Here is a 56,783-nt window from a genome sequence, read left to right on the forward strand (position 1 = left end):
TGCGTTTCAGCGGCTATGACTTGACGTACGTGCGCAACATTACCGACATCGACGACAAGATCATCAACCGTGCCAACGAAAACGGCGAGTCGTTCGACGCGCTGACCGAGCGCATGATCGCCGCCATGCACGAGGACGAGGCACGCCTCAACATTCTCAAGCCGGACATGGAGCCGCGTGCCACGGACCACATCCCTGGCATGCACGCGATGATCCAGACCTTGATCGACAAGGGCTATGCCTACGCCCCAGGCAATGGCGACGTGTACTACCGCGTCGCCAAGTTCATGGGCTACGGCAAGCTGTCGCGCAAGAAGATCGAAGACCTGCGCATCGGCGCGCGTATCGAAGTCGACGAAGCCAAGCAAGACCCGCTCGACTTCGTACTGTGGAAAGGCACCAAGCCCGGCGAGCCAAGCTGGGAGTCGCCTTGGGGCCCTGGGCGTCCGGGCTGGCACATCGAATGCTCGGTGATGTCCACCTGCTGCCTGGGCGAGACCTTCGACATTCATGGCGGCGGCAGCGACCTTGAGTTCCCGCACCATGAAAACGAAATCGCCCAGAGCGAAGCCGCCACCGGCAAGACCTACGCCAACGCCTGGATGCACTGCGGCATGATCCGCATCAATGGCGAGAAGATGTCCAAGTCCTTGAACAACTTCTTCACCATCCGCGACGTGCTGGAAAAGTACCATCCGGAAGTGGTGCGTTACCTGCTGGTGTCCAGCCACTACCGCAGCGCCATCAACTACTCCGAAGACAACCTCAAGGACGCCAAGGGCGCCCTGGAGCGTTTCTACCACGCGTTGAAAGGCCTGCCTTGCGTGGCTCCGGCCGGCGGCGAGTCGTTCGTGGCGCGGTTTACCGAAGTCATGAACGACGACTTCGGCACGCCGGAAGCCTGCGCGGTGCTGTTCGAGATGGTGCGGGAGATCAACCGCTTGCGTGAGACTGATCTCGACGCGGCAGCGGGTCTGGCGGCGCGCCTGAAAGAACTGGCAAGCGTGCTGGGCGTGTTGCAGATGGAAGCCGATGACTTCCTGCAAGCGGGCGCTGAAGGGCGGGTGGATGCCGCTGAGGTAGATGCACTGATCCAGGCGCGTCTGGCTGCGCGTGCGGGCAAGGACTGGGCTGAATCCGACCGTATCCGCGACCAACTGACCGCGATGGGTGTGGTGTTGGAAGACGGCAAGGGTGGGACGACGTGGCGGTTGGCTGACTGACCGCTGAAAGCTGCACGCTGAATAAAAAACGCCCCGACTGGTTCGTAATGCCGTTCAGTTAAGGCTTTTTGTAGGAGCGAGCTTGCTCGCGAAAAACCTGAGAGCGCCGCGTTAAATCAGGAACGCTGCGTTATCGTTAACGTTTTTCGCGAGCAAGCTCGCTCCTACAGAGGGCGATATACGCTTAACTGAACGGCATTACGACTGGTTCGGGGCTTTTTTTACAAAAAATAACGCTGTCACTTAGCGTTTCCACCACCAGTTCAAGTCGCGTTTAACTGGGAGTGCGAGTGCATGCAGTATGAAGAACGCTAGTGCGATCCAGCCAATGATTGGATAGTTTTCAATGACTTCTGGATGAGTGCCGAAGCATAAGTATTTGTCAAATTGAGCGATTTCCATATGTGTCATCATAAAGAAAATATTGACTGCTAAGCTGATATAGATTTTGGTATATCCAAGTCCTTTGCCGGAGAAGATAACTCTAAGGCTGTATGCGAATAACAATCCCAGTGGCGAGAGTATTAGAAAAGCCATAATAATCATTTTTTAGACTCTTCATGTAGTTGCTTTAATGTGATTGCATCTATTGCGGCCTCCGCTGCCAGCGAAGTTGGTGTCATGGTTTTATAGGCTCGTATCCGGTCTGAATCCAAATACCTAAATAAACGCCAAGCGTCGGGTTTGTATATATGCCTTACAGTGCTGTAGATAGATAGGCTAATATCAACGGCGCCGTAGGCCATGTTTGCTTCCCGCTCTCCGTGACCGACGGCGGATGCAACTGATTGATATGCTGTACGAACCGGACCGACGGTATCAGATCTCCCTGTTACCAGGTTGTGTCCACCTTCATATAAATTATTAGCGCCATGTGCCATTAATGGCACTCCTGCGACGAGGCACAGGGTGCCCATCGATGCATAGCAAATTCCGGCACCCGTGGCTATTTGCAGCGCGCCCGCAACGGCTCCGATTCCATTTCTCCCAATCGCTAATGATTGATCCAGCAAACGACGCTGCTCTTTTTTAATCTCAATCAGCCCCTCTGCAATTGTCTTTTTTCCTTGCTCTACATCTCTGACAATACTACGAGCGTAGTGGCAACCTCTCGGTTGAATATCGAACGATTAACGCCATCCTGTAGATGCCGGGCACTTATTGCACATGCATGATTGGTCAGTTTTGCAGCGGCTTGGCTGACGACCCATAAGTCATAAAAATTCGGTGCTTGATTTTCTTTCTTTGATTTCATCGTCCGGTTTCCCATGAGCCATAGCCGCTGGTGCCCGCTAGATGATGTGTCCAGATGATTTCCCGATACCGAATCGACAGATGTTCCTGTGCATCTACATCGTTCAACAGGACGGAGTGGGGTACATCGACGGTCAGGCTGGCAATGATGCAGCCCCTGATATCGACGGTGTAGTATTTTTGGTGCTGGCCGAACTGCGAAATGCGATAAAAGTTGATCACGCAGTTCAGTTCTTCTCGGTTGGATAACGCTACCGCCAGCAAGGGCGAGGATTTATCAATGTTTTTTGTGATGACCACCGGGCCATGGGTGGAAGCTCTGACATTGCCCGTGTTGAGCATATTGTGGTTGAAGGACATCACCATGATTTCGTCTCGGTGCCCCTCCTGGCACTTGTTGCCGATGGAGTCTTGAGTTGAGCAACCAGCCGAGATCAGGCCTTGAGATTTTCCGTTAATGGACATGTAACCGTGGTTAGCCATGGACGTTGATATCCTGATGTATTCACCATAAACATACAAAAAAATGTAAATAGGAAATATCGGATGTTTCGCCTTTTATCGTGCGAGCGGGATGTAGGATTATTCATTTCTGTATGGGGTGAAAAACGCCCCGTTATGCCGGGGCGTTTTGCTGTGGTTGTGCGAGCGAAGGTAATGACGGCATTCGTCGCCTACTATTTTTCAATTCTCGCGCAATGCTCATTCAGTACTTCATTCGCCAGAAGCAGGATAGTTTCCACCATTCGGCAAATCCCTAGTGCCACGCTGCGTGGTGTGCCATCAATCTCAAAAACTAAATGACTGGCCAATGCCTGAACCGACGCAAGATCCTCCGAAGCGTTGACCAGCAGCGTCTCGACGTCTAATCCTTCACGTACGGTAGACAAACCATGATCCTCAGCAGATGGCTCTGGTTTTTCAGACCGGATTTGAATCTTTCAGAACCACCATTTGATTTCCCATCGAACTGGTAGTGCGGCCGCATGAATGGGGATGCAGAAAAAAGCGATCCAGCCAATAAAGGGATGGTTTAATATGATTTCTGGTTTATGTCCAATCAATAAAAAGTTATCCCTTTCGATCATGTTTAAATAGGTAGTTGCAAAGAAGCCATTGAATATTAAGCAGAGAAAAAATTTTACTAAGAAATGATTTCCTCCAGAGAACCGAATTTTTAGCGTGTAGGCACAGAGAATCCCCCATGTGGCGAATAAAGGAAAGGTCCATACAAACCACGTTGTCATTTTTTGGTCTCTTCATGCATTTGTTTAATTGTTTGAAAATCGGTGAGTGACTCCACGCCCAATGTGGTCGGCGTCATCGCTCGGTATGAGCGTGTGTAGTCAACTGGTATGTATCTAAATAACCGCCAGGCATCAGGTGTTAATACTTTTCTGGTGAGGCTGTAAACCGAAAGTGCGATGTCAACTGAGCCGTAGGCCATATTCGCTTCTCGCTCTCCATAGCCGACGGCAGATGACATCGCATGATAGCCTTCGCGAACTGGACCGATTGTGTCGGATTGCCCGGTCATCAAGTTGCGGCCACCTTCGTAAATATTATTTGCGCCATGCGCCATCAATGGCACACCCGTAATGAGGCAAAGGGTGCCCGCCGACGCATAGCAAATTCCGGCACCCGTGGCTATTTGCAGCGCGCCCGCAACGGCTCCGACTCCATTTCTCCCAATCGCTATTGATTGATCCAGCAAACTACGCTGTTCTTTTTTAATCTCAACCAGCCCCTCTGCAACTGTCTTTTTTCCTTGCTCTACATCTCTGACAATACTACGAGCGTAGTAGGCAACCTCTCGGTTGAATATCGAACGATTAACGCCATCCTGTAGATGCCGGGCACTTATTGCACATGCATGATTGGTCAGTTTTGCAGCGGCTTGGCTGACGACCCATAAGTCATAAAAATTCGGTGCTTGATTTTCTTTCTTTGATTTCATCGTCCGGTTTCCCATGAGCCATAGCCGCTGGTGCCCGCTAGATGATGTGTCCAGATGATTTCCCGATACCGAATCGACAGATGTTCCTGTGCGTCTACATCGTTCAGCAGGACGGAGTGGGGTACATCGACGGTCAGGCTGGCAATGATGCAGCCCCTGATATCGACGGTGTAGTATTTTTGGTGCTGGCCGAACTGTGAAATGCGATAAAAGTTGATCACGCAGTTCAGTTCTTCTCGGTTGAATAACGCTACCGCCAGCAAGGGCGAGGATTTATCAATGCTTTTTGTGATAACCACCGGGCCGTGCGTGGAGGCTCTGATGTTGCCGGTGTTGAGCATATTGTGGTTGAAGGACATCACCATGATTTCGTCTCGGTGCCCCTCCTGGCACTTGTTGCCGATGGAGTCTTGAGTTGAGCAACCAGCCGAGATCAGGCCTTGAGATTTTCCGTTAATGGACATGTAACCGTGGTTAGCCATGGACGTAGATCCTGATGTATTCGCCATAAACATATAAAAAAATGTAAATAGGAAATATCGGATGTTTCGCCTTTTATCGTGCGAGCGGGATGTAGGATTATTCGTTTCTGTATGGGATAAAAAACGCCCCGGTATGTCGGGGCGTTTTGCAGTGTTGGTACGTATGAATAGAGCGATGGTAATTGCCTGCTACCTTCCAGCTTTTCCGCAATGTGCATTAAGCGCTTCACTCACCAGAAGCTGAATAGCTTCCACCATTCGGCAGATCCCTAGAGCCACGCTGCGCGCGGTTCCATCAATCTCAAAAGCTAAATGACTTGCCAGTGCTTGAACGGATGCGAGGCCCTCCGAAGCATTGACCAGTAATGTCTCGGCATCCAATCCTTTACGTACAGCAAAAAGACCTTAGCCGTCATCCGATGACGCAGGCGTTGAAGATGGATTCAAATGATGGTTAATCGCTTGATCAGCACAAGCGTGAAGCGAAGATGAATCCAGCGGCGGATTCTGACTGTCTTTAATCATGGCGAAGCTCCCAGAGTATTGGAGTCACTACCCATCGCTGCGAAACGATATTGGGGTGGCGGCTGTACGCAGGTTCGCAGACCGGGACTCTAGGCACCCGGCATACCCGAAGGTATCCCGCGCACAGCCGCCATAACATCAGGCATAAAAAAGCGCCCGCTATCTTGAGGTGGACGCTGTGCGTCTAGAGTTTAACCGGGCTGCGAAACCCGGTCGCCGAGATGATGCTGAGTTTGCGCAATGGGCGGCGCGTATCCGATCTTTTGCTTAGCGCCAGACCAAATTTTTAATGCGTTCGTTTGATGAGTCAGCGGCGGCTGCTGACTTCGGCGGGTACATCGTCACCGGCCATGCGCTTGCGGAACAACGCCGTGCGCGCCAGCAGCAGGGTGGTCACCGGTACGGTGATCGACAGCAGAATCGGGATCAGCCACCCGTGCAATACCGGCCCGGACTTGAGCACCGAAAAATAGATAATCGACGCCAGTGCCACGCACCATGCGCCCAACGTCGAGGCGAGTGCCGGCGGGTGCATGCGTTGGAAAAACTCTTTCATCCGCAGCAAGCCTATCGCGCCAATCAAGGCAAACAGGCTGCTGAGTACCAACAACGCCGCCACTATTACTTCAACCCATAACGGCATCATTCAATCACCTCCCCGCGCAGCAGGAATTTGGCCAGGGCAAACGAGCCGACGAAGCCGAACAGTGCAATCAGCAGCGCCGCTTCAAAATAGGTATCACTGGCATAGCGAATGCCCAGTACCAGCATCATCAGCATCGCCAGGATGTACAGGTAGTCCAGCGCCAGAACTCGGTCCTGGGCGGAGGGGCCTTTGAACAGGCGGATCAGGGTCAGCACCATCGCCAGCGAAAACAGGAACAGGCTGAACAGGATCGCATTGGAGAGCAGGGCGCTCATTCGAAGATCTCCATCAGGGGCCGCTCGTAGGTGGCTTTGAAGTGCTGGATAAACAGCGCTTCATCGTCGAGGTCGAACACGTGCAGCAGCAAGATACTGCGGTCCAGCGCCAGTTCCGACCAGATGGTGCCGGGGATCACGGTGGTGATCATCGACAGCGCGGCGAGGCCGTTAGGGCTGTGCAGGTCCAGGGGGATCTTGATAAAGCGCGAGCGCGGCGGGCGTGAGCCGCAGGTCAGTACGCCCCAGGCCACTTGCAGGTTGGAAACGATCACATCGCGGCCCACCAACAGGAACAGGCGCAGGATCACGCCAGGGCGGCGCAGGCTGATCGGCTGCGGGCGCAAAGGCGCCATCAGCAAAGGCGCAAGAAAGCCCAGCAGCGCGCCCAGCAGCAGGTTGCCGGGGCTGATCGACAGGTTGAGCAGCAGCCACAACACCCACAGCGCCAGCGACAACCAGGGGGCAGGAAACAGACGCTTCATGGTTGCACCTCCAGCGCGGCGGCCTTGGCTTCAGGGCTCGGCACGGGCCGTGTGGCCATCACCGCCATCACATAGCTTTCCGGGTTGTTCAGGCTTTTGGCGGTGGCCAGGGTGTAGCGCATCAGGGGTTCGGCTTTGAACGTCAAGGCGATGCTCAAGCCCAGCAGCACGAAGATCGGCACGCATTCGTAGCGTCGCAGCAGCGGTGATGGACGTTCTTCCGGGGTCCAGAAGCGCTGGATGCCGAGCCGGGCAAAGGCGATCAACGAGGCCAGGCCCGACAGAATCAGCAGAGCCACCAGACCCCAGGCCGCCGGACGGATGGGGGTGTCCACCGCGTTGCCAAGGCCCAACGGGTTGATCAGTGCACTCAGCAAACTGAGCTTGCCGATAAACCCGGACAGCGGCGGCATCCCGATGATCAGCAACGCACAGGCCACAAAGCTCAGGCCGAGAAACGCCATGGTCCAGGGGATCACCTGGCCGACCACGGCTTTTTGTTCGTCGTCGAGGTTGACGCCGGGGCGCGGATGCAGAGATTCCATGGCCTTGGGCAGCGCATCGATCTCTTCATCCAGCGGCAGGTCATTGGCCGAGCGCGAGCGTTCGATCAATTCAGCCAGCAGGAACAGTGCACTCAGTGCCAGGGTGGAGCTGACCAGATAGAAGAGCGCCCCAGCGGTCAGGCTCGGCTGGGCAAAGCCCACCGCCGACAACAGAATCCCCGCCGAAACCAGAATACTCAGGCTCGCCATGCGTTCCAGGCGTTGCGCCGCTATCATTGCCAACGCCGCGCAGACGATGGTTGCCATGCCGCCATACACCAGCCAGTCGCCGCCAAACAGCGCCGAAGCGCCGGCCTGGCCGGAAAACAGCAGGGTCCACAGGCGCAGCACGGTGTACACGCCCACCTTGGTCATGATCGCAAACATCGCTGCCACCGGCGCGCTGGCCGAGGAGTAGGCAGGGGCCAGCCAAAAGTTCAGCGGCCACATGCCGGCCTTGGCCAGAAACGCCGTGGCCAGGATTGCTGCGCCAGCGTGCAGCAGGCCGCGATCGGCCTCCGGCACCAGCGGGATTTTCAGCGCCAGGTCAGCGAAATTCAGCGTGCCGGTGACGCCGTAGATCATCGCCGCACCAATCAGGAACAGCGACGACGCCAGCAGGTTGATCGCAATGTAATGCAGCCCCGACGACACTCGTGCACGGCCGGAACCGTGCAGCATCAAACCGTAAGAGGCGGCCAGCAGCACCTCGAAGAACACGAACAGGTTGAACAAGTCGGCGGTGAGGAATGCGCCATACAAACCCATCAGCTGGATCTGGAACAGTGCATGGAAGCTGGTGCCAGCACGGTCCCAGCGGGCCATGGCGAACAGCAATGCGCTCACGCCGATAATCCCGGTGAGCACCAGCATCAGCGCCGAGAGCTGGTCCACCACCAGCACGATGCCGAACGGCACTTGCCAGTTACCCGGCAGGTACACACCGATGGAGCCGGGCCCGCCTTGTTGTGTCCAGTACAGCAACAGGATGGCCACGCCCAGGCCGATCATGCTGGAGACCAGGTTGATTTTGGCCTTCAGCGGCCGGCGTTTCTCGCCGAGCATCAGCATCAGCGCCGCCGTAAACAACGGCAGCAGAATCGGCGCAACGATCAGTTGATTGACCCAGTTCATTCCTTCGGCTCCCGGCCATCCACATGGTCGGTGCCGGTCAGGCCCCGGGATGCCAGCAGCACTACCAGAAACAAGGCGGTCATGGCGAAGCTGATCACGATGGCCGTAAGCACCAGGGCCTGGGGCAGGGGGTCGGTGTAGTTCAGCAGGTCTTGCGGCACGCCGTCCTTGATGATCGGCTCCTTGCCGATAAACAGGCTGCCCATGCTGAAAATGAACAGATTGACCCCGTACGACAACAGGCACAGGCCCATCACCACCTGGAATGTCCGTGGCCGCAACACCAGCCAGACGCCGGAGGCCGCCAGGACCCCAATGGCGATTGCAATGACTTCTTCCATCAGGCGGCTCCTTCGGTTGCGGCAACGACTTTGGGCTGGTTGCTCGGTTTATGCGCTCGCACGGACTGGTGACCCAGCGCGGTCAGCATCAGCAGCGTGGAGCCCACGACCATGGCGTATACGCCAATGTCGAAGAACAGCGCACTGGCGATATGGATATCGCCCAGCAGCGGCACGTCGATATGCCAGGTATGGGTGGTCAGGAACGGGTACCCGGCAAACAGCGCGCCAAGGCCGGTCAGGGTCGCCGACAGCAGGCCGAAGCCCATCCAGCGCATCGGCCGCAGGCTCATCTGTGCCTCGACCCATTGGGTGCCGGCCACCATGTATTGCAGGATAAACGCCACCGACATCACCAGCCCGGCGACAAACCCGCCGCCCGGTTGGTTGTGCCCGCGCAGGAACAGGTAGAACGACACCACCAGCGCAATCGGCAGCAGCAGGCGCACCAGCACCGCGGGCACCATCATAAAGCCCAGAGCGGTGTCACTGGCCTGACGTGGGTTGACCAAGTCGGTGGCCACGTCCGGTGCCAATTGGCGCTGTTGCGCCGGCAACTGCATGCTTTCCTTCGACGGGCGGAAGCGTCGCAGCAAGGCATATACGGTCAGAGCCACGGCGCCCAGTACGGTGATTTCGCCCAGAGTGTCGAAGCCCCGGAAGTCCACGAGCATCACGTTCACCACATTACTGCCGCCGCCTTCGGGTAGCGCGCGGCTCAGGTAGAACGAGGAGATATCGTTGGGTGTCTGGCGGGTCAGCATCGCATAGGACAACAGCGCCATGCCGCCGCCCACTACGGTGGACAGCAGCAAGTCACGCACCCGGCGAATTCGCGCCTTGCGCAAGGTGTTGGGCAAGGGCCACACCTCCTCGATACGCCGTGGCAGCCAGCGCAGGCCGAGCAGGATCAGCACCGTGGTCACCACTTCCACCACCAATTGGGTCAGAGCCAGGTCCGGTGCCGAGAACCACACAAAGGTGACGCACGTCATCAGGCCGCACACGCTGACCATGGTCAGTGCCGCCAGCCGGTGATATTTGGCTTGCCAGGCGGCGCCCAGCGCGCAGGCGATCGCCAGCAACCACAGGGTGACGAACACGATGGAGCCCGGGATCTTCGGCCGGTCGCCCCATGTGAGGCCGCTGTTGAACATGGGGATCATGGCCCCGATCACCGCGACGATCACCAGCAGGAACAATTGGGTTTGCAGGCGCTTGGTGCTGATGCGTTTTTCGATTTCGCGCACACCGCGCATCATCACCACCAGGCAGCGTTCGAAGCCGCGCTTGCCGTTGAAATAGCCTATCAGCGGCGGGTATTCGAAGCGGCCACGCTTGAGTTGCTTGCCCAGCATCAAATACAGCACCACGCCACCGGTCATTGCCACCAGGCTCATGATCATCGGCGCGTTCCAACCGTGCCAGATCGCCAGGCTGTATTCGGGCAGTACGCCGCCGACCACGGGCAACGCGGCCGCGGCAAGGATCGATCCAACCACCTGGGCCGGGAAAATCCCCACCAGCAGGCAGGTGAACACCAGCAGCTCGACCGGCGCTCGCATCCAGCGCGGGGGCTCGTGAGGCGTGTGCGGCAAGTCGGTAGCCGGTGGGCCGAAGAACACATCCACCGTAAAGCGCAGGGCATAGGCCACGCTGAAGGTGCCGGCGATGGTCGCAATCACCGGCAGGGCGATTTCCACCCATTGGGTCGACGAAATAAATACGGTTTCGGCAAAGAACATCTCTTTGGACAGGAAGCCATTGAGCAGCGGCACGCCAGCCATGGAGGCACTGGCTACCATGGCCAGGGTCGCGGTAAACGGGATCAGGCGCACCAGGCCACTGAGCTTGCGGATATCCCGCGTGCCGCTTTCGTGGTCGATGATGCCCGCCGCCATGAACAGCGAGGCCTTGAAGGTGGCGTGGTTAAGGATATGGAACACTGCGGCGACCGCCGCCAGCGGGCTGTTGAGACCCAGCAGCAGGGTGATCAGCCCGAGGTGGCTGATCGTGGAGTAGGCCAGCAGGCCCTTGAGATCGTTTTGGAACATGGCGCAGTAAGCGCCGAGGAGGAGAGTGAGGGCGCCGGCACCGCCGACGATCCAGAACCATTCTTCGCTGCCGGACAGCGACGGCCACAGGCGGGCCAGCAGGAACACGCCGGCCTTCACCATCGTCGCCGAGTGCAGGTAGGCCGAAACCGGCGTCGGCGCCGCCATGGCGTGGGGCAGCCAGAAATGGAAGGGGAACTGCGCGCTTTTGCTCAAGGCGCCGATCAGCACCAGGGCCAGCATGACCGGGTACAGCGAATGCGCGCGAATCTGGTCGCCCGCCGCCAGCACCTGGTCCAGGTCATAGCTGCCGACGATATGCCCCAGCAGCATTACACCCGCCAACAGGCACAAGCCACCTGCGCCGGTGACCATCAGCGCCATGTACGCACCCCGCCGCGCATCGGCGCGGTGGTGCCAATAGCCGATCAGCAGGAATGAGAACAGGCTGGTCAGTTCCCAGAAAAACACGATCTGGATCAGGTTGCCGGAGATCACCAGGCCCAGCATGGCGCCCATGAATGCGAGGAAGAACGCAAAGAAGCGCGGCACCGGATCGTCCGGTGACATGTAGTAGCGCGCATACAGCGACACCAGCGTGCCGATGCCGAGCACCAACATTGAGAACAGCCAGGCAAACCCGTCCATGCGCAGCACGAAGTTCAGCCCAAGGCTGGGCAACCACATGAATTCTTCGCGTATCACGCCGCCATGGGCGATCTGGGGGTAGAGCAGTGCGACTTGAATGGTGCCGACCAATGCCACAAGGCCGGCCAGCAGGGATTCGGTATTACGTGCGTTGTGCGGCAGCAAGGCCGCCAGACAGCTGCCAATGAATGGCAGAAGCAGTAGAACTATCAGGGACATAGGCTTCTAATCTGCGGGAGTTTGGGATGCATCATACGTGCCGCTTTGACGATCACCAAACGCCAAGATGTGGCAGGATCCTACAAGGTAGGCCGAAACCTCTCGTTTGGCACTGGTTCAAAACCCTTGAATTGAAACGCCGACCCCTGTGGGAGCCGGGCTTGCCCGCGATGACGATAGAGCAGGCGCCACAGCATTTGCAGATTATCCCTGACGCTCCTGTTCCAAGGCATCTGCGAGTTCAACTGCCTTCTGCCCCTTCGTCTTCATCTCACTCACAATCACCGCCACCACAATCAACACCGCCCCAACCATCGCAACCGGCGGGAACCGCTCCCCGGCAATCCGCCCAACTACGCCTGCCCACACCGGCTCACCGGCATAGATCAAGGTAGCCCGGGTGGGCGACACACTCTGCTGCGCCCAGTTCATCGCGACCTGGATCACTGCGCTGGTCAAGCCCAGGCCCACCGCGCTGAACAGCAGCAACCACGAGAAGCCCGGCAACGCCTCACCCATCGGCACCACCATCAGGAACGACAACAAGGATGCCGTCGCCAGTTGCACCACGGTCACGCGGCGCACATCCACCTGCCCGGCGAAGGCGCTGATCAAAATGATCTCGGCGGCAATGGCCACGGCACCGATCAGCGTGGCGATTTCTCCAGGGCTGAAATTCAATGAAGCACCCGCCGGGCCGGTCAACAGCATCAACCCGGCAAATGCCAGCATGATGCCGATGCTGGGCATCAACCCCGGGCGTCGGCCCAGCACCATCCACTGCAATAAAGGTACGAACGGCACATAGAGCGCAGTAATGAACGCCGACTGGCTGCTCAGGATGGTCTGCAAGCCAATCGTCTGCAAACCGTAGCCAAACATGATCGCGACGCCGATAAACATACCGGCCTTCAACTCGAACAGTGTCAGGTCGCGCAAGGTGCGCAGGGAAAAGAAGCCCACCACGATCGCGGCGGCGGCAAACCGCAAGCCCACAAAGAACATCGGCCCGCTGACGGTCATGGCATGTTGCACCAGCAAGAAGGTGCCGCCCCAGATCATGGTGATCAACCCCAGGATGCACTCGGCTTTGCTGAAGCGGTTGAAACGCGAAGGGGAGGTCGGGGCGGTCATGGCGGCTCGGTCTTGCAAGGGAAAGGCACGGACCGCACAATGCGCCGCACGCTGGGCAGTATACTGCGCACACCCACCTATTGAGCAATATAGTGCACAAAGAAAATCCGCAACGGGCCTCGGTCCTGCAGCACGTCAGCCAGAACGTCCGTCGCCTGCGCCATGCCGCCGACCTGAGCCAGACCGCGCTCTCGGAAAAATCCGGTGTCAGCCGGCGCATGTTGGTGGCGATAGAAGCAGGGGAGAAGAACGTCAGCCTGTCGACCCTCGACCGTGTCGCCGAAGCGTTGGACGTGGCGTTCAGTGATCTGATTCAGGCGCCGGATGTGCGCGACCACAGCCGTATCAATGAGCTGGCCTGGGCGGGCGAGATTGTCGGCAGCAAGGCGGTGTTGCTGGCCAAGGCTACGGCACGGCGTGAGGTCGAATTATGGGAGTGGCGGCTTGAGCCCGGTGACCGTTATTGCCCGGACCCTGACTTGGAAGGGTGGAGCGAACAACTGTTTGTGTTCGAGGGCAGCCTGACGCTCGTGATAGGTGATCAGGAAAATGTCATCGAAGCTGGAGAGTTCTTTATGTTCGCCAGCCACCAGCCCCATGCTTATCGCAATGATGGGAACGCGGCGGTGCGGTTTGTTCGAAATGTGGTGATTTGAACAACAGTCAGGGTGAACCGGTATGGGTCAATCAATTCGCGTTGCAGATGTACTGATCATCGGTGGTGGCCTGAGCGGAACGATGTTGGCCGCGCAACTGCTGCGCCTGCCGGGCACGCGGCGCATCCTGATAGTCGAACCCCGTGCTGAGCTGGGACGAGGCGAAGCCTACAGCGCGGTCGAGCTGGGCCACACGTTGAACGGCAATGCCGCACGCATGAGCGTTGACCCGGACAATGCCGACGACCTGACCCAATGGCTCACCGACTACATCAGCACCGGTGGATGGCCCGAGTCGTACCAACAGCATGTACCTATCAGCGAACTGTTCCCGCCACGGGGGATTTTTGGTCTGTACGCGCAGCAGCGTCTGGCCCAAGCCAAGGCGCTGTCTACATCAAGTGTCGAGCACATCCGCGCCGAAGGGGTAGACCTGCAAGTCGATGCCACCTCGGCGTTGTTGACCCTCGATACTGGCGAGCAACTGCAGGGTACCTTCGCGGTACTGGCCACCGGCATGTTCCCGGCGGCGCGCACTCCGCAGACCGAGTCCACAGGATTGAATGCCGCCGCGTTGGACCCTTGGGATGTACCCGCGATGACCCGGCTCGATCCGCACTCGACGGTGCTGATCATTGGTTCCGGGCTGACCATGGTTGACGCCGTGGTTTCCCTGGAGCAGGCCGGGCATTGTGGGTCCATCGAAATTTTTTCGCGCCACGGCTTGTTGCCCCATGTGCGTCGACAGCCGCCGAGTTGGGACAACTTCCTCGCCGCCGACCACAGCCTGAGCAGCCCCCGACAATTGCTGCGTGAGGTGCGACGCCAGTGCCAGCTCGCGCTCGCGCAAGGCATTGACTGGCAGGCACCGCTGGACACGGTGCGCGTGCACATAGCGCGCTTGTGGAGCCAGGCCAGTGAGGCTCAGAAACGCCAGTTCGTGCGGCATGTGCGGCCATGGTGGGAAAGCCATCACCACCGCTCGCCACCGTTGAGTGCGCAATTGGTGGCGCGCTTGTTGGGAGAAGGGCGGTTGCGGATTCGCGCTGCCTCGTTCAAGGGCCTGGTGCCGTCGGATGAGGGGATTGCCATTGCGGTGCGCTATCGTGGCGAGCAAGTGGTCACCCAGGTTTCGGGAGCGGCGTTGATCAATTCCAGCGGTATCGAATACGACTGGCGCCGTGTGGCCCGGCCTTTGCCGCAGCAACTGCTCAAGCGCGGGCTGGTCCAGCCCGGGCCGTTGGCGTTGGGGATTGCGGCGGATGCGTCCGGCGCGGTGCGGGATGCCCAGGGCAAGGTCAGCCAGCGCTTGTTTGCCATGGGGCCGCCGTTGCGGGGCCTGTGGTGGGAGAGCACCGCGGTGACGGATGTGGCGTTTCAGGCCAAGGCACTGGCAACCAAGCTCACACAGCTCTAAATGTGGGAGGGGCTTGCCCCCGATGGTCATAGGTATCTACACAATTTTGGCACGACGCTGGACCTGTGGGAGGGGGCTTGCCCCCGATGGCGGCCTCAGGGCCGACCAGGATGCTGGACTTTGATCGAGTACATATCCGTTATTTAGGTCGCGGCTACTATTGGTTCCGCCCTTACGGCGGCTCACTTTTGAAAAGCGCAAAAGTAAGCAAAACGCTCTTGCCCTACCACTCGGCACCTCGCCCGGGCTCGGTGTGCCCTCACTCCGGCTTGAATCCGTGGGCCGCCGTCATGGGCCATCCTTGGCCCAGGACGGCTAACCCGGCGTCCTGCCGGGTTACCCACGGATTCAAGCCTGCGTTCGGCCAGCGTGGTTTAACGGGGCGCCCAAGATCAAAAGCAGGTCAAGATCAAGATCAAGAGCGGCTCGCTTCGCATCGTGGTTACCGGCGGCAGTGGCTACAAAAGTTGTGTAGATACCCATGGCCATCGGGGGCAAGCCCCCTCCCACATTGGTTCGGCGGTTAGCTTGAGGTTTTCACGAAGCCTGGTTTTAGCCCGAATACCTCAACGCCCTGAGGTGTCGATTGGCCGGTGGTGACCTTCACTCGCTCTACTGGTTTATCCATCGCCTCTCGATACTCCACCGTCATATCCGCGGCAATCGCCTGGCTGGGGATGACCATCGCCTGAGCATTGTTGTAGGTCACGATGGTCAACCGCGCGCTCATGCCCAGGCGCACCCGTTGCAACTGCTGCGGCGTCAGCTTGGGGATCGACAAGGTCACTGGAAACTGCGCGCTGCCCTGGCTGTCACTGGCGACGGCCAAACCACTGACCACGCTGACCGAACCCGTCAACCGTTCGCCATCAAACCCGTCGCCCATCACTTCCACCGCCTGGCCCTGGTGCAACTGGTTGATATCCAGTTCGGAGACTTTCGCGACGATTTTCAAGCGTTCGATATTGGCCAGGCCGAACAGCACCTGGCCCTGGCTGACCTTGCTGCCGGCCTGCACCGGCGCGTTACTGTTGCCGCCGCCCTGGGCGGTGTTGGTGCTGCCAGGCGCGGGCACCACGATGCCGGAGAAGGGCGCCTTGACCTCCTTGCCTTCAAGCAGCTTTTGCAAGGCCTGGTACTTCACCGTGGCATTGGTCAGCTCCATCTCGGCGATCTGTCGGTATTCGCCCTGGCCTTGGTCCAGTGCCTGTTGCAACTCACTGCGCGCCGCCGCCAGGTCCAGTTGCTGCTGTTGAGTCTGCTGCTTGAGGTCGTCCAGCTCGTTGCGGGGGATGATGCCGCGCTTGAACAGGTTTTCGCTCTCGGTGAGTTTGCGTTGGGTGTTGCCGGCGGTCATTTCGGCGGTGCGCAAACTGCGACGAGCGCGGCTGACGGTGGGGCTGCTGTTCCAGTCCTGCATGTCCTGCACGGAGCGCCTGGCCTTGAGTTGGGCGGAGAGGGCATCGCGCAGTTGCACTTCCAGCGTCGCCGGGTCCATGCGCAACAGCACCTGGCCGGCCTCGACGCGTTGGCCTTGCTCGACCAGATTGGCCTGCACGTTACCGTCGAACGGGGCGGTCAGGGTGACGGTGGTGTCGGGCTCGATCTTGCCCACCAGGCCGATCTGGTGCACCAGCGGGTCGGGTTTAACCGCCAGCCACTGCTCGGCCGTACCGGCCTGCTCGGCGCCGTTGTGCTGGCTGATCAGGCTGATTGCCGCCACCGCCAGCAGCAGGATCGAAACAACGATCAGCAGCGTTTTTTTCTTAGTAGTCATTGAGGGCGATTTCCCAACTTTCCAGCGTCATGCCCAGGGTCAGGTCGAGCTGGGTCTGGGCGTTCAAATAAGCGATCAGCGCATTAAGCTGGGCATTTTCGGCGTTGCGCAGGTCGGTTTCAAAGCTCAGCACCTGGAAGTTGGTGGAGCGCCCGGCACTGAGTTTCTCCCGCTCGATCTCGATCTTGCGTCGCGACAACTCCACGGCACGCCTGGAAATTTCATATTGGCGCCAGCGGGTGCCGAGGTCACGCACCACGTTGTTGACGTTGCGCTCCAGCTCCTGGCGGGCGTCGGTAATGCGGATCTCCTGGTCCTCGACGTTCACCCGCGCACGCACCTCGGCCTGGCGTGTGCTGATGTCGCCGATGGGTATCTGCACCTGCACCCCGGCGTAGCTGTCCCAGGTACGATTATTGTCATGGCCGTTGTCGGTGTCGGTGGCGGCGCGTACCTGGTTGGCGCCGGCGACCAGGTCCACTTGCCAGCGTCCGGAATCCTTGGCGATCACCAGGTTGAGGTCGGCCTGCTGGCTGCCGAGCAGGGCGGCGAGGTATTCCGGTTGCTGGTTTTGCGCCAGGTTGAAGGCTTGGCGTTGGTCGATCTGCATGGGGTTGGCCTCCAGGGCTTCGGTGGCGCGCACCGGTGTCGACAGGTCCAGCGCCAGCAGGCGCAGCAGGGCCAGGCGGCTAGTGTCCAGTTGGTTGCGGGCTTCTTCCACGCCCAGTTGCTGGGTGGCGATATCGGCTTCGGTTTGTACGATCTCGAACTCGGCCATGCGCCCGGCGCTGATCAACGCCTTGTTCACGTCCAGCAGGGTGTTGGAGCGTTTGAGCGCTTCCTGCACGATCACCAGTTGTTCCTGGGCCCGCAGCAGTTCGCGGTAGGTGGCGATGATCTGGCTGATGGTCTGCGCCACGGTGGCCTTGAGGTTCAAACGGTTGGCCTGCTCGGCCAGGCGCGACAGGCGCAGCGGCGCGGTGGTGGCGTCCCGGCCGGCGCCGCGCATCAGCGGTTGGATGATTGCCAGGTCGAGCCCGTCGCTGCGGTAGCGGCCGGCGCGGTTGGCGTTGTTCAACTGCTGGGTCCAGGCCATGCTCAAGCGCGTGCCGTATTCGCCGAGCAGGCTGCTGGTCGGCGCCAGGTTGGCGTTGCGCACGTTGTCCTGGGAGCCACGGGAGGTACGGTAGTGACTGTTGAGGGTGAGCTTGGGGTTGAACACGTCTTCGGCAACACGCAAGTCAAACTTCTGCGCCACCCGTTGCAGGTAGGCGCTGCGGATCGCCGGGTTGTTGCGCAAACCCAGGTACACTGCGTCACCCAGGGTCATGGTGGTGGCCTGGGCATTGAGCGAGACACCGCGCTCATAGCCGCTGCGGGTGCTGCTGGGCGCCGACGGATTGATCACCACGTCGGCAGCCGTGCCGGGCAGGCTGATCAGGGCCAGCAGCCCTAGCCACTTATTCATCCCGCAGGGCCTCCACCGGCTGTAACCGCGAGGCCGAGACCGCTGGGTAAATGCCGAAGAACAAGCCCACCAGCAAGGTACTGCCCACCCCCAGGGGCAGGGCGGCCGCCGCCAGGGCAAACGCCCAGCCTGACAGCCATGCATACAGCCACGCGGCGGTCATGCCCAGTACTGCGCCGCATAGCGCACCCACGGCGGTGAGGGTCACGGCTTCGAGCAGGAACAGGTTGCGGATATCCCGCTGACGTGCGCCCAGGGCCATGCGGATGCCGATCTCGCGGCGGCGTTCCGAGACGTTCATCAGCATCACGTTCATCACCCCGACACCGCCGCCCACCAGGGAAATCGCGCCGAGGGCCAGCAGCAGGTAGGCGAAGGTGCGACTTTGGCGCGTCATGCCATCGATCATCTGCTGCGGTACCGTGATATTGACGTCGTGGTCGCTGAGTTGGGCTTGCAGCGCAGCGGCAGCGCCCTTCGCGATACGTTCCATGTCCTGTCCTTGTGCCGCGCGGATGATCACATTGCTGATCTGCGGGCTGGCATAGATGCGGCGCATACCTTCGGCGGGGATAAACAACGACTCGTTGGCCTGCACCGGCATCAGCATGGCACGGGGTTGGTCGTGCAGAATGCCCACGATCAGAAACAGGTAGTCGTTGATACGCACGCGGTCGCCCAGTTGCAGTGGGTCGCCCGGTGCGCTGAGGGCCTGGGCGAGTTGGTCACCGATCACGCCGAAGGTTTCGTTGGCATCGAAGGACGACAGGAAGCGCCCTTCGCGTACGGCCAGGCGCATGGCGGCCTGTATCTCCGGCGTACTGCCAACCAGGTTGGCATTGGTGGTGCGCCCATGAAACACGATGGGCCCGCTGAACAGGCTGAGCGCGCCGATATGGGCAATACCCGGTACGGCCAGGCGCACGGCGTTGAGGTCGAGTTGGGCGCGCATCGGCACATTGCTGCTGCCCTTGGGCGGGAACTGGGCGATGAGGGTATCGGTGCCCATGTCCTTGAAGATCATCGCCGCATCCACCGCTGCGTTGTGGCCGATATTGATCAACGCCACCACCGACGAACTGCCGATCACAATGCCCAGCAGCGCCAGGATCGAACGCTTGCCCAGGGTCCGCAGGCTGATCAAGGCTTCATGCAGCAGTTGGCTGAGGCTCTGCTCGACCCGCAGGCTCATAGGCGCCCGGCCTCGTGCACCACGCCGTTGCGCACCAGGATCTTGCGTTCGAGGCGCTCGGCAATATGGGCGTCGTGGGTGACGATAATCAGCGTGACCTGTTGCTCGCGGTTGAGGGCCAGTAGCAGGTCCATGATTTCCTGCGCGGTAGTGCTGTCGAGGTTGCCGGTGGGTTCGTCGGCGAGGATCACCGAGGGTTTGCCCACCAGGGCGCGGGCAATGGCGACGCGCTGGCGCTGGCCGCCGGAAAGGTCGGCGGGGCGATGATGGGCGCGCTCGGCCAGGCCGACTTGATCGAGCATGTGTTGGGCCTGCTCCACCGATTCATGCCGCGATAGGCCGCGATAACTCAAGGGCAGAGCGACGTTGTCCAGGGCACTCAGGCGCGGCAGCAGGTTGAAGCTCTGGAACACGAAACCGATCTGCTGGTTGCGGATCGCGGCCAGCTCATCGGGGGTAGCATTGAAAATATCGTGACCGGCAAAGTGGTACTGGCCGCAGTTGGGCAGGTCCAGCAGGCCGAGGATATTGAGCAGGGTGCTTTTGCCGGAACCGGAGGCGCCGAGAATGCCGCAGCTGTCACCGCTGGCAATGGACAGGCACACGTCATTAAGAATGCTCAGCTCTTGCCCGGCGAGCTGATAGCGCTTGCCGATGCCTTGCAGGGAGATCAAACCGGGTTGCGTGGGGGTGTCTGTCATCATGACTACGCCTGCAGTCACAACGGTACCGCCATGCCCCGGAAAATTCTTGTAACAAGTTCGGGAGCTGCCTGTACGCGTCACGGACTGGTTTTATTTCTTGTTTTTAAAATATTGTTTGAATAGTAACCGCCTTCCGGACGCTTCGCCAGCCATGGAAGTAGAGCGGTTTTACCCTTGGAAACAATTTCTGCCTCACATGCCAAAGGCGGATAAATAACTCTCGCCTCGTCTCAAAAGCCCGGCTATACAGGGTTTGCACGAAATGGCGGAGTGTCACTACTTGCTTTCGCCGGGCCGCCCCGGTATAAAAAATCAAATTATTTTTTAAAACAATATTTCCGCCGTGGAACCCTTATGGTCGCGAAGAAACTCAGCGCTCCAAACGTTACCAAGACTCGATTGCTGGATGCGACAGAGGCCCTCTTCATCAAGTACGGCTACGACGCCGTGTTGCTACGCCAGATCACCGAACGTGCCCAGGTCAACCTGGCGGCCGTCAACTACCACTTCGGGGACAAGGACTCCCTGATGAAAACCCTGCTGATGCAACGCCTGGAGCCGCTCAACGAGCAGCGCCTGGAATTGCTCGCACGCTGTGAAGCCGAGTCCGACGGCCCGCTGGACTGCGACACGCTGCTGGGCGTGCTGTTTGCCCCAGCCATGGGCCTGGAGCGCAGCGACCCGGCCAGCGGGGAAGGGCGCTCGTTCATTCGATTCCTTGGCCGGGTCTACAGCGACACCTCGCCGTTCATCCAGGAATACCTCAAGGTGCATTACCAGCCGGTGTTCCAGCGCTTCTTCGAAGCCTTCGCCCTGGCCTTGCCGGATTTGCCGCGCAATGAACTGGGGGTGCGCCTGCAATTTGCCCTCAAGGCCATTTCCGGGGTCATGGCCGGCACCGAACTGCGCCTGCTGATGAACTCCATGAGCCTGGGCCGACCGGCCACGGATGCCGAGGTGATGGCCAAGTTGATCACGCTGGTGTCGGCAGCGATTCGGGTGCCGCAGCAAAGCCAGGAAGCCGAAACGGCGCTGGCCAAGGTGCTGGATACCCAGCGCGCCCTACGCGAACACCACTCCCTGTAGGAGCGAGCTTGCTCGCGAAAAACGTCAACGATAACGCGAGCATTCTGTTTTGCCGCGGCGTCATTGCGTTCTTCGCGAGCAAGCTCGCTCCTACAAGGGGTGGATTTTTCAGAGCCAAAAAACAGGCAAAAAAAAGCCCGCTGGGGCGGCGGGCTTGATATGCAACGTTTGTAACGGATGAGGCTTCACACTACGTCTCGGCTTGTGAATAAAACGTGAAAAATATGTAAGAAAAAGTGTGATTGTTGTTATGGCTTACCAGGATGGGGGACGAGGAGGAGGTTCACCATTCGTCAGAACTGTCAATTCTCACAGGTGACTGAGTATGGATAAGAGCGCTTTTATTTCCTGAGCGACCCACGACCCTGCTCAGGAGAAAGACGATGCCGACCAAGCCCGCAAGTAAAGAAAATAACGCTGCCGCCAGCCCTAAAAAGAAACCTGCTAGCACCAAGAAGATCAAGAAGGCGGAAGCAGAGGCAACTTCGGCCGCAGTCCCTTCTGAAGTGAGTGCAAAAAAGCCACTCTCGAAAAAGACAACCACGCAGCCTGAAAACTCGGCAAACCCAGCGGTCGCTCAGGATCTTGATTCCCCCTATCCTATTCCCAGTCAGGTCATTCCGGTTCTAGGGGCGGCTTATGGAGTGGGTTATCGCCATATCAAAGATGGGCTGACCTACATATTCGAACGTTGGACCGAATGTCGTGCAGGCGATACCTATCGTATCTGGATGAACGGGATAAAGATGGCAGAAGACGTAGTGACTACTGCCAATGAAGCTGACCAACGTTTCTTTTCGGTCATCCCGAGAACGACCCTCCTGCACTATTTTGTCGATGACGTTTATGGCGAAGTCATCCGTGTTGGCTCAGGTGTAGCAAGCACTTCCGAACCGCAGCTTATTCTGATTTTGCATACATTACCTGGTGGCGTGGGTAATCAAGATGGTTCATACCACCGTGGCTTGACGTTTACGCTCTCTGATACCACAGTCGATTCGGTGGTCGCCGGAAGGGGGGTGATATGCACTATTCACAAGTGGGCAAATATGCGGGTTAACGACCTGCCGATGTTTTACTGGGGAGAGCACCGCTTTGAACTACCGCCCTTGCGTCATGATCAGGTCGGTTCCGATCTGATATTCACTATCGACGAGCAATTTCTGAATGCAGCAGGCAACGGTCATTTTGTCGTGCAGTTTTACTTGTATGACGAGGTCCTGGATATTTCGGGCCCATATCATCGATGGAGCAAGCCTATCCCGGTCGACGTTAAACTGGACACCACTTTGTTGGATGAGCCGGAAATCGTCGAGGCTGATCCGGTTACATTGATTTTGGAAGCTGAAGAGTTACATGGCCTACCTGCTACCGGCTCGGTATTTATTCGCAGAAATCACCCGGATTTTGTCAGTGGCGATTTTCTCATATGGAAGGTGGAAGGCGTTACGGTGGATGGCGAGCGCGTGTCCTATGGGTTTCGCTTGGAAGTTGTATTGGCGAGCTACAACGACATTGCCATTCCCAATGCGTTTATCCGTTCGTTGATCCAGAGCACGTTGAAAATTTGCTATGTTCGTGAACGAGGCATGCTCGCATCCCGGTCAACCATATATGCAGTGGCTGGTGTCCTTTATACGTTGGCTCAGCCCGACGTGGTCCAGGCACACGGCCCCTTTGTCGAGCCGGACTTGCCCTATATCACTGTGGCAATGCCTGACTACAGCCCGCCTGGCAATGCAGGAGATAGTCTGCGGGTTAATATCATGGGAGATAACAAGGACGGCAGTGTAGAACACGATTTCAGCGATCGAGCAGCCGGAACTCATCCCCGCTTTCGTGATTTCCTCAACAGTGTCTATTCGCGATATGAAGGGCTGCTGCGCACCCGAGTCTTTTATGGAGTTACCGGGCCGGTCAACATACGAGAGTCCGAACGTCGGTATATCCAGATCGGACGCCCGCCGCGTAGCCTGGTCGCGCCGCTTATTCAGGAGGCAGATGCTACCAACAATATTAATCCGGACAGCATCGGCAGTGTCGCGACGTTTGAGGCGCGTGCGGAGTTCAGGGCCGGCGATGAGGTCATTATCAAGTTCGTGGGGTCGGTGACGGGAACGACTTTATCTCCTTATGTATTGGCGGTGAATTCCAATCCGTTTATTGCCGACATACCCAAGCAATTGATAGAGGGCAATAAGAATGGCACGCTCACTGTCAGTTACGTGCGCAGGCGGTTTAAAGTTGATGAGCTATCTGAAGAGGCGATGTACACCATCGGTCGGGCCTTGGGCGAGCTTTTCCTGCCCGAGGTTCTTGAGGCTACAACAGGGCCGGATGAGCTCGATCCATGGAAGGTAGCGCAAACCGGAGCCACAGTGAGGTGTCGCTACGATGAGCCCAAGGACGGTGACACCGTTGAAGTCTGCTGGTTGGGGCTGGCGGGTGGCGGCATACACTTTAAAATTGAGGATGCCCACACGGGAGATGCGTATGTCGACGTCACTGTGCCGGTTGAAGCGATTGGCTTCAGTCTTCATCCGTTGGGGCGTGATATCTGTGTATCGTTCAAAGTGGTTCGCAATGGTTTTCCCACAGACTCACCGATCCTTACATTAAACCTGCTGACCTTGAGTCATGTGCCTGGCGCGACGATCGACAGCATTGGCGAAAGTGCCGTTCTCGAAATACCCAAGCTGAATGACCTGGACCAGACCCGTGTACGTCCCTGGCCGTACATTGCAGGTGGACAGCGTATGTATAAGCGCTACAAAGGAACATTAAACAGCGGGCAACCGTATTATGAGGAGACGTTCGTAGGGCGTGAAGTTTCACTGGCTGATGTAAACGACGGACCCGCTTCTTACACACCGGTGGGCAGGTTGCGCAACCTGGCTGACTGGACGCCCATGGAAATTGAATTTGGTGTGACGTTCAATCACAGCAATAACGTCGGCGACATTATATGGTTTGAAACACGTCATCATATGGTTCAGATCGAGTCCAACGTCTTTCCTTATCCGCAGATCAAGTATTCGACCCCGCCGGAGGGGCCTGAAGTCATCATCAGCCCGGTTACCGTTGAAAACAAATGCCAGGTGTTGGTGACCTATCCCGACATGAATAAGGGCGGGACGGACATGATTACCCTGTTTTTGATCGATGCGCAGGGTACGTCGATTGAAATTGACACGCTGCCTGGCCTTGACGGCGGCACAGTGACCTTCAATATCAGCAATGACAGGGTTGGCGCGGCGATTAACACCACGATCCAGTTTCAGTATGAGGTGATATTGGGGCGCGGCGGTAGAGGTTCGTCAGAAGTTCAGATAGTGCATGTGCAGTCGATTCCACTGGCCAGTTTGCCATGGGCCTATATCAACAATATTGGCCACGGCGGCACCATAAATCCGGCCACTCTGAACGGTGATGCTGTGCTGAGAATGGCCAAGTGGCCGTATAGTCAGGAAAGGCATATCGCCTGGTTGAGCCTGTCTGCCCCTAGTACGACTACTTTGCAGTTGTTGACGGCACACAGCGTTACCGCTATTGAGGCTGCTAATGGCTTCACAAATCTCAGAGTACCGCGCAGTTGGCTGCTGTCTGTGCCGAATAACGGCACGGTGACGATTACCCCCCACGTGAACTTCAATAAGCAGGATGACAAGCCCCAAGCAGTGGCTTTCCCGCAGACGCAGTACCGGATCACGCATACCACGGCATTGGTGTTTAACCAGGCGACGGTTTATTTGAACGCTAGGACTTATCTGATACCGGGAAGCCCAAATGTGTTGCCGGCCTTCGGTCCCGGGAGCCAAGTTCAGTACATGGCATCCGGCGGAACTCCTCCTTACAGATATTCGAGTTCCAATGGCAGTGTCGCCAATGTTACGAATAATTCGGGATTGGTCACTGTGCGTGGCAATGGTTACGCGACCATTACTGTCAGCGACTCCTCAGTACCGATGCAGTCTCGCAGTTACGCTGTTCAGGTTAGTAATGTTGTCCAGTGTTACGGGCTGGGAGCAGATACATTTAGGAATATCACCAATAACGCGAATAACCAAGGGCTGCGGATGCCGAGCGTGGACGAACTACGTGCCCTCCTCAATGCTTATGGGGCCAGGTGGCCGATGGGGAATCACTATTATTGGTCGAGCACCTTTTCCCATTCATTTTTTTTCATTAATCACTACTATATCCTGCATCTTCCAAACGGTCACACGACGACGGCGGAAGATAAGTTACTAGGACCGCATTATCTGGGGGTCGGGTTGAGGTAACAGCGTTGTTGGCCCGGGCCGGTTTATCAAACTGATAAACCGGCCTTTTTATATTGCCTGACGGTGCCGGTCCGTTAGATCTTCCAGTGTTTCGCACTTTTAGCCAGCCGCCCGCGCATCGCATCCACATTCGTCGCCAACTGCACCGTCAACAACCGATACCCATCCAGCGCACTGTAAACCGGCGCATCCAGCGCAGGCTCACTGCCGGTTGCGTAGCCACTGCGCTCCAACCGCTCCGTCACCCCCGATTTCAACGCCCGCGCCATCCCCACCAACTGCACCCGAATTTGCCGATGCTCGGCCTTCAACATCACCCGCATCCGCGCCGTGGCCTGCTCGTCGCGCGGGTCCGGCCGGGTATTGCCGAGAATTTCCAGGGTGCTGATGCACAGGCGCAGGTGCCGCTGGATCGCATCCAGTTCAGTCATGGAAATCCGCACTTCCTTGGACACCGACGGCATCAACGAGCGCAGTTGCACCATCACCCCGTTCAAGCGGTTGAGCAGCTTGAGGTGTTCATCGTCAGTTACCGATTGGCCATTGATGATCCGGCTATAAATCTGCGCGCAGTCACGCAGGGCACCGGCCAGGTTGTAGCGCCACGAATACACGGCGTACAACGGCAAGGCAAAGGAAAACGCCAGGGCCAGCACGATGCCGATCAGGATATCGACGGTGCGCCACAACCCATCGGAGATAGGGTTATCGCCGTGGCCGGCGACGATAAACACCGTGATCGCCGACAGCAGTGCGATATAGCCGCCCTTGCCGATGGCGTGATAGGAAAAGAACCCGCACACCACCGACATTAACAGGTAGGTCAACAGCGGCAGGCCGAAGTAAGCCTGTTGCACCACCAGCAGCAAACCGACGCTGGCGCCGATCAAGGTGCCGTAGGCGCGCTCGACGGCTTTTTTGCCGATATTGCCGTGATGCTGCAGGCCGCCGATCACGATCAGCATGGTCACCGACGCCCATTCCCCATGGGGCAGGTTCAGGCCGCTGGTCAACAGGATCGTCGCCAGCAAACCCACAGACACGCGCGCGGCGTGGATCAGCTTGGCGTGACGAAAGCGGCGGTACGGGTCGAGCAGGGGGCGCAGCAGGCGCCGGGCAAAAATGGGCAGATTCATCGGTATTGAAGTGGCCTCAAATGTATGAATGTGCTCGACTCAATGTGGGAGCTGGCTTGCCTGCGATAGCATCACCGCGACCTGACTGAAAGACCGAGGCGCCGGCATCGCAGGCAAGCCAGCTCCCACACTGACCTGTCTGCACATTGGAACGGGGTTGGCTTCAGAAAATGTAGTCGGTCGTCAGGAAGCTCGAGTCACGGTTGCGCAGGATATCGCTGACCAACGCCTTGTTACTCTCCTGGAACTTGGTCGCCACCAGGGTACGGATCGAGAACACCCGCAACGCATCATGCACCGACAGCGTGCCTTCGGCCGAGTTCTTGCGCCCGTTGAACGGGAAGGTATCCGGCCCGCGCTGGCATTGGGCGTTGATATTGATGCGACCGACCTGGTTGGCAAAGGTGTCCACCAGGCGCCCGACGGCGACGGGGTCGGTGCCGAAGATACTCAACTGTTGGCCAAAATCAGAATCCAGCACGTAGTCGATCACGGTCTCCAGGTCACGGTAGGGCACGATCGGCACCACCGGGCCGAATTGTTCTTCATGGTAGACGCGCATCTGCGGGTTCACCGGGTACAGCACCGCCGGGTAGAAGAACGAACCACGGCTGCTGCCGCCCTCGCTATTGACCACTTGGGCGCCGTGCCGGGCGGCATCGGCCACCAGTTCGTTGAGGTAATCCACTTTGCCCACTTCCGGCAATGGCGTCAGCGCCACGCCGTCTTCCCAGGGCATACCGGGCTTGAGGGTCGAGAGTTTGGCGTTGAATTTCTCGATAAAGCTATCGACGACATCCTCATGCACAAACAGGATCTTCAATGCAGTGCAACGCTGGCCGTTGAACGACAGTGAGCCGGTGACCGCTTCACTCACCGCGTTATCCAGGTCCACCTCGGGCAGCACGATCCCGGGGTTCTTCGCATCCAGCCCCAGCGCAGCACGCAAACGGTGTGGCTTGGGGTGCAGTTTTTTCAAATCACTGGCGGCCTTGTTGGTGCCGATAAATGCAAAGATATCGATCTTGCCGCTGGCCATCAGCGCGCTCACGGTTTCGCGGCCGCTGCCGTAGATCACGTTGATCACCCCGGCCGGGAAGCTGTCGCGGAACGCCTCCAGCAACGGGCGGATCAACAGCACACCGAGCTTGGCCGGCTTGAACACCACGGTATTGCCCATGATCAACGCCGGGATCAGCGTGGTGAAGGTCTCGTTCAAGGGGTAGTTGTAAGGCCCCATGCACAGCGCCACGCCCAGGGGCACGCGACGGATTTGCCCGAGGGTGTCCTGCTCCAGTTCGAAGCGGCTGCTGCGGCGGTCAAGCTCTTTGAGGGCGTTGATGGTGTCGGTGATGTAGTCGCAGGTACGGTCGAATTCTTTCTGCGAGTCCTTAAGGTTCTTGCCGATTTCCCACATGAGCAGTTTCACCACCGCGTCGCGCTGTTCGCGCATACGCCGCAAAAACGCCTCGACGTGCTGGATGCGCTCAACAACGCGCATCGTCGGCCACTCACCCTGGCCACGGTCATAAGCACGCACCGCCGCATCCAGCGCGGTTAGGGCGGTCTCGGCGTCCAGCAGCGGCGTGCTGCCGATATGCACGCGTTCATCGCCCAACTGCACCGGGCTTTGCACGCGTGCAAGCGGGCCGTTCCACACCCGCAGCTGGCCATCGACCAGGTAGTCGCGCTGTTCAATGGGCGCCGCCAGGCGAAATTGCTCGGGAATCTGGGAGACGGAAGTGGGAAACAGCTGGGCGAGCAGGTTGCTGGTGGTCATGTCGCTACCCCTGGAATAGTTGCAAAACATGACTAGAGAGTCACCCAACTGACGGCTCTAAGGCAAGGCTTACGCGCATTGTTGTTCGCAGTGCGGAGCGCGCCGGGTAAACTGCGCGGCTTTTCAGAAGGAGTTCACATGAGTCAGTACCAGCCGGGCATTCTTGCCGCACCGGTGCCTTTGCAGGCCCGCCATCTGTTTTTCGCCCTCGATTCCCTGCAAGCCGTGCCCGCAGCATTGGACGCGCTGGTGCAACTGACGGATGCGCAGTCGGTGGTCGGTTTCGGTGAGCCGCTGGTAAAGGCACTGGGCGCCGAGATTGAAGGGCTGCGCGCATTTCCCTCGGTAAGCGCCCCTGGCGCGCACAACCCGTCCACCCAGCAGGCGTTGTGGGTATGGCTGCATGGGGTGGATCGCGGTGAGTTGCTGCTGCGCAGCCGGGCCGTCGAAAAAGCCCTGGCCCCGGCGTTTCGCCCGGTGCAATCGATTGAAGGCTTCCGCTACAAGACCGGTTTTGACCTGACCGACTACGAAGACGGCACAGAGAACCCTCACGACGATGCCGCCGTGGAAGCCGCTTTGACCGACAGCGGCGCCAGCTTTGCCGCGATCCAGCAATGGCAGCACGACCTCGACGGTTTCGCCGCATTGCCTGCCCAGGAGCGTGATCACATTATCGGCCGTCGCCATGGTGACAACGAAGAACTCGACGACGCCCCGGAATCTGCCCATACCAAACGCACGGCCCAGGAGAGCTTTACCCCGGAAGCCTTTGTGGTACGTCGTTCGATGCCCTGGGCCGAGAATGGCCAAGCGGGGTTGATGTTTCTCGCCTTCGGGCATTCCTTCGATGCGTTTGAGGCCCAGCTTCGGCGTATGAGCGGGTTGGAGGACGGGATCGTCGATGGCCTGTATCGCATCAGCAAGCCGCTGACCGGTGGCTATTACTGGTGCCCGCCGGTGAGGGAAGGGCGCCTGGACCTGAGTCTGGTTTTTTAAACGCCTTTTTGCCTGCTTCCTGAGGCACGCCTCAAGCGCTTTTGAGCGTTTCCAGCCACGCGGGATCGAGCCGGGTTTGTTCGGTATCGATCCCCATCGCGTGCATCTTCGCCTTGTGTGCGTTGATCTCGCCAACCAGTTGCGCCTGGGCGCTGGAGTTGGCGTCCAGCTCATGCATCTGCGTCAGCCCCAGGTGATAGAAACGCAACAGCTTGATGGCGGTGGGGTCGTTGGCTTGTACCCGCTCGGTGACCTTGTGCATTACGTTGGTCACGCTCATCAGGCTGCGCTTGAGCTGCCAGCCATACACCGCCGGCGCCAGCCAGGGCTGGGACCAGAACGGGCCACGCACCAGCGCCAACACGACCAACACGGCGGCAAATACACCACCGACATTGAAGCGAAAGTTGTCCCCGCCAGATTCGCCGAACAGCATCACCGCCAGGCTCGACAGCAGCATGGCCAGGGCCAGAAACAGCACGGCCACGATCAGCGTGCTGCGGCGCGTCTGTTGACGGTAGGTGACGGGGTCGCAGGGTTTGAGCTCGAACATCCGGGTCAGGTCTCCAGAAAGGGCACTCATCTTCTCATGCTTGCAACAATGAAGTTGAACGATGGCTGCGCACGGTTTCTCTAAACCTGTGAAGCCCCCATGAGGTATGCCGTCATGTCTGAACACAAGCAGCCACCGCCGGGTACACCGGATCCTAACCGCACGCCGGGTGAAGAGGAGCGCGACAACGATGCACTGCGTCCCAACGATCCCAAAGAGCGTGGCCCCGACAACGATGTCGAGCGCGTCGAAGAAGACCTGGAAAACCTCCACGACAAAGCGCGCCCGCTTTAGCAGGAGCATGTGATGAACAAACGTACCGATGGTCCCCACTCCAACGAGCACGCCAGTGGCAAGGATGAGCTGGGTTTTGATCCGGATTCGCCCGATGTGGCCGACCCGCAGGTTGACCCGGTAGGCCCGGCTATTGCGCCGCTGGATGAGAAAAAGTCATCTGAGAAAAAGCCGCCGTACGATCCGTTGGGCGACTTGAAGAAGTGAACTATAGCCAGGGGTTTTTTAGATTCTAACCGCACCAGTGCCCCCTCTTTGAGGGGGTATTTGTCGCGATGGTGAACGCATCGTGGGACCCTTAGATGGAGCGCTGATTCACTCGTTTCGACAGTTCTTCAGCCGACTCTTTGCGCTCCGAGTAACGGTCTACCAGGTAGTCCTGACGGTCACGCAATAGCAGCGTGAACTTCATCAGTTCTTCCATCACGTCGACCAGCCGATCATAGTAAGGCGAAGGCTTCATGCGTCCATCTTCGCCAAACTCGGTGAACGCCTTGGGAACTGAAGACTGATTGGGGATAGTCACCATGCGCATCCAGCGCCCCAGAACGCGCAATTGATTCACCACGTTGAAAGACTGAGAACCGCCGCAAACCTGCATGACCGCCAGGGTTTTACCCTGGGTTGGACGTACGGCGCCCATTGCCAAAGGCACCCAGTCGATCTGAGCTTTAAATACGGCGCTCATTGATCCATGCCTCTCCGGAGAACACCACACCTGGCCTTCCGACCACTGCATTAGCTCGCGAAGTTCAGCGACTTTCGGATGGGTATCTGGAGCATCATCCGGCAGCGGTAATCCTGATGGGTTGAAGATCTGCGTTTGTGCGCCGAAGTGCTCCAGTAACCGCGCGGCTTCCTGGGTAACCAACCGGCTGAACGAACGCTCGCGGGTCGACCCGTAGATCAGAAGGATGCGCGGTTTATGCGTGGACGGCTCACGAGGACTGAGCCGTTCCATGCTTGGGACGTCGATGAGATCTGCTTCGATGTTTGGAAAAAGGTCTTTCATAGTGACTCCGGGCCCTGTGACGCTTGGCTTACAACGTGCCGATGCGGGTTAGCTCAGCTTTGAGGTCTTCTTCGTTCAATGTAGCGACAGGCAACGAAATGAACGCGTTGACCCGCTCCTGAATTTTGCTCAGGGTTTGCTGGAATGCCGCGTCGATCTGCGCCTGCGATCCCGTGGCTTCGGATGGATCAGCCAGCCCCCAGTGAGCTTTGAGCGCCGCGCCCAAGAAAATCGGACAGGCTTCGCCGGCAGCACGATCACAGACGGTGATGACGATGTCTGGAGGCGACCCTTCAAAGGCATCGGACGCTTTACTGCTAAGACCTTCAGTAGTGATACCGGCCGCTTGGAGCGTTTGAATCGCCTGGGTGTTTACCCGGCCACTGGGGAAGCTTCCGGAACTGACTGCTTGCATTCCTTCAGGAGCAAGGTGATTGAACACCGCTTCGGACAAAATGCTCCGGCAGCTGTTGTGGGTGCACATGAAGAGGACTTTCATCGTGATCTCCTGGAATCAAAAGCTGAGGTGCAAATCCAAGGCGCTCAGCGTGGCTGGCATGTGAGCGACTCGTGTCCAATAGTTGGATCAGCCGCAGACGGTCTGATTGACTGGGCGATCATTCATCTCACGGAGCCGCTTGGTCTCTGTCAACAGCCACTGCTGGTTGGCATCTACGACACCTTTAAGCATTTCGGTGACCCAGGCAGGAAGGTCAGGGTGGAGTCGGTAGTAAACCCATTGCCCTTGGCGGCGATCCGCCAGTAACCCAGAGGACCTCAGCAACGCGAGGTGTCGAGATATCTTTGGTTGGTTCTGCTCAAGAACGGCGGTCAGTTCGCATACACAGAGTTCGCCCTCGCGGGCGATAAGAAGCGTTATTTTGGCTCTAGTATCATCTGCCAGGCTTTTGAACAAAACGGTGGGGGTGATTGGCTCGTTCATAAAGCTTCCCGATACTCACTTTTCTTGCATGTGAAAAATCGAATATATGATTATCCGTATATGCTGTAAAGCGAATGTAATGGATGTTGCGAGCCTGATTGCCTGGCACATAGCGATGGGTTAGGGCTGCATTGCCAATGCACTGGCGCAAAAAAAACGCTGACGTAGCCGCCAGCGCTTGGATGATGCGATTCATAACGATGCAGCCATACATCGCCGCTTTTCGATGCTTAAAGCCTTCAAGACGAAGCCTTGTGACGGCTATCAGAACAACTCTGTACCATTAAGGCCCAGCTCTCATTGAGCCGGGCTTTGTTTATTTGGGCGGGTTCCAGCTGACGTCGCTGATACCGTATTTTTCCGCCCAGGGCCGGGTAGTTTTTTTCACTTGCTCGTGACCGACGCGACCGACGCGGCTGACATGCGCAATGTCGGCATCAACAGCCGCCCAGTGCCAGGCTTCGGCGTTGTTCATCACCTCGGCGCGCACCACGAAAGACTTGGGTTTACCGTGTAGCTGATAGTGGATGGTGTAGATTTTTGCGGTACTCATGTTGCCTCCCTGTCTTGTTATAGATGGATAGGCCGGCGTTCTAAAAGGTTCATTCAAAATGACAACGTACGCAGAGGCGCGGCATAGTGACGCTCCTGCCCTGCGCCCGAGGATCGCGCCATGCTCACACCCACGGATAGCCGCCTGTACCTGCAACGCCTGGGCTATGCCTCGCCACCGGCGCCGACCTTGCAGACCCTGCGGGACTTGCAACTGCGCCATGTGTGCACCTTTGCCTTTGAAAGCCTGTCGACCCTGATGCAGATGCCGGTGCCGATTGACCTCCCAAGCGTCGCGCAGAAGGTGTTGCACCAGGGGCGCGGCGGCTATTGCTATGAGTTGAATCAGCTGTTCCTGGCGCTGTTGCAGGCGCTGGGTTTTGACGCCCGCGGCATCACCGGTCGTGTGGTGATTGGCGGGCCACCGGACGCCCACACCGGGCGTACTCACCGTCTGAGCCTGGTGACCCTTGATGGCGTGCGCTATATCACCGATGTGGGCTTCGGTGGCATGGTCCCCAGCAGCCCGTTGCAACTGGACAAAGAAGCGCCCCAGGCCACGGCCCATGAGCCTTTTCGCCTGACACACCATCAGGGCAGCTACACGTTGTGGGCCCAGGTCGGTGAGGAGTGGCGCGGCTTGTATGTGTTCGACCTGCAAGTGCAGGCCGATATCGACTACGAAATCGGCAACTGGTATGTCTCAACGTACCCGGGGTCACCCTTCGTGGGGCAGTTGAAAGCGGCGCTGCTGGCTCCCGGTCAACGTCATACTTTGGCCAACGCCCGCTATGCGCTTCATTACCTGGATCGACCCAGTGAAAAGCGCACGCTTGAGAGTGCCGATGAACTGCTCGGGCTATTGCGCGACACCTTCGGCATTCGGCTGCCGGATCAGCCTCAACTGCGCGAAGCCGTCGAACGCCTTATTCGCATGAATCCTGAAGAATATTGAGATAGAGCCTTCGCTGAACCGTTTTTTCTCCATTTTGGTGCAAATCAGTTCGAACTTTTCGCAAACGCCAGGGTTCGAACCGATTCCTGAATACTTTGCCCACCTTAAAATGGAGATGTAAAACGATGTCCAAACTATTCGGAAAATTCATCAAGAACACCTCGTTGCTGGCCCTGGTAGCTGCGCCTGGCGTGGTGTTTGCTGCACCCTCCACCGACCCGATTTCCACGTTCGGGATCATGGGCAGCTACAACGACTTCAAACTTGAAGGCGGCAGCGAAAGCGACAAGGACCACATGCCCGAAGCGGGCCTGTTCTATAACTTCGGCAACAAGCTCACCGCCGAATCCGGCTTCATCTACCAGGCCGGTATCGAAGCCAAGTACGGCGAGAAGAGCGATAACAAACTCAAGGAAGGCCAGGCTGACCTCGACCTCGGCTGGCGTGCCGCGCTGGATGCGCGCAACTTCGTCGACGTGATCGTGGGCGGTGGCTACACCTGGACTCGCTATGAGCCGGACACCAATGGCTACGACATGAAGCTCACCAACAAGTCGCCGTTTGCCAAGGCTGCACTGGGCTACAACCACCAGTTCGATGACATGACCCTGCGCGTTGAAGCTGGCGCCCGCCGCACCATTGATGGGCGCGCCAAACTCAAGGTTGACGGCGTTGGCAGCGACAGCGTGGACCTCAAGGACCGCACCAACCCTTATGCCGAAGTCAGCCTGCTGATGAACCAGAAGGGCGACCTGCCAGTGATGGCGGGCCTGTACTACACCCGCACCGAGTACAAGCTCGACGACGACTCCTATGTGGCCGATAACACCAAGCTCAAGCGTGATGAGTATGGCTTCAAGGTGGGTATCGCGTTCTAAGGTTATCGCCCGGGCAAACCGCAAGTTTGAACACAAACGCCTCGATGTGAATCGAGGCGTTTTTATATCTGTAGCCACAATATGGGCAAAGAGGGCCAGTATATTGAGGGCATGTAGGAGCGAGCTTGCTCGCGAAAAACTCACAGGCGCCGCGTTTATTCAGGAAGCACGCATTATCGTCGACGTTTTTCGCGAGCAAGCTCGCTCCTACAGGGAACGCATTCCAAATGTGGGAGTGGGCTTGCCCGCGAAGGCGATAGTGGTTGCACTGCATCTCTAATGCATTGCCCCTGAAACGCAAAACGGCGCCCAAAGGCGCCGTTCTGTTTACTGCATCAATCTAAGCGATCAAACGCCCAGCACCGCGTGCTGCACCAGGGTGAGCAACGGTTGCGGGTACACGCCCAGGAAGAACGCGAGCAGGGCGATGGCCAGCAGCATCACGCCACCGGCTTTCTGTTCCCAGTGCAGCTCGGCATCCACACGGCGCAGGTTTGGCTCGATCAGGTACAGGGTGACCATCACGCGCAGGTAGTAGAACACGCCGATGGCGCTGCCCAGTACCAACGAGGCAACCAGCCACCATTCGTGGGCTTCAACACCGGTCGCGACAATGTAGAACTTGCCGATAAAGCCCGCCGTCAGCGGAATACCGGCCAGGGACAGCATCATCACGGTGAGTACGGCGGTCAGGTACGGACGGCGCCAGAACAGGCCGCGGTATTCGTACAGGGCGTCGGCATCACGGCCTTTGTAAGGCGACGACATCAAGGTGATGACACCGAACGCACCCAGGCTGGTGATCACGTAGGTGACCAGGTACACGCCGATGGCTTCCACGGCCAGGCCTTTGCTCGCCACCAGGGCGATCAGCAGGTAGCCGAAGTGGGCGATGGACGAATAACCCAGCAGACGCTTGAGGTTGTTCTGGGTCAGCGCCAGCAGGTTACCGAACAGGATCGACGCAATGGCGATCACGGTCAGCACGTTGCTCAGCACGCCGGTGTTGGCGGCAGGGGAGATCTGGAACAGACGCACCATCACTGCAAACACGGCCACTTTCGACGCAGTCGCCAGGAACGCAGCCACCGGCGCCGGGGCGCCTTCGTACACGTCCGGGGTCCACAGGTGGAACGGCACCAGCGACAGCTTGAACGCCAGGCCGATCAGCATCATCGCCAGGCCCAGCTGGGCAATCGGCGCCGGGCTGTTGGTGGTGGCCAGGGCCTGACCGATACCGGTGAAGCTCAGGCTGCCGGCTTCGGCGTAGAGCAGGGCCATACCGAACAACAGGAACGCGGAACCGGCGGCCGACAGCACCATGTACTTGATGCCGGCTTCCAGGGAACGCTTGTTGAAGAAGGCATAGGCCACCAGGCCGTAGGTCGGGATCGACAGCAGTTCCAGGCCGATGAACAAGCCCGCCAGGTGCTGCGCGCTGACCAGCACGATACCGCCGGCCGCAGCCAGCAGGATCAGCAGGTACAGCTCTTCGCGGTTGCCGGGGTAGCCGGTGCCGCCTTCGCCGAGGTAAGCGTGGGCGAGGGTGACGCAGGCCAGGGTCGCCACCAGGATCAGGGCGATATACAGCAATGCGAAGTCATCGACCATCATCAATGGCGTGACCGCCAGTGGTGCGACCTTGAGGGCCGGGATGATCGACAGCAGGGCCAGGTTCAACCCGGCGCAGGACAGCAGGAACGTTTGCGAGTGATTGCGGCGCCAGGCGATTGCCAGCATCACCACCACGATGGTGAGGCTGGTAATCAGCAGCGGCGCAAGCGCGATAAAGTGTTGGATCGTGAATTCCATAGCGCTCTTACCGGGCCGAAGCGAGTTGAGAGAAGGCGGTGCCGAACCACTGCTGCACGCCATGCATCGTTGCGGCAGAAGTGTCCAGGAACGGTTGCGGGTACACGCCGATGAAGATCAGCAACACCGCAAGGCCGAGCACCATGATCAGTTCGCGCGCATCCATCCCTTGCAGGACGGTGTCGGACTTGGCCGGGCCGAAATAGGCGCGGTGGATCATGATCAGCGAGTAGACCGAACCGAACACCAGGCCGGAGGTAGCAATGGCACTGATCCACGGCGTCTGCACAAAGGCACCCATCAGGATCAGGAACTCGCCGATGAAGTTACCGGTACCCGGCAAGCCGAGGGATGCGGCGGCGAAGAACAGACTGATCGCCGGCAGGTATGCGATGCGCGACCACACGCCACCCATCTCACGCATGTCACGGGTGTGCAGGCGTTCGTACAGCTGGCCACTCAGGATAAACAGCGCAGCGGCAGAAACACCGTGGGCCAACATCTGGATCACTGCGCCTTGCAGCGCCAGTTGGCTGCCGGAGTAGATACCGATCAGTACGAAACCCATGTGGGAAACGGACGAGAAGGCAATCAGACGCTTGATGTCGGTTTGCGCGAAGGCCAGGAACGCACCGTAGAAGATCCCGATCAGACCCAGGGTCATGGCGATCGGCGCGAACTCGGCCGAAGCATTCGGGAACAGCGGCAGGGCGAAACGCAGCAGGCCGTAGGCCGCCGTCTTCAGCAGGATACCGGCCAGGTCCACGGAACCGGCAGTTGGCGCCTGGGCGTGAGCGTCAGGCAACCAGGAGTGGAACGGCACCACCGGCAGCTTCACCGCGAAGGCGATGAAGAAGCCCAGCATCAGCACGTACTCGGTGGTCAGCGACATCTTGGTCTTCAACAGGTCGGCGTAGTTGAAGGTAATCACGCCGGTGTTGTTGAAGTTGACCAGTACCAGACCCAGGATCGCCACCAACATGATCAGGCCGGAGGCCTGGGTGAAGATGAAGAACTTGGTCGCCGCGTAGATCCGGGTTTTCTTGCCGTCCGAAGAACTGTGACCCCAGAGCGCGATGAGGAAGTACATCGGCACCAGCATCATTTCCCAGAAGAAGAAGAACATGAACAGGTCCAGCGCCAGGAACACGCCGACAACACCGCCCAGGATCCACATCAGGTTCAGGTGGAAGAAGCCCACGTGACGCTGGATCTCTTTCCAGGAGCAGAGTACCGAGAGGATACCCAGCAGGCCGGTCAGCAGGATCATCAACAGCGACAGGCCGTCGAGGGCCAGGTGCACGTTGATGCCGAAGCGCTGGATCCACACGTGCTTGAACTCAAGCGCGAAGGTGGGATCGACGCCCGGTGCCGGCGCGAATGAATAATCACCATGGGCCCACAGCCAGAGGCCGAGCGCGAGTTCCAGGGACATGGTCAGCAACGCAATCCAGCGGGGGAGGGTGGCGCCGAAGCGTTCACCCATCCAGCAGAGCAGGCCGCCGATAAAGGGGATCAGGATTAGCCAGGGCAGAATCATGACGGGCTCGTTTCCTTTCGCAAGTTTGCAAAGTACGCAATGCACTTAAACATAGTCAGACCGCTACCACGACGATGGCGCCGATCACCAGCACGGCACCGGCTGCCATGGACGCTGCATACCAACGCAATTGGCCGGTCTCGCTGCGGCTCAGGGCGGTGTGACCGGCCTTGGCGGCACGCGGGATCAAACCGATGGTCTGGTCGAGCGGGTCTTTGCGCAGCACGTGGCTGATCGCAAGGTAAGGTTTGACGAACAGTTTGTCGTAGATCCAATCGAAGCCCCAGGCAGCGAACCACCAGGCCGACAGGAAGCGACCAATGCCACTGTTGGCCACGGCAGTCACGAAGCGACGCTTGCCGAGGAACAGCAGGGCCGCCAACAGGATACCGGCGATGGCAATGGCGCCCGAGGCGATTTCCAGGCTGTGCTGGGCTTCGCCGCCGGCATGGCCGACGCTTTGTGGCAATACACCGTGCAGTGGCGGGGTGATCATCGCACCGACAAAGGTCGACAGGATGATCAGCACCGACAGTGGCAACCAGTGGGAGATGCCGTGGCCTGCGTGCGCTTCGGTCTTGGCTTCACCGTGGAAAGTGATGAAGATCAGGCGGAAGGTGTACAGCGAGGTCATGAACGCACCCACCAGACCTGCGTACAGCAGGTTCTGGTTACCGCTGGCAAAGGCTTCCCAGAGGATTTCGTCTTTCGAGTAGAAACCGGCGGTCACCAGTGGCAGGGCGGCCAGGGCGGCACCACCGACGATGAAGCTGGCGTAGGCCAGTGGCAGTTTCTTCCACAGGCCGCCCATCTTGAAGATGTTCTGTTCGTGGTGGCAGGCAACGATCACCGCACCGGAAGCGAGGAACAGCAGGGCCTTGAAGAACGCGTGGGTCATCAGGTGGAAGATCGCCGCGTCCCAGGCGCCAACGCCCAGGGCCAGGAACATGTAGCCGATCTGGCTCATGGTCGAGTAGGCGAGGATACGTTTGATGTCGGTCTGCACCAGCGCGGCGAAGCCGGCCAGTACCAGGGTCACGCCGCCCACGATGCCCACCAGGTGCAGGATGTCCGGCGCCAGGGTGAACAGGCCGTGGGTACGGGCGATCAGGTAGACACCGGCGGTCACCATGGTGGCGGCGTGGATCAGTGCCGAAACCGGGGTAGGGCCGGCCATCGCATCCGCCAGCCAGGTTTGCAGCGGCAGTTGCGCGGATTTACCCACGGCGCCGCCCAGCAGCATCAGAGTCGCCAGGGTGATCCAGAAGTCGCCGACCTGGAATTTCTGCGGTGCCAGCACCAGCAGTTCCTGGATGTTCAGCGTGCCCACCTGTTGGAACAGGATGAACAGGCCGATGGCCATGAACACGTCGCCGATGCGGGTGACGATAAACGCCTTGAGTGCTGCGTTACCGTTGTTGCGGTTGCTGTAGTAGAAACCGATCAACAGGTACGAGCACAGGCCCACGCCTTCCCAGCCGAAGTACAGGAACAACAGGTTATCGCCCAGCACCAGGAACAACATGCTGGCGATAAACAGGTTGGTGTACGAGAAGAAACGCGAGTAGCCCGCTTCACCGCGCATGTACCAAGACGCGAACAGGTGGATCAGGAAACCCACACCCACCACCACGCCGAGCATGGTGATCGACAGGCCGTCGATGTAGAGGGCGAAGTTGGGCTTGAAGCCCTCGACCGCCATCCACTGCCACAGCACCAGGGTGTAGTGACCGCCTTCTGGCGGCGCCACGTTGAATTGCCAGATGACATAGGCGGCCACGATGGCCGACAGGCCGATGGAGCCCACGCCGATCAGGGCCGAGAGGTTTTCCGACCAGCGTCCGCGAGAGAACGACAGCAGCAGGAAACCAATCAGGGGGAATACGAAAGTCAGAAAGATCATGTTCATCCGCGCATCTCACTGGCAGCGTCGATATCAAGCGTGTGGAAGCGACGATACAGCTGCAGCAGGATCGCCAGGCCAATACTGGCTTCGGCGGCTGCCAGGCTGATCACCAGGATGAACATGACTTGTCCATCCGGCTGGCCCCAACGTGCGCCTGCCACGATGAACGCCAGTGCTGCGGCGTTCATCATGATTTCCAGGCTCATCAACACGAACAGAATGTTACGGCGAACCATCAGGCCGACCAGGCCGAGGCAGAACAGGATGCCGGCGACCGCCAGACCATGCTCCAAAGGGATAGCAGGCATCGTCATTGCTCCTTGGCTTCGTTGCGGCCCAAGTGGAAGGCAGTGATGGCTGCGGCGAGCAGCAGCATCGAAGCCAGTTCGACCACCAGCAGGTACGGGCCGAACAGGCTGATGCCCACGGCTTTCGCGTCTACGGTGGTGTGGCCGATGGCCTGGCCGCTCTGGTGAGCGAACAGCACATACAGCAGTTCACCCAGCAGCAGCGCTGCGAGGACAACCGGGCCGAGCCAGATGCCGGGCTTGAGCCAGACGCGCTCCTGGGCGACCGAAGCCGGCCCCAGGTTGAGCATCATCACCACAAACACGAACAGCACCATGATGGCGCCAGCGTAGGCGATCACTTCCAGCACACCGGCGAACGGTGCGCCGAGGCTGAAAAAGGTCATGGCCACGGCGATCAGCGAAATGATCAGGTAGAGCAGGGCGTGCACGGGGTTAGTGTTGGTGATCACGCGAAGCGTGGACACCACTGCAATACCCGATGCGAAATAGAAAGCGAATTCCATCTTTCTTCCTTAAGGCAGCAAGCTCTTCACGTTGATCGGCTCGGCTTCGTTTTGTGCGGCGCCTTTTGGCTTACCGGCAACGGCCATACCTGCAACACGATAGAAGTTGTAATCAGGGTTTTTACCGGGACCAGAGATCAAAAGATCTTCTTTCTCGTACACCAGGTCCTGACGTTTGAACTCGGCCATCTCGAAATCCGGTGTGAGCTGGATCGCGGTGGTCGGGCAAGCTTCCTCGCAGAGGCCGCAGAAAATGCAGCGCGAGAAGTTGATGCGGAAGAAGTCCGGGTACCAGCGACCGTCTTCGGTTTCAGCTTTCTGCAGGGAAATGCAACCCACCGGGCACGCCACGGCGCACAGGTTGCAGGCTACGCAACGCTCTTCGCCATCGGGGTCGCGGGTCAGTACGATGCGGCCGCGATAGCGCGGCGGCAGGTACACCGCTTCTTCGGGGTATTGCAGGGTGTCGCGTTTGCGAAAGCCGTGACCGAACACCATCACCAGGCTTCGCAACTGGGTACCGGTACCCTTAACGATGTCGCCAATATATTTGAACATGGGTCAAATCCTCACTGAACCGCGGCAGCTGGCGTGTTCAACAACACGACGGCAGCCGTCACCAGCAAATTGATCAGGGTCAGCGGCAGGCAGAATCTCCAGCTGAAATCCATCACCTGGTCATAGCGTGGGCGCGGAATCGAGGCGCGCAGCAGGATGAACAGCATGATGAAGAACGCGGTCTTCAGGAAAAACCAGAAGAAGGCCAACTGCGGCAGAATGCCAAACGGACCGTGCCAGCCGCCGAAGAACAGCGTGACCAGCAGGGCCGAGATCAAGATGATGCCGATGTACTCACCCACGAAGAACATGCCCCACTTCATACCGGCATATTCAATGTGGTAACCGTCGGCCAGTTCCTGTTCCGCTTCCGGCTGGTCGAACGGGTGACGGTGAGTCACGGCCACGCCAGCGATGAAGAAGGTGCAGAAGCCAAAGAACTGCGGAATGATGAACCACAGGTTCTGCGCCTGGTACTCGACGATGTCGCGCATGTTGAACGAGCCAACCTGCACCACGATGCCCATCAGTGCCAACCCCATGAACACTTCATAGGATACGGTTTGCGCCGAGGCACGCAAGCTGCCCAGCAGGGCGAACTTGTTGTTGCTCGACCAACCGGCGAACAGCACCGCGTATACCGACAAACCGGCCATGGCGAAGAAGAACAGTAAGCCGATGTTCAGGTCCGCCACGCCCCAGGTCGGGGTGATCGGGATGATCGCGAAGGCGATCAGCAAGGCGCTCATGGCTACCACCGGTGCCAGGGTGAAGATCACCTTATCGGCAAACGGCGGGGTCCAGTCTTCCTTGAAGAACATTTTCAGCATGTCGGCAGCGATCTGGAACATGCCGAACGGGCCAACGCGGTTCGGACCGTAACGGTCCTGCCACCAGCCCAGCAGGCGACGTTCGACGAAGCTGAGCAGGGCGCCCGCGACGACCACGGCCAACAGGATCACGATGGCCTTGACCACCGAGATGATCACGTCAATTACTTCCGGCGTGAACCAAGTCATTGCGCTGCCTCCTGCAGACCGTCAACGGTTTTGCCGAAAATGGCAGGCGGAATACCGGCGATGCCTTTAGGCAGTGCAACCAGGCCGGCACCCAGCTCGTCATTGATACGCAGCGGCAGACGCAAGGTCTGGCCGGCGACGTTGAGGCTGAGCAGGGCACCGTCGTTGACGCCCAGGCGGTCGGCTTCGGACTTGGCGACGGACACGTAAGCGGCAGGAATACGCTCTTGAACCGGCGCGGCCTTGGAAGAGGTTTCTTCGCTGCCGAACAGGTGGAAGAGCGGCACAACCTGCCAGGTGCCCGGCGCCGGGTTGAACGGACGCGGTACCGCAGCGAACCAGTTCAGCGAGTCACCGCTGGTTTCGATCAGGCGGGTGCCCGGATCGCCAGCGCGGATGTGACCACCGACTTCGTCCTGGAACTTGTTCCAGGCTTGCGGCGAGTTCCAGCCCGGCGACCAGGCAAATGGCACCTGCTGACGCGGTTCGGCCGAACCCGAATAACCTTCCATGGAGAAGGCAAACGCGGTGTCGTTGTCTTGCGGGGTACGCGGTTCATGCACGCTGATGTCGGCGCGCATGGCGGTACGACCGGAATAGCGCAGCGGTTCACGCGCCAGTTTCAGGCCCTTGATGCGGAACGCGGCAGACGGCGCGGCATCGACAATACGAGCAAGCTGCGGCGCGCTGGCGGCGGTGGCCGCGGTGACGTGGTCGAGCTGGGTCCAGTCGATCGGCTGGTTCAGCAGGGTCGCGCGCAGGGCATGCAGCCAGCGCCAGCCTTCGTGCACCAGGATGCTGGCGTCCATGTACTTCGGATCGAACACCTGGAAGAAGCGCTGGGCGCGGCCTTCCTGGCTGACCAGGGTACCGTCGCCTTCGGCGAAGGTGGCGGCTGGCAGCACCAGATCGGCGCGGTCGCTGGTGGCGGTCTTCTGGTGGTCGGCCACGATCAGCACTTTGGCCGCGTCCAGTGCAGCGTCAACCTTGGCTGCAGCGGTGCGGGTGTACAGGTCGTTTTCCAGTACCACGATGGCGTCGGCACGGCCGTCGGTCACGGCTTGCAGCGCCGCGTCCACGGACTCGCCACCGAGCATGGCCAGGCCCAGGCTGTTGGCTTCCGGCACCACCAGGCTGATGGAGCCGTTCTTGTCGCGCAGCTTAAGGGCCTTGGCGATGTTGGCGGCAGCTTCGATCAGCGCCTTGGAACCCAACGAGGTACCGGCAATGATCAACGGGCGCTTGGCCGCCAGCAGGGCGTCGGCAATGCGCTGGGCCAACTCGACAGCTTCAGCGTCCAGGCCTTCAACGGCGGGTGCGCTGGCGTCGAGGGCGTGGGCCACGGCGAAACCGAGGCGGGCCAGGTCGTCCGGCGCGGCGTGTACGCATTCTTCAGCGATGTCGTCGAGCTTGGTTTCAGCCAGGGAGGCGATAAACAGCGGGTTCAGCGCGTGCTGGCCGATGTTCTTCACGGCGGCGTCGAGCCAAGGTTGTACGCGCATGGCGTCGGCCATTTCTTCGGCCTTGCCTTTGACCGACTGACGCAGCGACAGCGCGATGCGTGCAGCGGTCTGGGTCAGGTCTTCACCGAGTACGAAGATCGCATCGTGGTCTTCGATGTCGCGCATGTTCGGAACCGGCAGCGGGCTGTCGTTCAGCACTTGCAGGACCAGGCGGATGCGCTCCAGCTCGCCGGCTTCGATACCGCAGTAGAAGTGCTCGGCACCTACCAGCTCGCGCAACGCGAAGTTGCTTTCCAGGCTGGCGCGTGGCGAACCAATACCGACGATAGTGCGGCCACGCAGCAGGTCGGCGGCTTTATCCAGCGCGGCGTCCAGGCTCAGCTTGGCGCCATCGGCCAGCAGCGGCTGGCGTGGGCGGTCTTCGCGGTTGACGTAGCCATAGCCGAAACGGCCACGGTCGCACAGGAAGTACTGGTTGACCGAACCGTTGAAGCGGTTTTCGATACGACGCAGTTCGCCGTAGCGCTCGCCCGGGGAGATGTTGCAACCGCTGGAGCAGCCATGGCAGATGCTCGGCGCGAATTGCATGTCCCACTTACGGTTGTAGCGCTCGGAGTGGGTCTTGTCGGTGAACACACCGGTCGGGCAGACCTCGGTGAGGTTGCCGGAGAACTCGCTTTCAAGCACGCCGTCTTCAACGCGACCGAAGTACACGTTGTCGTGGGCGCCAAAGACGCCCAGGTCGGTGCCGCCGGCGTAGTCTTTATAGAAGCGCACGCACCGGTAGCAGGCGATGCAGCGGTTCATTTCGTGGGAAATGAACGGGCCGAGGTCCTGGTTCTGGTGGGTACGCTTGGTGAAGCGATAACGGCGCTCGTTGTGGCCGGTCATCACCGTCATGTCTTGCAGGTGGCAGTGACCGCCTTCCTCACAGACCGGGCAGTCGTGGGGGTGGTTGGTCATCAGCCATTCGACAACGCTGGCGCGGAACGCCTTGGATTCTTCATCGTCGATGGAGATCCAGGTGTTGTCGGTGGCTGGGGTCATGCAAGACATGACGATACGACCACGGGTGTCGTTCTCGTCGGTGTATTGCTTGACCGCACACTGGCGACAGGCACCGACGCTACCAAGCGCGGGGTGCCAGCAGAAATACGGGATGTCGAGGCCGAGTGACAGACACGCCTGTAACAGGTTGTCCGCCCCATCGACTTCGAGCGCTTTGCCGTCTACGTGGATAGTGGCCATGGTTCAAAGTTCTTCGTTGGCCCGTTGTCAGCGGGCGTGGCTAATGGAATCTTGTTATTCATGGGCATCAACACAGCCTTTACGGCGTCAGTCCATGAGAAAGCGAAGGGCACGGACCCTTCGCCTTTTAAAGCGTTACGCGCCGACTACGATCGGCTTTGCCAGAGGCGGGACGGCGGCGCTGGTGGGCGCGATGCCGGCTTCGAACTCCGAGCGGAAGTATTTGATTGCGCTGCCCAATGGCTCCACGGCGCCCGGTGCGTGAGCACAGAAGGTCTTGCCTGGGCCGAGGAAACCGACCAGGCCCAGCAGGGTTTCGATGTCGCCCTCGCGGCCTTCGCCATTTTCCAGGGCCATCAGCAGCTTGACGCTCCACGGCAGGCCGTCGCGGCATGGGGTGCAGAAGCCGCAGGATTCACGGGCAAAGAACTGCTCCATGTTGCGCAGCAACGAGACCATGTTCACGGTGTTGTCGACCGCCATCGCCAGGCCGGTACCCATCCGGGTGCCCACCTTGCCGATACCGCCGGCATACATTTGTGCATCCAGGTGCTCGGGGAGCAGGAAGCCGGTGCCGGCACCGCCTGGCTGCCAGGCTTTCAAGGTGTAGCCGTCGCGCATACCGCCGGCGTAGTCCTCGAACAGCTCGCGTGCGGTCACGCCGAATGGCAGTTCCCACAGGCCAGGGTTCTTGACCTTGCCGGAGAAACCCATGAGCTTGGTGCCCATGTCTTCGCTGCCTTCGCGGGCCAGGGATTTGTACCAGTCCACGCCGTCGGCGATGATCGCCGGCACGTTGCACAGGGTCTCGACGTTGTTCACACACGTCGGCTTGCCCCACACGCCCACGGCGGCGGGGAAGGGCGGCTTGGAACGCGGGTTGGCGCGGCGGCCTTCGAGGGAGTTGATCAGTGCGGTTTCTTCACCGCAGATATAACGCCCGGCGCCGGTGTGCACGAACAGTTCGAAGTCGAAACCGGAGCCGAGGATGTTCTTGCCCAGCAGGCCTGCGGCCTTGGCTTCTTCCACGGCACGGTTCAGGTGCTTGGCGGCGGTGGTGTACTCGCCACGCAGGAAGATGTAGCCACGGTAGGTCTTGAGCGCACGGGCACTGATCAACATGCCTTCGATCAGCAGATGGGGCAGTTGCTCCATCAACATGCGGTCTTTCCAGGTGTTGGGCTCCATCTCATCCGCGTTGCACAGCAGGTAGCGGATGTTGATGGATTCGTCCTTGGGCATCAGGCCCCACTTCACGCCGGTGGGGAAGCCTGCGCCGCCGCGGCCCTTGAGACCGGCGTCTTTCACGGTCTGGACGATATCGTCCTGGGCCATGTCGGCGAAAGCTTTGCGCGCAGCGGCGTAGCCGTTCTTGGCCTGGTATTCGTCGAGCCATACCGGCTCGCCGTCGTCACGCAAGCGCCAGGTCAGCGGGTGGGTCTCGGCCGAACGCTTGATCAGGTTGGCCGGGCCGAAAGAGGTCAGGGTCATGGGTAGCCCTCGAGCAATTGGGTCACGCCAGCAGGCTGTACGTCACCGAATGTGTCGTCGTCGATCATCAACGCCGGCGCCTTGTCGCAGTTGCCCAGGCAGCACACCGGCAGCAGCGTGAAGCGGCCGTCGGCGGTGGTCTGGCCGAGGCCGATGCCCAGCTTGGCCTGGATTTCGCTGACCACGGACTCATGGCCACCGATGTAGCAGACCATGCTGTCGCACACGCGAATGATGTGACGGCCCACCGGCTGGCGGAAGATCTGGCTGTAGAACGTCGCTACGCCTTCAACGTCGCTGGCGGGGATGCCAAGGATCTCGCCAATGGCGTAGAGGGCGCCGTCGGGCACCCAGCCACGTTCCTTCTGGACGATCTTCAAGGCTTCGATCGACGCCGCGCGCGGGTCTTCGTAGTGATGCAGCTCGTGCTCGATGGCCGAGCGCTCGGTTTCACTCAAGGTGAAACGGTCTGTCTGGATAAGCGTGCTGTTCATGCTTAGCGGTCCACGTCGGCCATAACGAAATCGATACTACCCAGGTACGCAATCAAGTCCGCGACCATCTCGCCTTTGATCACCGAAGGGATCTGCTGCAAGTGGGCAAAGCTTGGGGTACGAATCCGGGTGCGGTAGCTCATGGTGCCGCCATCGCTCGTCAGGTAATAACTGTTGATACCCTTGGTCGCTTCGATCATCTGGAAGGATTCGTTGGCCGGCATCACCGGGCCCCACGAAACCTGCAGGAAGTGCGTGATCAGGGTTTCGATGTGTTGCAGCGTGCGCTCTTTGGGTGGCGGCGTGGTCAGCGGGTGATCCGCCTTGTACGGGCCGGCCGGCATGTTGCGCATGCACTGCTCGATGATCTTCAGGCTCTGGCGCATTTCTTCGACGCGCACGATGCAACGGTCGTAGGCATCGCCATTGGCCGCCAGCGGTACTTCGAATTCGAAGTTCTCGTAGCCGGAGTACGGGCGCGCTTTACGCAGGTCGAAGTCGCAACCGGTGGAACGCAGGCCTGCACCGGTGACGCCCCATTCCAGGGCCTCTTTGGTGTTGTACTGAGCGACGCCGATGGTGCGGCCTTTGAGGATGCTGTTGTCGAGGGCGGCTTTCTGGTACTCGTCCAGACGCTTGGGCATCCAGTCGATGAATTCCTTGACCAGGCGCTCCCAGCCGTTCGGCAGGTCGTGCGCCACGCCGCCGATGCGGTACCAGGCCGGGTGCAGGCGGAAACCGGTGATGGCTTCGATGACCTTGTACGCGCGCTGACGATCGGTGAAGGTGAAGAACACCGGGGTCATGGCGCCGACGTCCTGGATATAGGTACCCAGGAACAGCAGGTGGCTGGTGATGCGGAAGAACTCGGCCATCATGATGCGGATGGTGTCGACGCGGTCCGGTACCTTGATACCGGCCAGCTTCTCGACCGAGAGCACGTACGGCAGGTTGTTCATCACGCCGCCGAGGTAGTCGATACGGTCGGTGTACGGGATGAAGCTGTGCCAGGACTGACGCTCGGCCATCTTCTCGGCGCCACGGTGGTGGTAGCCGATGTCCGGGACGCAGTCGACGATTTCTTCGCCGTCCAGTTGCAGGATGATACGGAAGGCGCCGTGGGCCGAAGGGTGGTTCGGGCCCAGGTTGAGGAACATGTAGTCCTCGTTGGTGCCGGAGCGTTTCATGCCCCAGTCTTCCGGACGGAAGCGTGCAGCCTCTTCTTCAAGCTGTTGCTTGGCGAGGTTGAGGCTGTACGGGTCGAATTCGGTGGCGCGGGCAGGGAAGTCCTTGCGCAGCGGGTGACCTTCCCAGGTCGGCGGCATCATGATGCGCGTCAGGTGCGGGTGGCCAGGGAAGTCGATGCCGAACATGTCCCAGACTTCACGCTCGTACCAGCTGGCGTTCGGCCAGATACCGGTGACGGTCGGGATGCTCAGGTCGCTCTCGCTCAGGGCGACCTTGATCATCACGTCGCTGTTACGTTCCAGCGACATCAGGTGGTAGAACACGGTGAAATCGGCGCCGCTCGGCAGGCCCTGGCGCTTGGTGCGCAGACGCTCGTCCACGCCATGCAGGTCATAGAGCATGACGTACGGCTTGGGCAGGTTGCGCAGGAAGGTCAGGACCTCGACGAGCCTGGCACGCGCCACCCACAGCACCGGCATACCGGTGCGCGTGGCCTGGGCGGTGAAGGCGTCAGGGCCAAAACGGTTATTGAGTTCGACAACCACATCCTGGTCGTCTGCCTTATAAGGCGGGATGTACAGAGCACTGCCTGTAGTCATGGTTTTTTATCGCTTTCGGTCAACGTAAAGAATGAAGCCAGGTTTTCGTTCTATAAAAAGAAGCGGGCTGGATCAGACTTCGTCGGGGCTGCGCAGGTTGGTGACTGCGATTCGCTGTTCGCGGCGCTGTTCCTTTTGGGACGGCATCTCGGCGCGGTACACGCCTTGATCACCGACGACCCAGGACAGTGGGCGACGCTCCTTGCCGATCGATTCCTGCAACAGCATCAAGCCTTGCAGGAAAGCTTCCGGGCGGGGCGGGCAGCCAGGCACGTAGACGTCCACGGGCAGGAACTTGTCCACCCCTTGAACGACGGAGTAGATGTCGTACATGCCACCGGAGTTGGCGCACGAACCCATGGAGATAACCCACTTCGGTTCGAGCATTTGCTCATAGAGGCGCTGGATGATCGGCGCCATCTTGATGAAGCAGGTACCGGCGATAACCATGAAATCCGCCTGACGCGGCGATGCCCGGATAACTTCGGCGCCAAAGCGCGCGATGTCGTGGGGCGCCGTGAAGGCGGTGGTCATTTCCACGTAGCAGCACGAAAGGCCGAAGTTGTACGGCCACAGGGAGTTTTTACGCCCCCAGTTGACCGCGCCACTCAGCACGTCTTCCAGCTTGCCCATGTAGATGTTTTTGTGGACTTGGTCTTCTAACGGGTCGGAAACGGTTTCCCGTTCGCCGATGGGGTACTGCTCGTTAGGAGCATCCGGGTCGATCCTGGTGAGATTGTATTGCATTGCCAAAGCCTCATTGTTTCAGCTTCGCTTGCCGCTTGCGACGAGCTTCCGGAGCCCAGTCAAGGGCGCCCACTCGGAACAGGTAGACAAGACCTGCCAACAGAATTGCTATGAAAACGAGAGCTTCGACGAATCCGGTCCAGCCGCTTTCGCGGACGGACACAGACCATGCAAAGAGAAAGAGGGCTTCGATATCGAAGATCACGAAGAGCATCGCGACCAGATAGAATTTGGCTGAGAGCCGCAAGCGGGCGCCACCTGTAGGCAGCATGCCGGATTCGAACGGTTCGTTTTTGCTGCGGCCCCAGGCTTTTGACCCGAGGAGGCTGGAGACGCCAAGCATGAAGGCGCAAAGGCCTACAACACCGAGAAGGAAAATGGCAAAGCCCCAGTTGTGGGCCATGAGTCCTGTCGCGTCGGTCATGCTGGAAATCCTTAACAGAGAGCAAAGGTCTCTGAGCTCGAAAAAGTAACGATGCAGTGACGATATGTCGCACTGCAATCAATCGCGGTGATTTTATGGCTAAACACCGGGCAAGTAAAATTCCCAGGGCGAAATTATTCGGTGGAATAAGCACATAGTGCACCTTCTTGGGGCTGTAGCCCTTGTGGCGTGGGCATTAGCGGGCTTTTCATCAAATATGTTTTGTTTAAGCTGTAACGAAGTTTTCAGGCGCTAAATGATAATGAATATTGTTTGCGCGGGGTTTAAGCGAGTGTTTCTCATGTGGCGCGGGAAGTTGCCGTTACTTGCTTGAGTGTCGCTTAGTTGTCGCAACGGTTCTTTTAACCGATCGGATGTGCGCGGATACCGCTCTGGATCAATGTTTTTAGCAAAAAACTATGGATAGGGCGCGGTCAATCTGGGAGCTGGCTTGCCTGCGATGGCGGCGGATCAGCTGAAACACCTGTCTCTGACCCACCGCCATCGCAGGCAAGCCAGCTCCCACCATTGATTTTCGGTGATTCCCAGGCAAAAAAAACGCCCCGAACCAGTCGGGGCGTGATTGTTGCGCGGCACTGCGGTTAGGTCTTCCGTGGGGCCGCAGTGGCCGTGTACGCGATACTTAGTGGAACTGCTCTTCTTCGGTCGAACCGGTCAGCGCGGTCACGGACGAGGTGCCGCCCTGGATCACGGTGGTCATGTCGTCGAAGTAACCGGTGCCCACTTCCTGCTGGTGCGCCACGAAGGTGTAGCCTTTGGCAGCGTCAGCAAATTCCTGTTCCTGCAGCTTCACGTAGGCCGTCATGTCGTTGCGGGCGTAGTCGTGCGCCAGGTTGAACATGCTGTGCCACATGTTGTGGATGCCGGCCAGGGTGATGAACTGGTGCTTGTAGCCCATTGCCGACAGTTCGCGCTGGAACTTGGCGATGGTCGCGTCGTCCAGGTTCTTCTTCCAGTTGAAAGAAGGCGAGCAGTTGTAGGACAGCAGTTGGTCCGGGTATTCCTTTTTGATCGCTTCGGCGAAACGACGGGCTTCGTCCAGGTCCGGCTTGGCGGTTTCGCACCAGATCAGGTCGGCGTAAGGAGCGTACGCCAGGCCACGGGCGATCGCCTGGTCCAGACCGGCGCGCACTTTATAGAAGCCTTCCTGGGTGCGTTCGCCAGTCACGAACGGCTGGTCATACGGGTCGCAGTCCGAGGTCAGCAAGTCTGCCGCGTTGGCGTCGGTACGGGCCAGGATGATGGTCGGTGTACCGGCCACGTCAGCGGCCAGGCGAGCGGCGGTCAGCTTCTGTACAGCTTCCTGGGTCGGTACCAGTACCTTGCCGCCCATGTGGCCGCATTTCTTCACTGACGCAAGCTGGTCTTCGAAGTGCACGCCGGCAGCGCCTGCCTCGATCATGCTCTTCATCAGTTCGTAGGCGTTGAGTACGCCACCGAAACCGGCTTCGGCGTCAGCCACGATTGGCGCGAAGTAGTCGATGTAGCCTTCGTCGCCCGGGTTCTTGCCGGCTTTCCACTGGATCTGGTCGGCACGACGGAACGAGTTGTTGATGCGCTTGACCACGGTTGGAACCGAATCCACCGGGTACAGCGACTGGTCGGGGTACATGGATTCAGCGGAGTTGTTGTCCGCTGCCACTTGCCAGCCGGACAGGTAGATCGCCTGGATGCCGGCTTTTACCTGTTGGACTGCCTGGCCGCCGGTGAGGGCGCCCATGCAGTTGACGAAATCTTTGTCGGGACGGAAGGACGGCTTGGCACCTTGGGTGACCAGGTTCCACAGCTTCTCGGCGCCGAGTTTTGCAAAAGTGTGCTCAGGTTGGACCGAGCCACGCAGGCGGACGACGTCAGCAGCGGAATAAGCGCGGGTCACGCCTTTCCAGCGTGGGTTTTCAGCCCAGTCTTTTTCAAGGGCTGCAATTTGCTGTTCGCGTGTCAGTGCCATGGGGAAAAACCTCGTCGCATAGGTCTAGGTGGAAAATTCCATTTGCCAGCCACGTAGAAAGTGCGTGGTGATGGCTGCTCGCTGACCAGAAGCTTGGGTGTTCAAGTCAAGTTCGGCGGGGTAGGCGACGGGATGAACGAGTGGCTCAAGGCGGAGTTGAGCAGGTAAGGGCAAACTGCAAACGGTCTTCGGGCGTCGTGGGCCTTTGTACGATTCATCAGTGCGTAGCCGGGTTACCTGGGTAGCTTCCGTCCCTCGGGACAACTTCGTTCCAGTCGCAACCTCGTCCAACGTGCCTTGTGGGCGGTACAGACACGGATCGGCTCAGGTGGGTAGCTTAGAGCGGCGATCCGAAGGCCCTTGCCAGGGCCCCTGATTAGCGGGAGCGAGGCCATCATGCCCATGCTTTTTTGGCTCGTCAAATGTTTTGTAGTGCTTTTTTCATGGCACTACATCTTTAGTCTAATGCGACTTGCCAGTCAGTTTTCGGTGCTTCAGTTCAGGGTGTCGACCTTGACCCGTAAAGTCAGGTCATCGCGGCCCTGAGTAGAGTAGCTGCGGGTTGTAGAGGATTTGTCCGCCTGGGTTTCACGATTGATGCCGGCCAGGGGGATCCATTCGCCCAGGCGGCCGCTGACGGTTGTGTCGGTGCTTTGCACGTTCACTACATCGGGACGTTCCTGGCTCATGCGGTCACGGTTGGTACTGATGGCCAGGTGTACGGTCTCGCCAGTGACGCTGGCGGTGACGTAAAAGCCCTGGGTGACGTTGCGATACTGGGTCTGGTTTTGCAGACGGCCATAGCTGTCCTGTTGCGTGGTGGTCAGCGGTACGCTCTGGCCGACCTGGATCAGCGCGGGCACGCCTTCGCTGGCCTGGATCTGCTGGATGCCGCCATCGCGGCTGGCGGTACCATAGCTGATGATGCGGGTCTGGCTGTCGCCGCTGTTTTGCTGGTTGGTTTCGTTGGTGTCGACAGTGATCAGCAGGCGTTTTGCCGGTGTATCCAGTTGCGAGAGCAGGGTGCGCAAGCCCTCGATCCTGGCGGGGTCGGCGTTAACGATAAGCTGGTTGCCGTAGGCGCTGACGGTGCCGTCCTTGCCGATGAAGTTCTGCGCCACGGGCAGCAGGTCGGCGCTGGTGCGGTTGCTCAAATTGACGACCTCGGTGGCGGCCATGGTCGAAACGCTGACGGTCAGGAGCAGGGCGGTGAGCAGGGTGCGTAGGGACATGTCCGTTATCTCTGCGAGTCATTTGCTTGATAGTGCCAGTTTGTCGGCCTGGTGGGTCGCAAGTTGAATCGTAGACGGCAAAATGCCCTGGCAGGCAGGGCATTTGTGGTGTTGCTGAAATCGCTATCGCAGGCGACGCGGACTCGGATCAGTCCCCGCGCACCATATCCACATGCGGAATCCCGACTTCAAGAAACTCATCGCTGACGATCTTGAAACCCAGCCGCTCATAGAACGGCGCCGCATACACCTGCGCACTCAGGAATTGCCGGGTCTGGCCGCGTTTCACCGCCTCGCCGATCACCGCTTCCATCAGCTTGTCGCCGACTTTCAGCCCACGCCAGTCCTTGAGCACTGATACCCGACCGATCTCGCCGCTGGGCAGCAATCGAGCGGTGCCAATCGGGAAGTCACCTTCGTATGCAAGAAAATGCATGGCGCCGGCATCGTCCGCGTCCCACTCCAATTCAGGCGGAACCGATTGCTCAGCGATAAATACCGCTTCACGAATGCGCCGAATCTCGGCGATATCCTTTTGCCAGTCCGCGACACTTACGTGAATCTTATTCATCCGCGAACCCCAGGCTGCCTTGCTTGACCAGTTCGCACAGCAGATTGCGGCCGTCTTCGTCGGCCAGCCATACGCTGAGGTTTTCGCTGTGCAGCGCGTCGGCCGAGCACACCAGCTTCAGCAGTTCACGCAGCTTGCCGGGCAGGTAACGGCTCTGGCCACTGGCAAACAACAGTACATCGTCGTCGACTTCGGACCAGGCCAGGCGCGCGCTTGGGTTGCGTACCAGGATCGCGCCATCCTGCAGGCTGTTGATGAAGTCTTCTTCGCCCAGCTCTTCGCCGGCCACCAGTTCCGGGTAGCGTGGCTCGGTCATGAACTGGCCGAACCAGGTCAGCAGCATGCGCTCGTCGCTCATGTGCTCGGCGAGCAGGCCCTTGAGGCGGTCCAGTGCGTCGCCCTGGATCTGGTGCGGGTCGCTGACCGGCTGGGCATCGGCGTCGGTGTAGCGCTCTTCGTCAGTCAGGTACTGGCTGAGGAAGTCGGTGAAGTGGGTCAGCACTTCGGCGGCGCTCGGGGCGCGGAAACCCACCGAGTAGGTCATGCAATCGTCTTCGGCAATACCGAAGTGGGCCAGGCGCGGTGGCAGGTAGAGCATGTCGCCCGGCTCCAGTACCCATTCGGCGCTTTCTTCGAATTCGGCGAGGATGCGCAGGTCGGCGTGTTGCAGCAGTGGGCTTTCGGAATTGCACATCTGGCCGATCTTCCAGTTGCGCTTGCCCTGAGCTTGCAGCAGGAACACATCGTAGTTATCGAAATGCGGACCGACGCTGCCACCCGGCGCGGCGAAGCTGATCATCACATCATCGATACGCCAGCTCGGCAGGAAGCGGAAGTGCTCCAGCAGCTCAGCCACCTCCGGCACGAACTGGTCGACCGCCTGCACCAGCAGGGTCCACTCGCGCTCGGGCAGGGTGCTGAAAGCGTCTTCGGCGAACGGGCCGCGACGCAGTTCCCACGGACGCTCGCCGTGTTCGATCACCAGGCGCGACTCGACTTCTTCTTCCAGGGCCAGGCCTGCCAGTTCGTCGGCGTCGATCGGGCTTTCGAAGTCAGGGATGGCCTGGCGGATCAGCAGCGGTTTTTTCTGCCAGTAGTCGCGCAGGAATTCCCGTGCCGTGATGCCGCCCAGAAGTTGAAGAGGGATATCAGGATTCATGTGTAACCTATTGAAAAAAAGCACTTTTAAGACAGGAATAAAAACGCCCGGCGCGGCCGGGCGTCTCAAAGGAGCTTGCTTGGATCAGATGCGCTTGGCTTGTTCTACAGCGTTGCCGATGTAGTTGGCCGGGGTGAGCAGTTTCAGCTCGGCCTTGGCTGCGGCTGGCATGTCCAGGCCGTCGATGAAAGTTTGCAGTGCCTCAGGGCTGATACCCTTGCCGCGCGTCAATTCTTTCAGCTTCTCGTAAGGGTTTTCGATGTTGTAGCGGCGCATCACGGTCTGGATCGGCTCGGCCAATACTTCCCAGCACGCGTCCAGGTCAGCGGCAATCTTCTGCTCGTTGAGCTCCAGCTTGCTGATGCCTTTGAGGCTGGCTTCGTACGCGATCACGCTGTGGGCAAAGCCCACACCGAGGTTGCGCAGTACGGTGGAGTCGGTCAGGTCGCGCTGCCAGCGGGAGATCGGCAGCTTGCTGGCCAGGTGCTGGAACAGAGCGTTGGCGATGCCCAGGTTGCCTTCGGAGTTTTCGAAGTCGATCGGGTTGACCTTGTGCGGCATGGTCGACGAGCCGATTTCGCCGGCAATGGTGCGCTGCTTGAAGTAGCCCAGGGAGATGTAGCCCCAGATATCGCGATCGAAATCGATCAGGATGGTGTTGAAGCGCGCAATCGCGTCGAACAGCTCGGCGATGTAGTCGTGGGGTTCGATCTGCGTGGTGTAGGGGTTGAAACCCAGGCCCAGCTCGTCTTCGATGAAGGCGCGGGCGTTGGCTTCCCAATCGATTTCCGGGTAGGCCGACAGGTGGGCGTTGTAGTTGCCCACGGCACCGTTGATCTTACCCAGCAACGGCACGGCGGCCACTTGAGCGATCTGGCGCTCCAGGCGGTACACCACGTTGGCCAGCTCTTTGCCCAGGGTGGTCGGCGAAGCCGGCTGACCGTGGGTGCGCGAGAGCATCGGCACGTCGGCGAAACGGATCGCCAGCTCACGAATGGCGTTGGCGGTCTGGCGCATCAGCGGCAGCATCACGTCATCACGGCCTTCGCGCAGCATCAGGGCGTGGGACAGGTTGTTGATGTCCTCGCTGGTGCAGGCAAAGTGGATGAACTCGCTGACTTGGGCCAGTTCCGGCAGCTTGGCTGCTTGCTCTTTGAGCAGATACTCAATGGCTTTGACGTCGTGGTTGGTGGTGCGCTCGATCTCTTTTACACGCTCGGCGTGCTCCAGGGAGAAGTTTTCCGCCAGGGTGTTCAATACAGCGTTGGCCTCGGCGGAAAACGCCGGCACTTCGCTGATGGCAGGGTGAGCGGCCAGGCGCTGGAGCCAGCGCACTTCAACCAGGACACGGGCACGGATCAGGCCGTACTCGCTGAAAATAGGGCGCAGGGCCTGGGTTTTGCCGGCGTAGCGGCCGTCAACAGGGGAAACCGCAGTGAGCGAAGAGAGCTGCATGGGGTGTTCTCGGACAGTCGGGCAACGAAATGGGGCGCGTATCATACATGAAAAATTCCGCCGGTCCGTCGCCAACTGACCGGCGTATTACGCGTAATGGCTTGAAAACAGCCCGCTGGTGCGACTTATTCGTTGCGCATCAACGGGTAAAGCTCTTTGAGTAATTTGCGCCGGCTGATCACCAGCTGCCAGCGATGACCGCCCAACTGGCGCCACAAGCGCGCCGAACGAATACCGGCCAGGAGCAGGGCGCGGATCTTCGAAGCGTTGTTCGGTTGTTGCAGGTTGCGCATATCGCCGTGCACCTGGATGCGCTGGCGCAGGGTGCTGAGGGTGTCCTGGTACAGCGCGCCGCAGGCAGCGACCACGTTCTCGTGGGCCGGGCCGAAATGCTCAACCTGAGATTGGATCTGCGGCAGGCGCTTGCCGATGGTGTCCAGCAGGTCGTCACGCTTGGCCAACTGGCGCTCAAGGCCAAGCATCGACA

At 59.2% G+C, this 56,783-nt stretch carries 52 protein-coding genes and 2 pseudogenes (2 of these 54 only partly in view); 10 read left to right on the plus strand and 44 right to left on the minus strand.

Going from position 1 to position 56,783, the window contains the following annotated elements; all coding sequences use genetic code 11:
- Positions 1–1,223 carry the 3' portion of a cysteine--tRNA ligase gene (gene cysS / locus JFT63_RS02920; protein WP_198843423.1) on the plus strand. It extends 160 nt beyond the left edge of the window, so only the last 1,223 of its 1,383 coding nucleotides appear in the window; its start codon lies off the left edge, out of view; its stop codon occupies positions 1,221–1,223.
- 243 nt (positions 1,224–1,466) lie between these two features.
- On the opposite strand, the gene JFT63_RS02925 is transcribed toward cysS, so the two are convergent.
- From JFT63_RS02925 to JFT63_RS02985, 14 genes and pseudogenes are all read right to left on the minus strand, one after another.
- Positions 1,467–1,769 (minus strand): hypothetical protein, encoded by a 303-nt coding sequence (locus JFT63_RS02925; RefSeq protein ID WP_198706714.1) that lies wholly within the window; start codon positions 1,767–1,769, stop codon positions 1,467–1,469.
- Positions 1,766–2,478, minus strand: a pseudogene (locus JFT63_RS02930) (DUF4225 domain-containing protein). Before JFT63_RS02930 ends, JFT63_RS02925 begins: the two are co-directional and overlap by 4 nt.
- Positions 2,475–2,960, minus strand: a complete 486-nt coding sequence (locus tag JFT63_RS02935) for an Hcp family type VI secretion system effector (protein WP_198843424.1) — start codon at positions 2,958–2,960, stop codon at positions 2,475–2,477. Before JFT63_RS02935 ends, JFT63_RS02930 begins: the two are co-directional and overlap by 4 nt.
- 194 nt (positions 2,961–3,154) lie before the next feature.
- The gene (locus JFT63_RS02940; protein ID WP_233102194.1) at positions 3,155–3,367 is read right to left on the minus strand and encodes a DUF6124 family protein; all 213 of its coding nucleotides are present in this window, start codon (positions 3,365–3,367) and stop codon (positions 3,155–3,157) included.
- A 353-nt stretch (positions 3,368–3,720) separates the two neighbouring features.
- Positions 3,721–4,434, minus strand: coding sequence for a DUF4225 domain-containing protein (locus JFT63_RS02945; RefSeq protein WP_198843425.1), 714 nt, complete (start codon positions 4,432–4,434; stop codon positions 3,721–3,723).
- Positions 4,431–4,916 (minus strand): Hcp family type VI secretion system effector, encoded by a 486-nt coding sequence (locus JFT63_RS02950; RefSeq protein ID WP_057700477.1) that lies wholly within the window; start codon positions 4,914–4,916, stop codon positions 4,431–4,433. The genes JFT63_RS02945 and JFT63_RS02950 overlap by 4 nt, the downstream gene beginning before the upstream one ends.
- 189 nt (positions 4,917–5,105) lie before the next feature.
- A pseudogene (locus tag JFT63_RS30005) lies at positions 5,106–5,306 on the minus strand (DUF6124 family protein); the annotation flags it as partial.
- A 442-nt stretch (positions 5,307–5,748) separates the two neighbouring features.
- Positions 5,749–6,087 carry a Na+/H+ antiporter subunit G gene (locus JFT63_RS02955; protein ID WP_057700476.1) on the minus strand — a complete coding sequence of 113 codons (339 nt, stop codon included), beginning with the start codon at positions 6,085–6,087 and terminating at the stop codon, positions 5,749–5,751.
- Positions 6,084–6,362 (minus strand): K+/H+ antiporter subunit F, encoded by a 279-nt coding sequence (locus JFT63_RS02960; protein WP_005789171.1) that lies wholly within the window; start codon positions 6,360–6,362, stop codon positions 6,084–6,086. Before JFT63_RS02960 ends, JFT63_RS02955 begins: the two co-directional genes overlap by 4 nt.
- The gene (locus JFT63_RS02965; protein ID WP_057700475.1) at positions 6,359–6,847 is read right to left on the minus strand and encodes a Na+/H+ antiporter subunit E; all 489 of its coding nucleotides are present in this window, start codon (positions 6,845–6,847) and stop codon (positions 6,359–6,361) included. Before JFT63_RS02965 ends, JFT63_RS02960 begins: the two co-directional genes overlap by 4 nt.
- Positions 6,844–8,526, minus strand: a complete 1,683-nt coding sequence (locus tag JFT63_RS02970) for a monovalent cation/H+ antiporter subunit D (protein WP_057700474.1) — start codon at positions 8,524–8,526, stop codon at positions 6,844–6,846. Before JFT63_RS02970 ends, JFT63_RS02965 begins: the two co-directional genes overlap by 4 nt.
- On the minus strand, positions 8,523–8,867 hold the full coding sequence (locus JFT63_RS02975; protein ID WP_005789164.1) for a Na+/H+ antiporter subunit C: 345 nt from the start codon (positions 8,865–8,867) through the stop codon (positions 8,523–8,525). Before JFT63_RS02975 ends, JFT63_RS02970 begins: the two co-directional genes overlap by 4 nt.
- Positions 8,867–11,788 (minus strand): monovalent cation/H+ antiporter subunit A, encoded by a 2,922-nt coding sequence (locus tag JFT63_RS02980; RefSeq protein ID WP_198843426.1) that lies wholly within the window; start codon positions 11,786–11,788, stop codon positions 8,867–8,869. The genes JFT63_RS02975 and JFT63_RS02980 overlap by 1 nt, the downstream gene beginning before the upstream one ends.
- A 204-nt stretch (positions 11,789–11,992) precedes the next feature.
- Positions 11,993–12,922 (minus strand): DMT family transporter, encoded by a 930-nt coding sequence (locus tag JFT63_RS02985; RefSeq protein ID WP_198843427.1) that lies wholly within the window; start codon positions 12,920–12,922, stop codon positions 11,993–11,995.
- Between the two features lie 92 nt (positions 12,923–13,014).
- On the opposite strand from JFT63_RS02985, the gene JFT63_RS02990 reads away from it, so the two are divergent.
- Complete coding sequence (locus JFT63_RS02990; protein ID WP_032880600.1) at positions 13,015–13,578, plus strand: helix-turn-helix domain-containing protein; 564 nt, start codon at positions 13,015–13,017, stop codon at positions 13,576–13,578.
- 22 nt (positions 13,579–13,600) lie between these two features.
- Entirely contained in the window at positions 13,601–14,995 is a 1,395-nt protein-coding gene (locus tag JFT63_RS02995; protein ID WP_198843428.1) for an FAD/NAD(P)-binding protein, read from the plus strand.
- A 523-nt stretch (positions 14,996–15,518) separates the two neighbouring features.
- Here the strand turns inward: JFT63_RS02995 and JFT63_RS03000 are convergent.
- From JFT63_RS03000 to JFT63_RS03015, 4 genes are read right to left on the minus strand one after another with little or no spacing between them, the layout of a single operon-like run.
- Positions 15,519–16,772 carry an efflux RND transporter periplasmic adaptor subunit gene (locus JFT63_RS03000; protein ID WP_057700470.1) on the minus strand — a complete coding sequence of 418 codons (1,254 nt, stop codon included), beginning with the start codon at positions 16,770–16,772 and terminating at the stop codon, positions 15,519–15,521.
- On the minus strand, positions 16,762–18,240 hold the full coding sequence (locus JFT63_RS03005; RefSeq protein ID WP_198843429.1) for a TolC family protein: 1,479 nt from the start codon (positions 18,238–18,240) through the stop codon (positions 16,762–16,764). The genes JFT63_RS03000 and JFT63_RS03005 overlap by 11 nt, the downstream gene beginning before the upstream one ends.
- Positions 18,233–19,432 carry an ABC transporter permease gene (locus tag JFT63_RS03010; RefSeq protein ID WP_198843430.1) on the minus strand — a complete coding sequence of 400 codons (1,200 nt, stop codon included), beginning with the start codon at positions 19,430–19,432 and terminating at the stop codon, positions 18,233–18,235. Before JFT63_RS03010 ends, JFT63_RS03005 begins: the two co-directional genes overlap by 8 nt.
- The gene (locus JFT63_RS03015) at positions 19,429–20,136 is read right to left on the minus strand and encodes an ABC transporter ATP-binding protein (protein WP_198843431.1); all 708 of its coding nucleotides are present in this window, start codon (positions 20,134–20,136) and stop codon (positions 19,429–19,431) included. The genes JFT63_RS03010 and JFT63_RS03015 overlap by 4 nt, the downstream gene beginning before the upstream one ends.
- Before the next feature lie 354 nt (positions 20,137–20,490).
- Between JFT63_RS03015 and JFT63_RS03020 the strand changes: the two genes are divergently transcribed.
- Together JFT63_RS03020 and JFT63_RS03025 are read left to right on the plus strand one after the other, a co-directional pair.
- A complete protein-coding gene (locus tag JFT63_RS03020) occupies positions 20,491–21,222 on the plus strand; it encodes a TetR/AcrR family transcriptional regulator (RefSeq protein WP_057700466.1) in 732 nt (243 codons plus the stop codon).
- A gap of 383 nt (positions 21,223–21,605) precedes the next feature.
- Entirely contained in the window at positions 21,606–25,505 is a 3,900-nt protein-coding gene (locus JFT63_RS03025; protein ID WP_233102195.1) for a hypothetical protein, read from the plus strand.
- Between the two features lie 74 nt (positions 25,506–25,579).
- Here the strand turns inward: JFT63_RS03025 and JFT63_RS03030 are convergent, their stop codons facing one another.
- Together JFT63_RS03030 and JFT63_RS03035 are read right to left on the minus strand one after the other, a co-directional pair.
- Positions 25,580–26,641, minus strand: coding sequence for an FUSC family protein (locus tag JFT63_RS03030; RefSeq protein WP_198843432.1), 1,062 nt, complete (start codon positions 26,639–26,641; stop codon positions 25,580–25,582).
- Positions 26,642–26,804: 163 nt separating this feature from the next.
- The gene (locus tag JFT63_RS03035) at positions 26,805–28,421 is read right to left on the minus strand and encodes an NADP-dependent glyceraldehyde-3-phosphate dehydrogenase (RefSeq protein ID WP_057703091.1); all 1,617 of its coding nucleotides are present in this window, start codon (positions 28,419–28,421) and stop codon (positions 26,805–26,807) included.
- A 138-nt stretch (positions 28,422–28,559) separates the two neighbouring features.
- On the opposite strand from JFT63_RS03035, the gene JFT63_RS03040 reads away from it, so the two are divergent.
- Positions 28,560–29,420 (plus strand): Dyp-type peroxidase, encoded by an 861-nt coding sequence (locus JFT63_RS03040; RefSeq protein WP_198843433.1) that lies wholly within the window; start codon positions 28,560–28,562, stop codon positions 29,418–29,420.
- Positions 29,421–29,451: 31 nt separating this feature from the next.
- On the opposite strand, the gene JFT63_RS03045 is transcribed toward JFT63_RS03040, so the two are convergent.
- Positions 29,452–29,973, minus strand: a complete 522-nt coding sequence (locus tag JFT63_RS03045; protein ID WP_198843486.1) for a DUF3087 family protein — start codon at positions 29,971–29,973, stop codon at positions 29,452–29,454.
- A gap of 114 nt (positions 29,974–30,087) precedes the next feature.
- Here JFT63_RS03045 and JFT63_RS03050 point away from each other — a divergent pair, with 114 nt between their 5' ends.
- Complete coding sequence (locus JFT63_RS03050; RefSeq protein WP_014718919.1) at positions 30,088–30,267, plus strand: hypothetical protein; 180 nt, start codon at positions 30,088–30,090, stop codon at positions 30,265–30,267.
- A 12-nt stretch (positions 30,268–30,279) separates the two neighbouring features.
- Positions 30,280–30,474 (plus strand): DUF6021 family protein, encoded by a 195-nt coding sequence (locus tag JFT63_RS03055; RefSeq protein ID WP_005789138.1) that lies wholly within the window; start codon positions 30,280–30,282, stop codon positions 30,472–30,474.
- Between the two features lie 91 nt (positions 30,475–30,565).
- Here JFT63_RS03055 and arsH read toward each other — a convergent pair whose 3' ends face one another.
- The 4 genes from arsH to JFT63_RS03075 form a co-directional block, all read right to left on the minus strand.
- The gene (gene arsH / locus JFT63_RS03060) at positions 30,566–31,279 is read right to left on the minus strand and encodes an arsenical resistance protein ArsH (RefSeq protein WP_198843434.1); all 714 of its coding nucleotides are present in this window, start codon (positions 31,277–31,279) and stop codon (positions 30,566–30,568) included.
- A gap of 28 nt (positions 31,280–31,307) precedes the next feature.
- Complete coding sequence (locus JFT63_RS03065; protein ID WP_198843435.1) at positions 31,308–31,778, minus strand: arsenate reductase ArsC; 471 nt, start codon at positions 31,776–31,778, stop codon at positions 31,308–31,310.
- 87 nt (positions 31,779–31,865) lie between these two features.
- Positions 31,866–32,222, minus strand: coding sequence for a metalloregulator ArsR/SmtB family transcription factor (locus JFT63_RS03070; RefSeq protein ID WP_057703098.1), 357 nt, complete (start codon positions 32,220–32,222; stop codon positions 31,866–31,868).
- Between the two features lie 316 nt (positions 32,223–32,538).
- Positions 32,539–32,775, minus strand: coding sequence for a DUF6555 family protein (locus JFT63_RS03075; protein WP_186558577.1), 237 nt, complete (start codon positions 32,773–32,775; stop codon positions 32,539–32,541).
- 120 nt (positions 32,776–32,895) lie between these two features.
- Between JFT63_RS03075 and JFT63_RS03080 the strand changes: the two genes are divergently transcribed.
- Both JFT63_RS03080 and JFT63_RS03085 read left to right on the plus strand, forming a co-directional pair.
- On the plus strand, positions 32,896–33,729 hold the full coding sequence (locus JFT63_RS03080) for an arylamine N-acetyltransferase family protein (protein WP_198843436.1): 834 nt from the start codon (positions 32,896–32,898) through the stop codon (positions 33,727–33,729).
- A 125-nt stretch (positions 33,730–33,854) separates the two neighbouring features.
- The gene (locus tag JFT63_RS03085; protein WP_186558580.1) at positions 33,855–34,607 is read left to right on the plus strand and encodes an outer membrane beta-barrel protein; all 753 of its coding nucleotides are present in this window, start codon (positions 33,855–33,857) and stop codon (positions 34,605–34,607) included.
- A gap of 348 nt (positions 34,608–34,955) precedes the next feature.
- Here JFT63_RS03085 and nuoN read toward each other — a convergent pair whose 3' ends face one another.
- The 19 genes from nuoN to hflD all read right to left on the minus strand — a co-directional run.
- Positions 34,956–36,419 (minus strand): NADH-quinone oxidoreductase subunit NuoN, encoded by a 1,464-nt coding sequence (gene nuoN, locus JFT63_RS03090; RefSeq protein WP_102666255.1) that lies wholly within the window; start codon positions 36,417–36,419, stop codon positions 34,956–34,958.
- Positions 36,420–36,426: 7 nt separating this feature from the next.
- Positions 36,427–37,959 carry an NADH-quinone oxidoreductase subunit M gene (nuoM, locus tag JFT63_RS03095; protein WP_014718913.1) on the minus strand — a complete coding sequence of 511 codons (1,533 nt, stop codon included), beginning with the start codon at positions 37,957–37,959 and terminating at the stop codon, positions 36,427–36,429.
- A gap of 55 nt (positions 37,960–38,014) precedes the next feature.
- Entirely contained in the window at positions 38,015–39,868 is a 1,854-nt protein-coding gene (nuoL, locus tag JFT63_RS03100) for an NADH-quinone oxidoreductase subunit L (RefSeq protein ID WP_014718912.1), read from the minus strand.
- Positions 39,865–40,173: an NADH-quinone oxidoreductase subunit NuoK gene (gene nuoK / locus JFT63_RS03105; protein WP_003174727.1), complete on the minus strand. Its 309-nt coding sequence runs from the start codon at positions 40,171–40,173 to the stop codon at positions 39,865–39,867. Before nuoK ends, nuoL begins: the two co-directional genes overlap by 4 nt.
- 2 nt (positions 40,174–40,175) lie before the next feature.
- Entirely contained in the window at positions 40,176–40,679 is a 504-nt protein-coding gene (nuoJ, locus tag JFT63_RS03110) for an NADH-quinone oxidoreductase subunit J (RefSeq protein ID WP_003174726.1), read from the minus strand.
- 9 nt (positions 40,680–40,688) lie between these two features.
- On the minus strand, positions 40,689–41,237 hold the full coding sequence (nuoI, locus tag JFT63_RS03115; protein WP_003174725.1) for an NADH-quinone oxidoreductase subunit NuoI: 549 nt from the start codon (positions 41,235–41,237) through the stop codon (positions 40,689–40,691).
- Between the two features lie 11 nt (positions 41,238–41,248).
- On the minus strand, positions 41,249–42,256 hold the full coding sequence (gene nuoH / locus JFT63_RS03120; RefSeq protein WP_003174724.1) for an NADH-quinone oxidoreductase subunit NuoH: 1,008 nt from the start codon (positions 42,254–42,256) through the stop codon (positions 41,249–41,251).
- A complete protein-coding gene (gene nuoG, locus JFT63_RS03125) occupies positions 42,253–44,967 on the minus strand; it encodes an NADH-quinone oxidoreductase subunit NuoG (protein ID WP_186558582.1) in 2,715 nt (904 codons plus the stop codon). The genes nuoH and nuoG overlap by 4 nt, the downstream gene beginning before the upstream one ends.
- 135 nt (positions 44,968–45,102) lie before the next feature.
- The gene (gene nuoF / locus JFT63_RS03130) at positions 45,103–46,458 is read right to left on the minus strand and encodes an NADH-quinone oxidoreductase subunit NuoF (RefSeq protein ID WP_032896666.1); all 1,356 of its coding nucleotides are present in this window, start codon (positions 46,456–46,458) and stop codon (positions 45,103–45,105) included.
- Positions 46,455–46,952 carry an NADH-quinone oxidoreductase subunit NuoE gene (gene nuoE / locus JFT63_RS03135; protein ID WP_003232080.1) on the minus strand — a complete coding sequence of 166 codons (498 nt, stop codon included), beginning with the start codon at positions 46,950–46,952 and terminating at the stop codon, positions 46,455–46,457. The genes nuoF and nuoE overlap by 4 nt, the downstream gene beginning before the upstream one ends.
- 2 nt (positions 46,953–46,954) lie before the next feature.
- Complete coding sequence (gene nuoC / locus JFT63_RS03140; protein ID WP_005789116.1) at positions 46,955–48,739, minus strand: NADH-quinone oxidoreductase subunit C/D; 1,785 nt, start codon at positions 48,737–48,739, stop codon at positions 46,955–46,957.
- Positions 48,740–48,811: 72 nt separating this feature from the next.
- Positions 48,812–49,486, minus strand: a complete 675-nt coding sequence (locus JFT63_RS03145; protein ID WP_003174719.1) for a NuoB/complex I 20 kDa subunit family protein — start codon at positions 49,484–49,486, stop codon at positions 48,812–48,814.
- A gap of 10 nt (positions 49,487–49,496) precedes the next feature.
- On the minus strand, positions 49,497–49,910 hold the full coding sequence (locus JFT63_RS03150; RefSeq protein WP_003192109.1) for an NADH-quinone oxidoreductase subunit A: 414 nt from the start codon (positions 49,908–49,910) through the stop codon (positions 49,497–49,499).
- A gap of 643 nt (positions 49,911–50,553) precedes the next feature.
- The gene (gene aceA / locus JFT63_RS03155) at positions 50,554–51,879 is read right to left on the minus strand and encodes an isocitrate lyase (RefSeq protein WP_003174717.1); all 1,326 of its coding nucleotides are present in this window, start codon (positions 51,877–51,879) and stop codon (positions 50,554–50,556) included.
- Between the two features lie 494 nt (positions 51,880–52,373).
- Positions 52,374–53,111, minus strand: coding sequence for a secretin N-terminal domain-containing protein (locus JFT63_RS03160; protein WP_057703104.1), 738 nt, complete (start codon positions 53,109–53,111; stop codon positions 52,374–52,376).
- Between the two features lie 148 nt (positions 53,112–53,259).
- Positions 53,260–53,682 (minus strand): GNAT family N-acetyltransferase, encoded by a 423-nt coding sequence (locus JFT63_RS03165; protein ID WP_057703105.1) that lies wholly within the window; start codon positions 53,680–53,682, stop codon positions 53,260–53,262.
- On the minus strand, positions 53,675–54,841 hold the full coding sequence (locus JFT63_RS03170) for a ribosomal protein uL16 3-hydroxylase (RefSeq protein WP_057703106.1): 1,167 nt from the start codon (positions 54,839–54,841) through the stop codon (positions 53,675–53,677). The genes JFT63_RS03165 and JFT63_RS03170 overlap by 8 nt, the downstream gene beginning before the upstream one ends.
- Before the next feature lie 84 nt (positions 54,842–54,925).
- The gene (gene purB, locus JFT63_RS03175; protein WP_010209589.1) at positions 54,926–56,296 is read right to left on the minus strand and encodes an adenylosuccinate lyase; all 1,371 of its coding nucleotides are present in this window, start codon (positions 56,294–56,296) and stop codon (positions 54,926–54,928) included.
- Positions 56,297–56,421: 125 nt separating this feature from the next.
- Positions 56,422–56,783, minus strand: partial view of a high frequency lysogenization protein HflD gene (gene hflD / locus JFT63_RS03180; RefSeq protein WP_198708655.1) — the 3' portion only. Its footprint extends 262 nt past the window's final position; the window shows 362 of its 624 coding nt (coding positions 263–624); its start codon lies off the right edge, out of view — the gene reads right to left on this strand; its stop codon occupies positions 56,422–56,424.

This window comes from Pseudomonas sp. MF7453 (genome assembly GCF_016405455.1).
GTDB lineage: Bacteria > Pseudomonadota > Gammaproteobacteria > Pseudomonadales > Pseudomonadaceae > Aquipseudomonas > Aquipseudomonas paralactis.

What these genes read in the sequence shown, in the direction of transcription:
- JFT63_RS02925 (WP_198706714.1), bottom strand. Translation starts at nt 1,769, where the DNA reads ATGATTATTATGGCTTTTCTAATACTCTCGCCACTGGGATTGTTATTC.
- JFT63_RS02935 (WP_198843424.1), bottom strand. Translation starts at nt 2,960, where the DNA reads ATGGCTAACCACGGTTACATGTCCATTAACGGAAAATCTCAAGGCCTG.
- JFT63_RS02945 (WP_198843425.1), bottom strand. Translation starts at nt 4,434, where the DNA reads ATGAAATCAAAGAAAGAAAATCAAGCACCGAATTTTTATGACTTATGG.
- JFT63_RS02950 (WP_057700477.1), bottom strand. Translation starts at nt 4,916, where the DNA reads ATGGCTAACCACGGTTACATGTCCATTAACGGAAAATCTCAAGGCCTG.
- JFT63_RS02955 (WP_057700476.1), bottom strand. Translation starts at nt 6,087, where the DNA reads ATGATGCCGTTATGGGTTGAAGTAATAGTGGCGGCGTTGTTGGTACTC.
- JFT63_RS02960 (WP_005789171.1), bottom strand. Translation starts at nt 6,362, where the DNA reads ATGAGCGCCCTGCTCTCCAATGCGATCCTGTTCAGCCTGTTCCTGTTT.
- JFT63_RS02965 (WP_057700475.1), bottom strand. Translation starts at nt 6,847, where the DNA reads ATGAAGCGTCTGTTTCCTGCCCCCTGGTTGTCGCTGGCGCTGTGGGTG.
- JFT63_RS02970 (WP_057700474.1), bottom strand. Translation starts at nt 8,526, where the DNA reads ATGAACTGGGTCAATCAACTGATCGTTGCGCCGATTCTGCTGCCGTTG.
- JFT63_RS02975 (WP_005789164.1), bottom strand. Translation starts at nt 8,867, where the DNA reads ATGGAAGAAGTCATTGCAATCGCCATTGGGGTCCTGGCGGCCTCCGGC.
- JFT63_RS02980 (WP_198843426.1), bottom strand. Translation starts at nt 11,788, where the DNA reads ATGTCCCTGATAGTTCTACTGCTTCTGCCATTCATTGGCAGCTGTCTG.
- JFT63_RS02985 (WP_198843427.1), bottom strand. Translation starts at nt 12,922, where the DNA reads ATGACCGCCCCGACCTCCCCTTCGCGTTTCAACCGCTTCAGCAAAGCC.
- JFT63_RS02995 (WP_198843428.1), top strand. Translation starts at nt 13,601, where the DNA reads ATGGGTCAATCAATTCGCGTTGCAGATGTACTGATCATCGGTGGTGGC.
- JFT63_RS03000 (WP_057700470.1), bottom strand. Translation starts at nt 16,772, where the DNA reads ATGACTACTAAGAAAAAAACGCTGCTGATCGTTGTTTCGATCCTGCTG.
- JFT63_RS03005 (WP_198843429.1), bottom strand. Translation starts at nt 18,240, where the DNA reads ATGAATAAGTGGCTAGGGCTGCTGGCCCTGATCAGCCTGCCCGGCACG.
- JFT63_RS03010 (WP_198843430.1), bottom strand. Translation starts at nt 19,432, where the DNA reads ATGAGCCTGCGGGTCGAGCAGAGCCTCAGCCAACTGCTGCATGAAGCC.
- JFT63_RS03015 (WP_198843431.1), bottom strand. Translation starts at nt 20,136, where the DNA reads ATGATGACAGACACCCCCACGCAACCCGGTTTGATCTCCCTGCAAGGC.
- JFT63_RS03020 (WP_057700466.1), top strand. Translation starts at nt 20,491, where the DNA reads ATGGTCGCGAAGAAACTCAGCGCTCCAAACGTTACCAAGACTCGATTG.
- JFT63_RS03025 (WP_233102195.1), top strand. Translation starts at nt 21,606, where the DNA reads ATGCCGACCAAGCCCGCAAGTAAAGAAAATAACGCTGCCGCCAGCCCT.
- JFT63_RS03030 (WP_198843432.1), bottom strand. Translation starts at nt 26,641, where the DNA reads ATGAATCTGCCCATTTTTGCCCGGCGCCTGCTGCGCCCCCTGCTCGAC.
- JFT63_RS03035 (WP_057703091.1), bottom strand. Translation starts at nt 28,421, where the DNA reads ATGACCACCAGCAACCTGCTCGCCCAGCTGTTTCCCACTTCCGTCTCC.
- JFT63_RS03040 (WP_198843433.1), top strand. Translation starts at nt 28,560, where the DNA reads ATGAGTCAGTACCAGCCGGGCATTCTTGCCGCACCGGTGCCTTTGCAG.
- JFT63_RS03045 (WP_198843486.1), bottom strand. Translation starts at nt 29,973, where the DNA reads ATGTTCGAGCTCAAACCCTGCGACCCCGTCACCTACCGTCAACAGACG.
- JFT63_RS03050 (WP_014718919.1), top strand. Translation starts at nt 30,088, where the DNA reads ATGTCTGAACACAAGCAGCCACCGCCGGGTACACCGGATCCTAACCGC.
- JFT63_RS03055 (WP_005789138.1), top strand. Translation starts at nt 30,280, where the DNA reads ATGAACAAACGTACCGATGGTCCCCACTCCAACGAGCACGCCAGTGGC.
- arsH (WP_198843434.1), bottom strand. Translation starts at nt 31,279, where the DNA reads ATGAAAGACCTTTTTCCAAACATCGAAGCAGATCTCATCGACGTCCCA.
- JFT63_RS03065 (WP_198843435.1), bottom strand. Translation starts at nt 31,778, where the DNA reads ATGAAAGTCCTCTTCATGTGCACCCACAACAGCTGCCGGAGCATTTTG.
- JFT63_RS03070 (WP_057703098.1), bottom strand. Translation starts at nt 32,222, where the DNA reads ATGAACGAGCCAATCACCCCCACCGTTTTGTTCAAAAGCCTGGCAGAT.
- JFT63_RS03075 (WP_186558577.1), bottom strand. Translation starts at nt 32,775, where the DNA reads ATGAGTACCGCAAAAATCTACACCATCCACTATCAGCTACACGGTAAA.
- JFT63_RS03080 (WP_198843436.1), top strand. Translation starts at nt 32,896, where the DNA reads ATGCTCACACCCACGGATAGCCGCCTGTACCTGCAACGCCTGGGCTAT.
- JFT63_RS03085 (WP_186558580.1), top strand. Translation starts at nt 33,855, where the DNA reads ATGTCCAAACTATTCGGAAAATTCATCAAGAACACCTCGTTGCTGGCC.
- nuoN (WP_102666255.1), bottom strand. Translation starts at nt 36,419, where the DNA reads ATGGAATTCACGATCCAACACTTTATCGCGCTTGCGCCGCTGCTGATT.
- nuoM (WP_014718913.1), bottom strand. Translation starts at nt 37,959, where the DNA reads ATGATTCTGCCCTGGCTAATCCTGATCCCCTTTATCGGCGGCCTGCTC.
- nuoL (WP_014718912.1), bottom strand. Translation starts at nt 39,868, where the DNA reads ATGAACATGATCTTTCTGACTTTCGTATTCCCCCTGATTGGTTTCCTG.
- nuoK (WP_003174727.1), bottom strand. Translation starts at nt 40,173, where the DNA reads ATGCCTGCTATCCCTTTGGAGCATGGTCTGGCGGTCGCCGGCATCCTG.
- nuoJ (WP_003174726.1), bottom strand. Translation starts at nt 40,679, where the DNA reads ATGGAATTCGCTTTCTATTTCGCATCGGGTATTGCAGTGGTGTCCACG.
- nuoI (WP_003174725.1), bottom strand. Translation starts at nt 41,237, where the DNA reads ATGTTCAAATATATTGGCGACATCGTTAAGGGTACCGGTACCCAGTTG.
- nuoH (WP_003174724.1), bottom strand. Translation starts at nt 42,256, where the DNA reads ATGACTTGGTTCACGCCGGAAGTAATTGACGTGATCATCTCGGTGGTC.
- nuoG (WP_186558582.1), bottom strand. Translation starts at nt 44,967, where the DNA reads ATGGCCACTATCCACGTAGACGGCAAAGCGCTCGAAGTCGATGGGGCG.
- nuoF (WP_032896666.1), bottom strand. Translation starts at nt 46,458, where the DNA reads ATGACCCTGACCTCTTTCGGCCCGGCCAACCTGATCAAGCGTTCGGCC.
- nuoE (WP_003232080.1), bottom strand. Translation starts at nt 46,952, where the DNA reads ATGAACAGCACGCTTATCCAGACAGACCGTTTCACCTTGAGTGAAACC.
- nuoC (WP_005789116.1), bottom strand. Translation starts at nt 48,739, where the DNA reads ATGACTACAGGCAGTGCTCTGTACATCCCGCCTTATAAGGCAGACGAC.
- JFT63_RS03145 (WP_003174719.1), bottom strand. Translation starts at nt 49,486, where the DNA reads ATGCAATACAATCTCACCAGGATCGACCCGGATGCTCCTAACGAGCAG.
- JFT63_RS03150 (WP_003192109.1), bottom strand. Translation starts at nt 49,910, where the DNA reads ATGACCGACGCGACAGGACTCATGGCCCACAACTGGGGCTTTGCCATT.
- aceA (WP_003174717.1), bottom strand. Translation starts at nt 51,879, where the DNA reads ATGGCACTGACACGCGAACAGCAAATTGCAGCCCTTGAAAAAGACTGG.
- JFT63_RS03160 (WP_057703104.1), bottom strand. Translation starts at nt 53,111, where the DNA reads ATGTCCCTACGCACCCTGCTCACCGCCCTGCTCCTGACCGTCAGCGTT.
- JFT63_RS03165 (WP_057703105.1), bottom strand. Translation starts at nt 53,682, where the DNA reads ATGAATAAGATTCACGTAAGTGTCGCGGACTGGCAAAAGGATATCGCC.
- JFT63_RS03170 (WP_057703106.1), bottom strand. Translation starts at nt 54,841, where the DNA reads ATGAATCCTGATATCCCTCTTCAACTTCTGGGCGGCATCACGGCACGG.
- purB (WP_010209589.1), bottom strand. Translation starts at nt 56,296, where the DNA reads ATGCAGCTCTCTTCGCTCACTGCGGTTTCCCCTGTTGACGGCCGCTAC.